Here is a 49,313-nt window from a genome sequence, read left to right as displayed (position 1 = left end):
TTAATAAATCCTCAACATTTAAAAAACTGGTTTACTAAATGCTGTTACTGTCATCTATAAACCTGCAATCTGCTGTAAGCTGGAAGAGCTCAAGTACCTTCTCGATGCAATTGAGGTGCTAATTGACGCTGAAGAGAAAAGGTTGTCGGAGTTGGAAGCCGACTCAGACTGGGAAGAAAAACGAGAAGAAAAAATGGCTGCTACCGGTGCGCGCGGTAGTAGGGGATACATCGAATCCAAGACCATTAAAGGATGTGGCCCCTATGCCTACTTGAGATTTCGTAAAGACGGCACGCATCATTCATTCTATCTGGGCAAGCTCAAGTCTTAAATTTTTAGGGTGCATAGCAATTGATAGATTAGTCGTTCTGGTATCGATGCACCCTAAATTATCGGCGTTTAGGGTGCATAGCAATTGATAGATTAGTAGTTTTGACGTTTATGCACCCTAAATTATCGGCGTTTAGGGTGCATAGACATTGATAGATTAGTGGTTTTGACGTTTATGCACCTTAAATTATCGGCGTTTAGGGTGCATAGCGATTGATAGATTGATAGTTCTGGCGTTCATGCACCCTAAAGCGAGTTGTGTAGTCGCGATCGCAGCTGAGTGTCTGACGGCGCTTTCTTCGGCTTGTTGCTTTCCGAATTCCGAACTCCTGCGTGATAGCTTGCCAGCGATATCGGTAGCTTGGTTGCTAAGAGTGAGAAAAACCTTAAATGCGATTTACTCAACTCTTCACCTGCACCACAACAATCGTTCGATAGGTAGGTATTGGTCTAGAACTCATCCAAATTAAACAGCGTAAATTGATGAGGCGATGTTGTCGTCTTTCTGGGTCGGCGTTTGCCCTTAACAACTTCTTGAACTACTGGATTTGAGTGAATTGATGTCTGATCATTCAAGTCAATAACTTCTGAGCTTTCTCCTGAACTTATTTCATGTTCGACTGGACAATCAGTATGATTTTTAGCCTGAGACTCGACAGGCTCAAACCACTCATTGTACCAATAAGTGGCGTTCATTGATTGAGGTCGATCGCTACTTAAAGTATTGCCAAGGAGCAAATCAGTTTTACCCAACCACCAAATCGGAACAGCCAGCCAAGGTGAAAACAAATAAAACTGAAACAAAGCGCATTTTAACAGAGTAGGGTCTATATCTTGACCGATACCGCTCAGATAGTAATTTGACTGTGCTAACATTAAAGCTCCCGTACCGCAAGCGGGTTCATTGAAGCTGGAAATTCGCTCTGTCTTATCACCACTGACTAACTTAGATATCAACTGACACAAAGCTAAAGGTGTCGGATAAAACCCTGAACTTTTTTGAGCAGTCTTTCCGCAGATTTGGGGTAGCAGTCTGCCCATATAATCTTCAGGATATAGCATCAGAATTGACAGGTCAAACATCTGATAAAGACGCATTGATGCACCTTCACAGCCGGCCGGTTCTTTGGGTAACATTTTATAAGCTGGATGTCCGAATGCGAACAAAACCCAGTCCAAGAAAAACTCCAAATAGTCCCAAGCTGACCAAGTTTTCCATTCTCCATGTTGAGGAATGCAATTGAGGCTATTATCTAACATGGCTTCTGCGGCAGGAGAATACTGCCATTCAATTTGGGGAATCGGTTCTGCTGGCAAAGTTTCCTCAATTACAAATTTGGGTAATTTTTCGGGTTTTCTGTTCTCCAGAATGGCTAGCATTGGTTCCATCTGCCACCGCATCCAGGCATGACTGGGGACAGCTTGACACAAAGCCCAATAATCCCACCTTCCCCATAAACATCGGTCTATTTGTGCGAGAATTGTTAAAAGCCAGCCCGGCTTTAAATCTCGTTTTAGGTTAGGGATTAGAGCTGGCTTTTTCTTTGGTTTATAGGGTTGCGTTCTGAAATGGAACAGCATTGACTCTCTAGTTTTGGAGTCAATAACTGGCAAAACGAGCTTAGTTTTCATGAGTACAAATCTGAAAAGTGCACCTCTAAAAACCGCAGTAGCGGTTCGCACAATTCTATGTTGATGCAAGCAGCGTCTTGTTTAATAAAAACAGTAAAAACAAATTGGGAATAGGGCGTAGCTTTTTTGTTTGAAAAAAGCTACACTCTATTCCCCACTCCCATTTTCCCTATTTCTCTCCCCATTCCCATTTCTCAGCCATCAATTCCACCAATTTTTTGATATTTAAGGAGTAGAAAATGCTTCGCACAGCAGCAGCCCCACCTGCTTAAGTAAAGCTTTATTGCCATCAGGGCATCCCGACTGAATCAAACATTTAGGACAGCCAGAACTGCAAGAACAACTGCGGGCTAACTCAGCAGCCGCATGAGCTAATTGACGGAGAGAACGAAAAATAGCTTCCGAGGTTCCCGAACCCCCTTCTGCTAAATCGTAAAAGAGTCCTGCATAGTCATTTGCACCTCTCTTCTCTACCAGAAAATTCACATCATTAGGTGAAGCCAAAATAGTCAGAGGTAAAGCTGCTAAAATTTGATGGCCGAAACTGTGAATAGCCAACAAATTCGCGGGGTACTCCCACAACTGCTGATATCCGGGAGGAATCTCCTGTTGAGACTGAAGCAATTCCTGGCGAGTAGCTGTTACTACCCGTTGCAGATAACATGCAACCGGGGAATTAAAACTAATTTGCAGTACAGGAGTCGCAAATTTGATTTCGTAAGGTTGCTCAAAGTTTACCTCATTAAGAACCGATGTTAGCTCAGCAGAGCGAGTTCTCTTGCCACAAACAGGACAGGCAGTACATTTTGGTAAATGCTCTTTGTAATTGACACACTTTCTATTGAGACAAGTTAACTCGTAATTGCGAGTTAATAATTGATAACCAGTGACGAGTTGGCTAATTTCTCCCCAAACCAGTTCCAGAATAGCTTGAGCTGGAATTGCATTACTATCCGTTGAATTGGTTTGAACATTTCCTTCAACTTCTGGAATAATCAACGGGATTTGTTGAGGCAAACTCAAATTCTGCTTGAGGCTGGTATCAGTGTGGCTAATCGCTACAGTAAAGAGTTGAGTTTCAGGGGTGTTTTGCAAAATAGCTTTGCCATTCAAGAGCGAGCGCGAAGTATAAGTCACCAAACAGCCGTCTGAGTTTTGCGTGCGGTAAATAGCACCAGGAAATACCTCTCGATAAGCAATCTCCGCACTGAGGACTTCAATCTCTTCTTGAGTATCCGCATCCACCAGTTGTATCGTGCTAGCACCCGTTCCCCCTCGAAAGTTTACATCTTTATGCGGAAAGCCTTTAGCCCATAATTTATCCCGGCTTCTGTGAAGAACACCTTGCTCAATTAAAGCCGTTGCAATTATATGAGCGCTTTTGCCAAAGTAGTGCTTGAGCTTATTGGCCCGAATGCCTGTTTCAACAGCCGCGCACATCAAATGTTTGGCAATATCTATGGGATAATTGGCATTAAAGCTCACTAATTCAGATTCGGCCGACAGCAACAATTCAGGGCGCTCGGCAAAATAGTTATCCAAAGGTGATTGTGCAATGGGAATGAAGATAATTAAACCGGAGTTTGTCCGACCGGCCCTGCCAGCCCTCTGCCTGAAAGCTTGCAAGCTTCCCGGCCATCCCCTAATAATAGCAAAATCAAGTTGAGGCAAATCAATTCCCGCTTCGAGAGCGCTAGTGCTGAGGATACACTTAACTGTTCCTGACTTCAAAGAGTTAATAATTTCCATGCGGCGCTCGCTTGTTAAACTGCCGTAGAAAATTGCTACTTGCGACTCAATTCCACAGTTAGTTTGAGTTACAGCTTCTTGCTTAAAAGTTGCCCACAAGTTCTTAATTGCTTGTCGGCCGTTACCGAAGCAAATTCCGCTTTGCCCTTGCTGCAACAAAAACATAATGATGCGAGCAACATCGGAATTAGCATCATGAGTCGGTTTAGTAACAATTAATTGCCGTTCTGGGACAGCAGCTCCGCTAGAGTTAATCCAAACTAACCGCTCGGGTTTATTGATATTTCGCTTTCGACTTCTACCAGATAGTAACTTCGCTAATTTTACGGGATTGCCAACGGTAGCACTCAATATCAGGAATTGCAGTTTTTGAGAAGAACCTCCGCGTTCGTCTACTGCCAATTTTAAGCGGCGAATTAAGCTAGCCATGTTAGCTCCGTAAACTCCGTTAAAAGTGTGAGCTTCATCTAGGACAATATAGCGGAGGCGACTTAAAAAATGCTGCCAAGGCTGACTCCAGTGAACGCCTTTCAGCGCATAGTGAATTAACTCTGGTGTGGCGCTGATTATGCTAGGGTTTGCAGCTAATAATTGTTCTCGGGTTTTGGGAGGAGTATCCCCAGTTAGAAGGGCAAGGCGCGGGCGCGCAGGCTCAGGAATCAGTTGGAGCAAATCGGCAAGTTTTTGACTTTGGTCGGCTGTTAAAGCTTTCAAGCCATAAATAGAGAGTGCAGTAAATTGATGTTGGAGAATGCCCTCTAAAATAGGCAAGTACGCACTTAAAGATTTGCCAGAAGCTGTTGCTGTGCTGAGGATGACATCTTTGCCCTGGCGCACGGCTTTGAGTGTTTTAATTTGGTGCGAATAAAGCTGTTGAATGCCTTGGCGGTGCAAAGCAGAAATTATTGAAGGCGGCAAGTCTTGAGGAATTTTGTAGAGCTTAGGAGTTATAGCAGTCGCGATTGTCTGATAAATAACCTCTTCGCCTAAAAACTCACACAAATCGGCTGTTGCAGTTGGCTGCAAGTGGCTTGCTTCTGGGAAGTTATTTTGGTGAAAATCATGTCTGGCTATTAGTTGGGAAAGAAGGTTGATATAATTGGGAGGCATTGGTCACTCTAAGAATGAATCTTTTCTCTCTTACTACCGATAGGTAGGAAAAAGAACGAGAGAAGAAATTAATAAAAAAACTGGGAGTCGGACTGATTCTGGTAGCAATTATGGGTTTTGGTTCAGGAACCAACAAAGCGGTAGACTTCCACCTCACTGCGCGATCGCCCTGCCCCGTGAGACGCTAGCATTAACACAGTACACTTGCTATGTATATAGCGGTTCTCAAGCAAGTGAGGCGTCAACGGCCCATTAAGCTGCTACGCATTTAAAGTGTCTATTGGGAATGAGGGGAAGAGAGGGAGAAAGGGAGAAGGGGAGAGAGGGAGAAAATTTTACGCTTTTTCTACAAGGATTTAAGTATATAATTTAAAGACGCGACAGCTTACCAATTACCAGACTTACCTCATTTAACCCCGAAGTGTTATAATATCCGATTAAAAATAATAAACCTATGCCTTACAGTAAGTTTACTCTCAGCAAAGCTGTAGATGATTTCCATCTCACAATCATTGAAGGCTCGCGTTTCTTACCAGAAATTTCCCCTGTCACTCCTAGCCCTTTACTACAGGATACTCTTAAAGAAACGATTCCCTGGGCGATCGCGGTGAGTAGCGAAAAAGCTCGTTCTGAGGGGATTATCAATCCTGTGTTACTAGAAGTAAAACGCCAGCTTCAAGGACAGATTAGCGTTTTTTCAGGCGAGGAATTCAATGTAGAACCGGAGGCTGAACTCACAGGGTATGTTGACTTTCTTCTTAGTCGTTCCCCGGAGCAACTATTTATCAAAGCCCCTGCGGTTATATTGGTGTCAGCCAAAAAAGAAGACCTTAAACCGGCTCTTGGGCAATGCCTTGCAGAAATGGTTGCAGCTCAACGCTTTAACCAACAAAAGCAACAGCCGATATCGACGATTTACGGAACGGTAACTAGCGGTACAGTTTGGCGGTTTCTTAAACTAGAAGAGCAATGCGCGTCCATTGACCTTACAGATTATCCACTACCTCCTGTTGAGCAAATCTTGGGCTTTCTCGTTTGGATGATGCAGGAAAGATGAGCTGTTATTAAACAAAAATAGCGACCTAGTGCGATAAATAAACTCAAAAACTTCTTTGATAAATTAATGAGAAAAACAACTTCTTTATCACTACAGTTAATTAAGACTTACGCATAAACTCTATCTGTAGGGTACGCCGCGCACCTTACTGCTACCAATAGTGTTGCAAAGCAGTTTTTGCCTCCAGGATTGTTAATGAAAGACTGCCGAATTAACTCGGCAGCGCTTTCCTGTTATTTAAGGTGAGTGAGTTGAGTGATGCTGAGCAAAGCAGGCAACATCGAGTCAGGCTTATCTCCTGTTTTGAGGGCAATTTCTAAATCAAACAAAATGGAGAGCGATCGACTTAAGAAGTTCGCAGATACTTCCTTAACCTCCTGCTTAAGGAAATACAGCCGTTTGGGGTTACTAATTCCGCACATACTAGCAATTTCGCTATCAGAACGTTGTTGGTCGGAATTGATAGTAGCTTTTACCCACAGCCAAGTTTTAAACTGAGTTTGGAGAGTGGCAATAATTGCTAAAGGAAACTCTGCCCGAGATAGCAATTCATCAAGCACCTTAATTGCCGCCACTGCTTGACCTTTTAAAAGAGCTTCGGCAAGTTGAAAACAGTTGGCTGTGGTAGCTGGAACGAGGATTTTAGCAGCTTCTTTCGTAATGCGAGCGCCTGCTGCATAAATGGCTAATTTCTCCAGTTCACTAACTCTTCTAGCAGAATCGTTGCCAATCGCTACCGCTAGATAACTGACAGCATCTCTGGCAATTGAGAGATTCTTTTGTTTAGCAGTAGCAGCGATCGCACTTTCAATTAAATCAGTACGCCAAGGGGGAATGAGAGTAAACTCCTTAAGTTTACCAAACAGCAATAAATGCTTGACTACCTTGAGCCGTTTGTCGATAACAGCAGCAGTGAAGACTAAGTGCGTTGTAGCAGGTAATTGGGGCAAAATTTGCAGCAATTCTAGCCCCATTTCTCCAAATTGCTTGAAATCGCAATTTTCAACGGCAATAAGTTTGTTTCCACCGCCGAAAGGAACTGAAGCAGCAGCAGAGAGGGCTGCATCCAGGGAAGAAGCATCGAAGCGGTGGATGTTGAAATCTCGCCAGAGAGGATGAGTTTGAGTCTTAAACTTTTCAACTTCTCGTTCAATTGCGTAGGTGTCATTCCCAATTAGGATGCTAATCATGCTGCTAATTCCTCCTGTTGTTTGACAGTTACAGTAACAGAGCGGCCTAAAGCTTTAGTAACGATCCGCTGCACGCATTCAAGGTGACTCTGAAACTTGTTCGCGTATTTTCTTTCTACTGCTAACACACATGAATCAGCCGAAAGTTCGGCAATTTGAGCACGGTTTAAGAGGCTACGATTTCCTGGTTTCGCTGCTGCTACTACTTGCGCCCAAGTTGTTTCAAAGTCAGGAGAATCTGCCTCTATTTTTTGATGGGTTTTATCAAATTTGTCAGGCTGATTAGATTGGGAAGTTGCCGGCAACCGCGTTTCGGGGGCAGCGGGTTTGCAAGACAGCATCAAGTTCAGCAGACAGACTTCTAACCAGGTAGCCGCATTGGTGCTAGTTCTCAATTGAAATTCTGATTTTTGCAATTGTGTACAAGCCGCATCAATTGTTTCAAAATCGAGATGAAGAGCGAGCGAGCGCAGTTGTGAGTAGCCTACTGGCCCTGCAATTAAATTCTGGCAGTGGCGCGTTGATTTGACAATGAGCAAATCTCTCATTGCTGCTAGCAAGCTGCTGAGAATTAGTTTGGGGGTTTTGCCGCTGTCAATGAGCGTTCTCGAAGATTGCAGTACGCTTAAGGTATCGCCAGAATGAATGGCTTTGAGAAGGGCGATCGAGTCTTGCTCGCTGATACTGCCAGATACTTCTGCAACTTGAGTTAGGGTAATCTCTGAGTTTAGCAGTGAAAGCTGAGAAAGTAATTGTAGGGCATCTCTTAACCCCCCGTCACAGGTACGAGCGATCGCCCGCATCGCCTCACTTGCGATCTCAATAGATTCAGTGGAGCTAATTTTGTGCAATTGTCCGACAATAGCATCAACTGACAAGGCTCGGAAGTTAAAAGTTTGGCAGCGGGAGATAATTGTCGGCAGGACTTTATGTGCTTCAGTCGTACAGAGAATAAACACCACATGAGCCGGAGGTTCTTCAAGGCATTTGAGGAGAGCATTTTGAGCGCTGGTACTGAGTTGGTGGCACTCGTCTAAAATCCAGATGCGGTAAGGGCTCATCGCTGGCGCAAAGTTGCTGTGTTGTATTAATTCTCTGGCATCATCCACGCCATTATGTGAAGCAGCATCGATTTCAGTTACGTCTAAGCTTGAACAGGAGTCAATGGTTTTGCAGCTTGAACATTCTCCGCAAGGAGTGGCGGTTTGCTTTTTGCTATTCAAACAATTGAGGGATTTAGCAAGGATGCGAGCGGTTGAGGTTTTGCCTGTTCCTCTGGGGCCAGTAAACAGGTAAGCTTGAGCAATTTTGTCGGAGGTGATGGCATTGGTCAAGGTTGTTTTGATGGTGTCTTGACCCACTAATTCTTGGAGGTTTTTTGGTCGGTATTTGAGGTGCAGTGGTTGGTACATGGGAGTAGTTAGAATAGTTCTGGTAACTATTCCCCGATAGGGGAGGGGAACGAGTGGGGAGTGGGGAAGAATGAGGGGGATATATAGCAAGTCTAAATCCGTTGTACGATTCATCATTTAGACGTGCTGGATATATGGTTTTTTTAGAGAATTTGGTATTGAAATAAAGCATACGTAACTTGATGCCACGATTGACTGAAGAAATTACCGAACGCTATCTGGAGATTCGGGAGGTCAAGACTGGAAAGGTGGTAACGGTGATAGAAGTTCTCTCTCCTAAGAATAAAGGAGTGGGTGAAGGTCGAGAAAAGTACCTCACCAAACGACAAAAAGTGTTGAACAGGGCTACTCACTTAGTTGAAATCGATCTGCTAAGAATGGGAAACTTTATACCAATGGATGTTTCGATTCGCTCAGACTACCGCATTCTGGTCAGTCGGGCTAATCTCCGTCCCGAAGCTGAACTCTACCCGTTTAATGTGCGTGAATCGATTCCCCAATTCTTGTTTCCTTTGCAGCCATTAGAGCAAGAACCTGTTGTGAATTTATCTGAGGTTTTGGGACAACTTTATCAAGAAGCAGCCTTAGACTTGGCAATTGATTACTCACAGCAGCCTGTTCCACCGCGCTCGTGAGAGTGATTATCAATGGGTGATCGTTGACGGAATCGTATGACAGCGATCGCAATCGGGAATGCCTGACTTCTGCCCCGGTGTACATATCAACTTGATAGATGCGATCGCCGTTCATAGAGTAATTTGTAGAGAGGGCATCCAATTTAGATGCCACTCCCCATATGCACGATTATTCTTGCGGAGCCACAACGTATTCGCACTCTAACGCCTCTGTACCTGAAGCTGGCGTGCCAAAAGGTACAATCAGTAGAGGAGCCGTAGGAGTTGCCATCAGCAGCCGCAAATCCGAACTAGAAACAGCTTTAATTGTATCAATCAAATAGCGGATATCGCACTTGAGCCGAAAGTCACAACCCCAGAGTTTGGCGTCAACTGTCTCAGTACCAGAACTGAGAGTATTGTTGAGTGATGCTCGCACTTGTTGCGCCTCTAAATCAAAGTCAAAAATTGCTGTGATATGAGACTTGTCGCTATGAGTAGCCAACCTCTCTAAAGCTTTTAAAAAGCTGAGTCTTTCAACTACGATTTGATGACTAAGTTCAGACCGATAAGGAGCAATAATTTGGTCGCATTTCGGGTAATTTCCTTCCAGTAACTGCGCTGTTAGTCGCAAATTATTCCACTCAAACGCCACAAATTTGCTAGGTTGTTCTGCCGAACCATCATAATAAATCGTAACTTTGTCACTGGCATTTACAGAACGCTCCAATACCCGGAGTACCTTAGCGGGAACAGTAAAATTTACTGTTTGAAAGTTCAAAAACTGAGAATTGCTGCTTTCACTCAATCCGACAATCATAGCTACCCGATGCCCGTCAGTCGTCCACACTCTTAGTTGGTTAAGTCCTCTGTCTGCGTCATGACTCAGTTGAAAGTTAGCTCCCATCAAAATGCGTTTGGTTTCCTCAGAAGTAACAGCAAATAAGCTAGCTTTGAGGACAGCGATTAATACACTAGCAGGAAGTGTTACGAGTTTTTGTTTAACACTAGGGATAGTCGGAAATTCATCCGCAGCTAACCCGCGAATAACGTGCTTGCTATTTGATGAACTTAAAGTCGCACTGACAGAGGGAATGTCACTTCCTTTGATAATTTCAAAGGAACTCTTTAAGGTAAGGCGGCCGTTCGGAAATTTCCCCAGAATATCAGCGAGTATAGGTACGGGAAGGGTGAGTTTTCCGGGTTGATTGACATTGGCGTCAAAATTCACTTGCATTCCAAATTCCAAATTGTAACCAGTGAGGTGCAGTTGTTGATTTTCGGCATCAGCCTCAATCAAGATATTGCACAAAATAGGATGACTGGTATTGCTAGGAATGATGCTTTTGAGTGTCTGTATATAATCGTTGAATTCTCTTGAATTGCAGGCAAGTTCAACAGCCGATAGGGAAGATGTCGGAGTTGGAGAATCTGTGATTTCATTATTGAGATGGTTTTCTGGAGTGGGATTTGTTGGGGTGTCAGAAGGTGTAGAAGTTCCAATGTCTGTGATGTAGTTCGCTGCTACTTCTTCTATTTGTGTTGTTTTGGGTAGGGGAGAAGAAAGCTTAGTTGTTTTTTTGACTGATGGCTTCGTAGTAGGAGTCAAATTACTGACTGTTACAGTTGAGCGTTTTTTCTTAGCTGTTCTCTCCACTACTTCCTCTTTAGAATGTGTTCCAGAAAGTCGAGTTTTTGCCATAATAATTAGTCGGGTGTCAAGAATTTGATTGGTCGCTGCGATAGCAGTGAGGAAGGGGAAGGGGAAGGGGAAGGGGAAGGTTAAGAGAAGGGGAGGGGTAAGGGTGGAACAAGTTCAGTAAACTCGCGTTATGTTCAAGTTGAAGCAAACTGATTATTTAGATTTTGATAAGTGAGATAACAGAACTTACGCTCATCAACCGGATTTCTCTGAAAAATTGTTGCTTTCTCAACTAGATATCTACGAAGAAACCCGATTTCTGGCATCGTGTGCGTAAGTCCTGAGAGAAGAAAGTTCAACTCAAAAAAGCGAAAATTTATCTTTCCTTCCCCTTCCCCTTCCCCTAAAATTGAGCTAATACTCGTTGCACTCTGAATGAATTAGGAGGGACAAATAGTATTCGTTGGCGACATCTGCTTGTTCCAACATATAAAAGACGGTGGTACTCTTTAAGTTTCTCTTGGCTGCTCATTTCCTTGCCTACCAAAAGTCGAGTCAAAATGTCATTGCTGTCCAAACCAACTTCATCAAAAGTGCTACCTTGAGAATTGTGAATAGTCAGGGCAAAGCAATTGTCAACTTCGGCAAATACGTCATCTTTAAACCAGTAATATTTCCGCCAGAGAAATCCATTACGTTTGGCACTTTTGAGTTTCTCTTTCAATTCAGCTTGGTAGCGCTTACTTTCCGATTCATGCAGCACAAAGATTTGCCGAAATAGACCATCATCAGTCACAATCTTCAACAGCCATACTCGGTAGCCGTAGTGCTGACTTATTTCAACTTGCTGTATGGTAAATTCAGTTGATGTGGCTAAAATCACAGTCTTACCATCAGGAGCCAGAACTGGTTTCTTAGTAATTAACCTTTCTCCAGATATAAATCTGGCAGTTGTTCGACCATAAAGTTGTTCTCGAACAGCCTGATTGTAATAGTTGACTCGCTTGTTTGTCCAGCACAAAATCCGGAAACAATCAGGATTTGAGGCAAATTCTTGCTTGATGGTTTTGATAGCATATTGGATGAGTGCTTCTGGTTTAACTTTGAATGCACCGTTAGATTTGTCCAATGAGTTGTAATTCGGATGTGGCAAAAAGACATCTGTTTTACTCTTGACAAATGAGCGACATTCCGTAATAAAATCAAGGACTGGGCTTTCTCCAGCTTGTCTAACTACTTGAGTTAATACAGCTTTATTGGCAATATTGAAAGCAGGCGAGCGCTTTTCTCCAACAGGATTAAGTTGCGCTGGGTCGCCCATGAGAATTAATTTCCGCTGATTGAAGAGAGTATGTTCAAATCTGCGCTCAATCCAAGACCACAATTGAGTTCCAACCATCGAACATTCATCGAGGAAAATGATATCATAGAGGTGGAGGTAACAACAGCTTGTCTGTTCTAAGACTTTCTCTTGTTCTTTGCGAACCATGCCTAAGCCTAAAAGCTGGTGTATTGTCATAAAATCTACTCCGAAAATGCCTTGAGATGCTGCCATTTTTCTGAGGATACCGACGGCTTTGTTAGTAGGTGCAGTAAGGGCAATACGCTTGCTTTGAGCCAAGAGTTCTTTGATTATAAGGAAAATAAGTGTGCTTTTTCCAGTGCCTGCATAACCGCAAAGTAAGAAAAATGGCTCGGTGCTGCTTGCAAATATTCTCAAATTGTCGAGTGCTTGCTGCTGCTGCGGCTTGAGAGTAAAGGGAATTTGTTTAAATTCCTGCGGTCGTTCTAGTAAAGTTTGAATCATTAGTGTACAGTAATGCTAATTCGATCGCATCCTAATAAGCGCTAGCTTGAGGGGGAGTATGAGGAACATTCAAATCAAAACTGACTTATAACAATAGTTCCGAATTTCAGAAAAGAATGGCTGTAATGGTTGATTTTTCGTTAGGTGAACTTACCTGAAACTCTGATTATGTCATTTACAAAAAAAGTTGTCATAAGTATTGTTTAATCAAAAATCAGCTCTGAATTTTATGATAATTCAGAGCTAGTTTTGCTGCTGTTGTTAGTTGTTAAACAATAATAACTTTGGTTTTCTTAACTCGTTTGATATTCACTGCTGTGCCAATACTATGTCCATCTCAAATGGCTAATCCGTAGTCACAATGCGAACACATTTCGATATCGCGATCGCTATAGTGTCCAGGAATACCAACAACTGGATAACCAGAAGTATTTCTGGGTTTGCCATTGCCACTAATTAAGGAATAGTAAACCAAAACTTTCTCGTAGTTCTTAGACTGCAAGTATTGCTGAACTAAGCTATCAACTCCAGGCGCATCACCGATAATGATTTTAAGTTCTAGTTCAATGATGCGATTGAGAGATGTATGAGCCTCTGATGGCAATTCCTGGATGGAACGACTGCCAGAAATCATTATTATTTTGTTCATGGTAAAATTCCTAAAATTTTTGGATAGCCAGTAAAAGACTCAAAGATTACTCCTTGAGTTTTTGTGAAGAATGCAATTGCTTCTTACTAACACACCAAGATATAAGCTGAAATCAAGCATTGAATGAAATTGCTTTTTCTGCCTTGACCTTCCCAACGAGAGCCGCGCACACCAACAATGTGATTGCATTGTTCAAGCCAAGCAACTCCACCATATTTTGCGATTGTTTTTAATAATCGTGGATGTTGTTGAAGTTTCGCAACAATAATTTCTGTCATTATTGTCATATCTTGTTGCAAATGTCCAAATTTGTGATTTTGATAAGCAGCTTCAGCATCACGGAAAACCTTGCCATTGAACTCAACTGGGTAGTGATTCTTGAGGTTTCCTTTTCTAAAAGCTAACTCTGTGGGATTAGTTAATGCTGCCCCAATTCCGATGCTGCATCCAGACCAAATATTGATTTCTTTCATCTTTTTCATCTTCTAACTTTTAGCTCGTCAGCACTTTTAATTGAAGTGGTGTAGTAAACCCTGACTTTCTCGGATTGCTCCTTGTTGTTGGTATTTATAAGTAGAGAAAGTCAACATTTTTCGCCGCTAGGCGATTTATCTTCCGGATTGGTCACAGAGTTTTTAATCGCATTTACATTGGTTACAGAATAGCCAATTTTCTTCCCAATTCCCATCATTTTGGCATCTTTTCTAAATCAAGTTCAGCCACTTTCCGCAGAGCTTCTAAGCGCTTCTTTAAAGTTTTATGTCGGGGAGTTTCTACAACATACTCGTATTTAGAACCTGTATGTTGAAGTTCTGGAATTTGGCAATCAATTAGGTAGCTAAGGCGACCAACTAGCTTTTTAATAACTATTAGCCAAGCCTTAGCTAACGCTTTAGTACGGAAACCAAGCCAAGCTTTAAAGTAAGAGCCGTCTTCGCTAACTTGGTAAGCAACATTGGGCGATAATTTAATAAGAGTTGGGATATGAGTAATGCCTAAACTTTTGAGTTCAGTCAAGCTGTAGCTTTGAATTTCTCCACTGTCCCATTGAATTTGAAATGGGCGTAGTGCCTGAATATTTAAACTAATAACTATTCCCCTTTGTTCCACTTGATTTCGGCGTTGTTCGAGGCAATCGCCCTCTCGAAAACCACTCCATCCATGTTTCTTAGCTAAATGTTTAAGGCAATATTGCCAGGCTTCTTCCCAAGCAATATCAAAGTCGAGAATGTGATAACTTTCTGTACTCAATTGTTTAGTCAATTTCTCTTTGATTTGCTGCTTTTGAATTGGTAGGACAATTTCTAAGAAATTGTCGGGGACTTCAAAAAATAAATGGGTCTTAGCCCTAATTTTTAGGTCATTGAAAGACAAAAAGCGACTGGCTTCTAATTGTTCGGGTGTAAAAACATCTATGGCACAACTTGTCGGGTAGCCAGGGAACAAGTTGATGGGAAAGAGATAATAGTGGTCAAGAGTAAATATGAGAATGTGATGTTCAGTGAGCGATTCTACTTGGAAAGTAGTGGTGTTACTGAATTGTAGTCGTTGCGAATTAGCTAGTACAATTGTTGTGCAAGCAGGAAGTTCTCCAGTAGTTTTTTGAGGAATAAACAGAGGCACAAGGGATATTTTAAGCACCCGAATTTCATCTAAGGTATAATTCCAGGAAAAACTATCTTCGTTGTTACTAGCATCCCAAGTAATTATTACAGGTCTATCGGTTTGATGGAGGGCTGTTATCGTGCCGTAATGGTTGCCAGATTTGACGATATCGCCTACTTTAAAGGGAAGTTGAGCGAAAGGAGGCGGAGTGAGAAAAGGAAAAATTACCGCTACCACTTCTTTGACTTCACTGGGGGGAGCGTTGTCAGGTTTAGAGCAAGTATTTGAGAAGCCAATTAAAGTCGTGTTAGAGTCCATAACCTTTGAGAAGCTAATTGTTTTCAACTTCTCCCGTTAGGGGATATCTTCTCGCGCTTAATCCCTTAACTTTTTGTGGTTTAATATCAAATCCGAACGAGTTTGTGCTTTATTTCGGCTTAAATTTTTTGAAGTCTTGCTAAGTACCTCCCCCAGGGCGAACGCATCTAAATTTCATGTTAACAGAATCTGGTGTATTGGAGAAGAATTATTGAGTAACTACAAAACATTTAATTAGGGTTTACCTGTATGAAACTTCAACCTAAATTTACCATCGCCGACCATTTTTCCGACTTAGAAGATCCAAGAATTGAGCGGACGAAACATCATCAATTAATTGATATTATCACCCTCTCAATTTGTGCCGTGATTTGTGGTGCTGATACATGGGTGGATATTGAAAGTTACGGGCGAGCTAAATACGAATGGTTAAAGAAAATTTTAGAATTGCCGAATGGCATACCTTCACATGATACAATTGCGCGAGTATTTTCGCGGCTCAAACCGGAGCAATTTCAGAAATGTTTTTTGAGTTGGATTCAATCTATTAGTTGCTTCAAACCCGGAGAAATAATCGCAATTGATGGCAAAACTCTTCGCCATTCTTACGATCGGGGAGGAGATAAGAAAGCAATTCATATGGTCAGTGCTTGGGCGACGAGTCAAAGATTAGTTTTAGGACAAGTTAAGGTTGATAAAAAGTCTAATGAAATCACATCTATTCCGGCTTTACTCAAAGTATTAGAATTAAATGGAAGCATTGTCACGATTGATGCTATGGGCTGTCAGAGGTCAATTGTGAAGTCAATTGTCGAACAAGAAGGAGATTATGTAATCACCTTAAAAAAGAACCAACCCTCCCTGTATGCCAGAGTAGAAGAGTTGTTTAAACAAGCAATTAGACAAGGATTTTCGGGATTTACACATACAGCTTATTCGACGAATAAAGAGAGTAAGCACGGTCGCTCAGAAATTCGACATCACTTAATGTTAAGTGACATCAAAGAGCTGATTGACCCCGACAATCAATGGGAGAAATTTCAGAGTATAGGTATGATAGAATCCGTGAGAATAGTGAAGGAAAAAACAACTATTGAAACTCGTTATTACATTAGTAGTTTACCAAATGATGCTCAAAAACTTGGTGAATCAGTCCGCAGCCATTGGGGAATTGAAAATTCTTTACATTGGGTATTAGATGTGGGTTTTCGTGAAGATGAGTGTCGGATTAGAAAAGATAATGCTCCGCAAAATTTTGCTATTCTTAGACACATCTCGCTCAATCTTTTGAATCAAGAGAAAAATTCAAAAACTGGAGCCAAAAATAAGCGACTTCGAGCCGGGTGGGATGATGACTATTTGACCAAGATCCTCGCTATTGCAGTTAACTAAATTCTCACGAATAACTCATTATTAACTCTTATACAACTTGGAAACAGTGGTTGTAATAGTTTTATTGTCTCAAAATTAGCAGAAGCGTAAAAACCACCATTAATTAGTTACTGTTTTCTTACTAAAGTCATTACAAAGCCTGTCTGTAGCTTCTAAGAATGGTGAATTTATCTCAAAATATACTCACCACTGATCAACAGTGTTCAATAAGATGCGTTCCCCCTGACGGTTGATGTTGTTCCCAACTGGGATAACTCGATTGGAATTGATATGGGGCTAGAGTACTTTGTTGCAGACTCGGAAGGAGATTTAATCGACTATCCTCGTCACCTGAGAGCGGCTGAATCGAAGCTTGCCTTGCTGCAACAGAAGAGAGAGTTGCGCCCAAAGGGTAGCGTTGCAGGAGCGCGATTGCATCAGCGGATTGCAAGGCTTCATCAGAAGATAGCAAGACAGCGCTATCAGTTTCATTGTGAAACGGCTAACCTTCTACTTTCAAAGGCTGATGTGATCTTCACCGAGGATCTAAACGTCGCCAATATGATGAAGCGCTGCAAGCCAAAACAGGATACAGATGGAACGTTTTTACCCAATGGTCAAGCCGCAAAGTCAGGACTGAACAAGTCTTTTGCTGATGCTGGAATCGGTCAGTTTGTCAACCAAATCCTACCTTTCAAAGCTGAAAAAGCTGGGAAGCAAACGATTAAGGTAAACCCAACTGGCACCAGTCAGCATTGCTGTATCTGCCTGAACCGAGTACCGAAAGAGCTGTCAGATCGGTGGCATTCCTGTTCTTATTGTGGGAACCAAATGCCACGCGATACAAACTCGCTTAGTGCTGATCAAAAAAGTGGGGTTGGGACTCGCCTCACTCAAAAAAGCTCGAAAGCCGAAAGGTCTAGAGAAGCCTGCGCGGGAGCATCCCGGTTTTGTAAATATCCGAATAAGTGTAAAATAGTTAAAATCAATAAAAGTGTCAAAAAAAGTCGAGAAAAAGAGCCATGACCCATGAAGAACTAGAGCAGTTGCAATTCTTTTCGGCAGAAATTGCTAAAATTTTGTATAACAATACACCGCCAAGTGAACTGACCAGTCTGGAAAATATTGAAAAACATCTCAGGCAACAATGGCTTGAAAAAGTGGGTCCACAAATCGGTTTTTTTTTATCAAAGAAGCAACAGGAACAGAACAAGGACGACCCCAGCGAGCGTAAAAAGCTGTATTGGTGAACTAATAATTACTGAAAAACAGGCCGAAAAATTAGAGTTCAAGAAATCTACTCGATTATCTCCATTATTTGAAAAATGCTGTCTCCGTCAAATAGCTAATCTTTCCTACTTCAAGGCTGCCCAAGAAATGGAAGTTCAGACAGGAGTAAAGATTGGTCACACTTGTTTACACCGATTGGTAGAAAAACAAGAATGGTCAGAACCTCATGCCAAAATAGAGGTGAAAGAAACAAGCATAGATGGAGGGAAAGTCCGTCTGAGAGGGAATTTAGGAGAAGGGTCTCATTGGCAAGATTATAAGGCAGTGCGGTTACATGAAAGTTATTATGGGGCTTTTTATCAAGAGAATGAAGAGTTAATTAACTATATAAACCATCAGCCATTAGCCGATATATTAACTTGTTTGGGTGATGGACATGATGGAATATGGAATATTATGAGCCAGTTAAATCCTGGTAAAACCAGACGCGAAATTTTAGATTGGTATCATTTAATGGAAAATTTATATAAAGTGGGAGGGTCGTTGAAATCTCTAGCCAAAGCCAAAGAATTTTTGTGGCAAGGTCGGGTCGAACCTACCATAAATTTATTTAAATATTGTCGCAAAAAACCCGCTAAAAACTTTTGCAAGTATCTAGAAAAGCATCGCTCTCGAATTGTTAACTATGAGCAATTATCATCAGACAAGATTTGTTCCATAGGCTCGGGAGCGGTGGAATCGACTGTTAAACAAATAGATAGAAGGTTGAAAATTTCGGGAGCTCAATGGTTGAAAAAAAATGTCAATCAAATGCTAAAACTTCGTTGTGCTTACCTCAACGATCTCTTGGCTATTTGAGGCTTTTGCAAAACCGGGATGCTCCCAGCCTGCGCTGTATGCGTAGCATCAGCGTCGGGAGTAGTTCACAAGCTGTCCCAGGAATGACACCAGCACATCACAGGGATTTTAACAGTTCCAATCCGATTATGAGACTTAGGGATGGAACAGCGGTCAGGGCTTGGAAAAACCCCCTCGGTGTTGACCACATTTTTTTAGCCGATCCCGATGGCAAAATGATTTACGGTGGCTTCGTAGGCTGGATTCACAGCGAGGGGTTGAATCAAGCTATTTCGCAGATGAGAAGCAACTTGACTTGACATATTACCCGGACAAGGACGGCGATCGCCTTTGGCTGTCAGGAAACTGAAGAAAAATTAACCTAAACCAAGAAAATCAAAATAAGTCAAGGAAAGTCAACCTAAAGCACGGTTTATCCACTGGCAAACCGGAAATAAGTGATGGGCGATCGAGCTACCGCATCAAGTCGATCGCCCGTTTTGCGATTTTTAGATTTTAGATTAGATATCTCGCAGGGTGAGCCGGGGGAGTTGCGGGCGATCGCTCTGGAAATCCTGAAACTCCTGAAACTGCCTGCGGTGATGGCGCTGGGTGAGTTTTGGTGTTGAGAGGCGATCGCTCAAGAATACAATCAGTTTGATTGAGGAGCGTTAAGGTAGCTTGCAACTATCCATGCGGGGGCGTTGCTGATTTACGGTATGAAAGGCTAAATATGCAAATCATAGAAACCAGTATCACAAAGCTTCTGAATTTTTAAATTATTTTTTTCATACCCTGATTAAGTAACGCCGACAAATCCAGTAATAGCACCACTACTAAGTAACCCGACTAAGCTGTACACCAAAAACTTCTTATTCATAACTCCACCTGATTTGAAGAATAACTAGGTTTCAATACTGGCTGCTGCAAAGCAAGACGCGCTCACTGATGCAACAAGGCAATGCGGTAAATTAAATGGGTTTATGCCGTTGCTTTAGCCATCTGACGGCAAGATTCAGCACAACGACGGCAGGCTTGAGCGCACTTCTTACACGGCTCGTGGTCGTGCTTCTCACACTCAGTCGCACAGCGATCGCACGCTTCTGCACAAACCGCACACATTTGAGCGTGCAGGTCAGAATTACGAGCCATGAACCGAGCGCAGAGAGCACAGGTATCAGCGCAATCGCGGCATAGCTTAATACATTGAGCCATCATCTGCACCATGTCACTGGTTAAGCAAGCGGTTCCGCATTGCTCACACTCACGAAGACAGTCGAGGCAATTCTGAATGCAGGTTTCTAGCAGAGATTGATGAGATTTAGTAGTAGTAGTAGTCATAGTTTTAAGCTCCTAAAGAATCAACACAACGAAGAACAGATTGTTATGCCCTTCACCTTGGTTAGGGGATGACTAAGTTCTTATATCTCTCAAGCTAGGCTCAGACTATGAGAAACCTATGAGCGATTCAAGGTTTACGTCTTTAGGAAGATTTTTCCAGATTTTTGGCGATGAGCAATTCATTTCATCCTGATTTCATTATTTCCCATTATTATTGGAGGATTCCGACCACCTGACACCACAACCAGCCTGTAAAGGAGTTAGACTGATGAAAATTTTGGTGGTAGAAGATGATGAGGCAATTGCCGACCTACTTACTTATATGCTCTCCAACCAAAATTACGTGGTTGAAGTTGCTAACGATGGTGAGGCAGCTTGGGAACTGATTGTTGTTTATAACTATGATTTACTACTGATAGATATTACGCTCCCTCGTTTAGACGGAATAAGTCTCTGTCGTAGAGTCAGAGCCCACGACTATAAAATGCCAATTCTGGTGGTAACAGGGCGAGGCAGTGGTCACGATCAAGCGATCGGGCTAGATGCAGGTGCTGATGGGTACATGGTGAAACCGCTCGATCAGGAGGTATTGATTGCTCGAATTCGAGCCTTGCTGCGTCGCGGAGGCACGGCTTTTCAATCTGTGCTGGAGAAGGGTAGTTTGCGGCTCGATCCGACAAGTCGTGAAGTTACTTACGCAGGGCAACTTCTATCCTTAAGTCCCAAGGAGTTTTCGATCCTAGAGTTGTTTTTGCGGAATAGTCGTCAAGTCTTTACCTACAGCGTAATTTTGGATCAAATCTGGGCGTATGGAGAGACTCCTAGCGAAGATGCTGTGAGAACTCATATTAAGGGGCTACGGCAGAAATCTAGAGGGGTCGGCGCTCCCAGAGATTTGATTGAAACGGTTTATGGACTGGGTTATCGGCTTAAACCAATCGCTGATTCAACCAAGACGGCTCAACTCACGTCTAATGAAGCGACTCAACCGATTCAACAACAAACCCTCAGCGCCTTATCCAAGCGTCAAGAAATTGATCGCGCCTCAAACGACTTAACTACAGAACGAATCGAGCCGGAAGAGTCTCTGTTTGCGGATGAGCGTCCTTTGTTATTGATCGTCGATCCCGATCGCCAACTGGCCCAACAGTTGATGAATGAAGCGGTGGACTGGGGATTTCGGAGCGCGATCGCAACGACACTTTCCGAAGCCGAAACGAAAATTGAGCAGGATACGCCTACCGTTGTGCTACTCGATCCCGATATTACTCATCCCACAACAGAGAGTTTAAGGCTGCTGGCAAAGCTCAGTCATCAAACTCCTTCTGTGCCAGTTCTAGTTTTAACCAGTCACGATCAATTAACCGATCGCCTAGAAGTTGCCCAACTCGGCGGACATAGTTTTTTACACAAACCCTTGCCCCCGGCTCAAGTGCTGAAAGCGATCGCACAAGCGGCACAACAAGCAAAGACAGCAAAGCAACGAGTGATGGTCGTCGATGCTGATCCCCAGATTCTTGCAACTCTAAAGGAGTTTCTAGAACCCTGGGGATTGAGCGTAACAACGCTGAACAATCCTCAACAATTTTGGGAAACGTTGAAATCCTGCTCGCCGCATCTGCTAATTTTAGATGTGAAAATGCCTGCTGTGAGCGGCGTTGAGCTTTGCAAAATTATCCGCAACAATTCGCGCTGGGGGCGCTTGCCGATCATTTTTTTGACGGCGCATACCGATGCTGCGATCGTCAATCAAATGTTTTCAGTGGGTGCAGATGACTTTGTGAGCAAGCCGATCGTAGGGCCAGAATTGGTCAGTCGCATCATCAATCGCCTAGAACGGATCAAACTCCTTCAGAATGCTGCTGAGACAGATTATTTGACCAAACTCTCTAACCGCAATAAGTCAACCCAAGACTTAAACAAATACCTTCAACTTGCAGCAAATCAACAGGAGCAGCCGCTCTGTCTAGCAGTTCTGGACATAGACAATCTCAAACAGATCAACGATTGTCACGGGTACAATACTGGCGACATGGTGATGCGTCAGTGGGGACAATTGCTCCGGCAAACTTTTAGGCAAAATGCAGTCGTTGCTCGCTGGGAGAGCGATGAATTTGTGGTTGCCTTATCTAGCATGATTAAGGCAGATGGTATTCAAAGACTCACTCAATTATTAGCAACGCTCCACCACAGAAAATTTGTTGCTCCCGATCAAACTCAATTTCGGATCACATTTAGCGCTGGCATTGCTCAATATCCAGATGATGGCACGGATTTGCATTCTCTTTATCAAGCCGCATCCGAAGCCTTGCATCAGTCTAAAGTTGCTGGGTGTGCTTGTATTTTTTCTACGGAAGACTGTAGGGCTATTCTCAAACAAACGAAGGCTTAATTCATTATTAAAATTCTCAACTCAAACTTTTCTTAACTCCTTATAAGTTCCTCAGATTGTTTTATTACAGTCAAATAGGACTAACCACTCGGTAAATCAGGCTCTATTGGTGAACTTTTTGCGCTACCAATAGCATAGTCAAGATTTTCACAACAGAACGCGATCGTCAACCTCGACGAAAACTCCATGGTCGGTCACTACCCATCCAAAGCATCCTACGTGGGAAATATCTATGTTTGAAACGCTATTTACGCCCAATCCCAGTGTTGAAGCTAAAGTCAGTATCCGTCGTCGCAAAGGTGTCATTATTGGTGCCGGGCAGGTGGGAATGGCGTGTGCCTACTCAATGATTATCCAGAACTGCTTTGATGAGTTGGTTCTTCAGGATATTCAGACAGAGCGGCTTCAGGGAGAAGTCATGGATCTGATACATGGCACTCCCTTTATCGGTTCTGTCAATATCAAAGCTGGAACCGTTACCGATGCAGGGCAGGATGCAGACCTGGTTATTATCACGGCTGGAGCTAGCCAGAAGCCGGGAGAGAGCAGACTGGATCTGGTTGAGCGTAACGTTGTCATCTTTAAAAGCTTGATTGCAGATGTGATCAAATATTGTCCCAATGCCACCCTACTGGTTGTGAGTAATCCAGTAGACATAATGACATACGTGACCCTTAAACTCTCTGGATTTCCTGCGGCCAGGGTAATAGGCTCTGGAACAGTTCTTGACTCTGCCCGTTTCCGTACCCTGCTGGCAGAGAAGATGGGAATTGATCCACGAAGCGTTCATGCTTACATCATTGGCGAACATGGCGACAGTGAAGTACCGGTCTGGAGCAAGGTGAATGTTGCCGGAATGCCTCTCTATAATGAGCAGGGTAGCCCATCGCCAGACAACGCCAATCTAAATGAGATTTTTGAGCAAGTCAAGAACGCTGCCTACGAAATCATCAAACTCAAGGGGTGCACTTCCTATGCGATCGGGCTGGCAACGACCGAAATAGTCAAGACCATTCTTCACGGTCAGGAACGCATCCTTCCGGTTAGCAACCTTGTAAATGGGTTCTACGGCATTCACGATGTATGTCTCAGTCTACCCTCTGTTGTCAATGAAAAAGGTGTCATTAAAACTGTCAACCTCACCCTTAACGACACGGAGCAACAGCAACTCATTCATTCTGCACAAGTCCTACGTGACATTTTTGACAAGCTGACGCTTTAGTGCAGCGCCAGCTTTGTATGAACGAAACACTTGATGAATAACCTCTTTTAACTCCTCATAAGTTCCTCAGATTGTTTTATTACAGTCAAAGTTGGTATGCAAGGACTGTTGCATACAATCACCTCCGAATTAACAAACTTGTCCATCGTGCGGACAAATTACAACCAAGGAAACAAACTCATGGCATATACACATACGATTGTTGCTTCTTTCCCCTCCCATGCAGAAGCAGAAAGGGTTGTATTGGAGTTGCAAAAAGAAGGCTTCGATATGGAAAAGCTCTCGATCATTGGCAAAGACTACCAGACTACTGAAAATGTGCGCGGATTTCTAACCTGGAAAGATACAGCGAAAGCTGGAGCCGCAGGAGGTGGTTATTGGGGTAGCTTCGTGGGAGGTTTATTTGGCATTTTAGCAGGGGCTGGAGTGCTGTTTATTCCCGGAATGGCTCCGCTCATCATTGCTGGCCCTGTTGCTGGAGTGTTGGCAGGTTGGTTGGAAGGAACGCTTGTTGGTGGCGCTGGTGCTGCTGCTGTAGGAGGACTAGCGGGTGCCTTGGGAGGGTTAGGAATCCCGAAGAACGAGGTACTGAAGTACGAGACTAAAATCCAAGCAGGGGAGTTCACGATCCTTGTTACAGGCAGCGAGGATGATGTCAGTCAGGCGAAGCAGAGACTAGAGAGAATTAGCCATGAAATCAATATGTCTGTGGCTGTTTAAGGCTTTGAACTAACAGCAATAAGGTAGTGAAACTTAGTAACTATTTTATAGTTCTTTTTCTTTTTAAGATTTTTTCACAAGGAGTCATAATGACAAATAAAATTGACATCAACAAATCTGTGCCGCGCGAGCGATGGGGTGAATTTTTCGATCAGTTTTCAGATGGTAATCGCGGACGGCATATTTCCATCGAAATCATCAATTCAGAACTCGGTGATGCAGAACTGATTCAGGACGCACCTCTTCATGCGATGGTTTACGATCGCCCTGGCAAGGGGGATGATTTGGTGATTGAAGTGGGTAAAGATGAGGTGACTTATGCTCACACGATCGATTCACCAACTGAAGTCTTGACGGGACAGGACTCAAACGGCGTGATCATGGCGGTTCGGATTAGTGACGCTGCTGGTGCACAAACATTGATTAAGCTACAAGCTAGTTGAGCTGATTGAATAATGCTGAGTTTAACTGATTTCAGCATCCAATGTTTTATGACCCACACTCAATAACCCGCAGCAGTCAATATGTCTGAAATTCAAAACAAAGTGGTAATTATCACCGGAGCCAGCAGTGGATTAGGTGAGGCGACAGCACAGCGACTTGCTGCTAGTGGAGCCAAACTGATGTTAGCTGCCCGCCGCGAAGATCGGCTCAAAGAATTGGTTGACGCGATCGCCCGATCGGGGTGGACTGCAACCTACCAAGTGACGGATGTGACCGATCGCGCACAGGTGGAAGCATTGGCGCAAAAAACTTTGAGTACATACAGCCGGATCGACGTACTCATCAATAATGCCGGCTTGATGCCACTCTCTGCCCTCGACCAAGTAAAGGTGGAAGAATGGGATCGGATGATCGATGTCAACATCAAGGGCGTTCTCTATGCGATTGCTGCCGTATTGCCGATTATGTGTCAGCAAAAGTCGGGTCACGTCATTAATTTATCGTCTGGCCGGACATAAAGTGTTTCCGGGGTCAGCGGTCTACTGTGCTACTAAGTACGCAGTGCGAGCGATCTCTGAAGGGTTGCGGCTAGAGTCAAACGGCGAAATCCGTTCGACTAATATCTCACCAGGAGCCGTTGCTACTGAATTGACCACCATGATTACCGATGAAGATACAGCAGCCAGAATGAACGCATTTTATAAAATAGCGATTGATGCAGATTCTATTGCTCGTGCGATCGCCTTTGCGATCGAGCAGCCCAGTGATGTTGATGTGAATGAAATGATCGTCCGTCCGACACTTCAGTAATTTGAGAATCAAAGAACATGATGAAACAGCGAAAACGAAGACACGATCGAAATTGCGTAGATCGCAGTAATTAAAGGAGTCACCATGAAAGGTTTTGTGCAACACATCGAGAGTATCGCGATCAAAAATGAGGATTTTCGCCGAGTCCTTTACACAGCAAAGTATTCCCAGCTTGTCGTTATGGCCTTAAAACCTGGGGAAGAGATCGGCGCGGAAGTCCATAAGCTCGACCAGTTCTTTCGTGTAGAGGAGGGAAGAGGTGAGGCAGTTCTTGATGACGTGCGATCGCCTATTAGCTCGGGCTTTGCGGTAATCGTACCCGCTGGAACGAAGCACAACATCATCAATACCGGCGATATGTTGATGAGGCTCTACACGATCTATTCGCCACCGAATCATCGGGACGGCGTAGTCCACCGCAACCGCAGCGACGCGGATGCCGATCGGGAACACTTCGACGGCAAAACTACGGAATAGAAAGCGTTTAAATGAGTTTTGCACCATTTGAAATAAGCCTTTTATGAGCTGGCTAGAAGCAACGGCTCACAATCAAATTAACTTTTTGGGAATAGGCATTTTGCCTGTTCTTGAGAAGTTATTCCATCTCATTTTAAATCAGTTTTGACGGTAATTTAGGATAAAATTATGACAGATATCATGAGCCGCGAAATTCACCTAGTCTCCCGCCCCAACGGAATCCCAACCGCAGATAACTTTGCGATCGCCCAAACCGCAATCAAGCCGCTGCAAGACGGACAAGTGCTCGTTCGCAATCTCTACCTTTCGGTAGATCCGTATATGCGCGGTCGCATGAACGAGGGGAAATCCTATGTTCCGCCCTTCGAGTTGGGCAAAACGCTCGAAGGCGGTGCAGTCGGCGAGGTCATCGAGTCCCGCGCCCAGGAATTCAAGTCGGGTGATGTTGTCACTTCTAACTATGGCTGGCGTGAATACTTCATAGCTGCACCAAAAGATTTACATCAGGTCAGCCGCGATATTCAACCCCCCTCGGTTTACCTCGGTGCCCTCGGTATGACGGGTATGACTGCTTGGGTTGGATTGAATTTGGTAGAGGTCAAAGCCGGCGATGTTATTTTTGTTTCGGGAGCCGCAGGTGCGGTGGGAAATGTCGCCGGACAACTGGCTTCATTGCGCGGATGCCATGTCATCGGCTCAGCCGGTTCAATGGAAAAAATCAAATTTCTGCGGGAAGAATGCGGATTTGATGTCGCCTTCGATTACAAGGCCGGCCCTATTCTCGAACAACTAAACCAAGCAGCACCGGACGGAATTGATGTCTATTTCGATAACGTCGGAGGCGAAACCCTGGAAGCGGCGCTTTCGGCATTGCGCGTGCACGGCCGAATTATCGCTTGTGGCAGCATCTCCGGTTATAACGATGAAAAACCGCAGCCGGGCCCTTCCAATCTATTTAATATGATTGGCAAACGGTTGACGATGAAAGGGCTAATCGTTAGAGATTGGGTCGATCGCCAGAGTGAATTTGAACAGGAAGTGGGCGGCTATTTCCAAGCTGGCAAACTGAAGAACCAGGAAACAGTGGTGACAGGAATCGATCGAGCGGTGGACGCTTTCATCGGTCTTTTTGAAGGCAAAAATGTGGGTAAAATGGTGGTAAAATTGGATTAGGTAGCCGCTAATTGAGTGGGTACTTGCTTCATTAATTTGAGCAGGTTGAAACCCTAGATCGCTTATACATTAATTGGGTTTAAGAAAGTATGGATCTCCAACTATCAGATCGGATTGCATTGGTCAGCGGTTCCACCGCCGGAATTGGACTCGCGATCGCCACGACACTTGCCCAGGAAGGAGCAACAGTCATAGTCAATGGCAGAACGCAAGAGCGCGTAAACGATGCCCTCAAAAGCATTCAGCAAAGTGTCCCCAATGCCAAACTTCAGGGAATTGCTGCCGATTTGGGAACGCAAGCAGGAGTTAAATTGTTGTTTCAACAAGTACCAGAAGTCAACATTTTAGTCAACAACTTAGGAATTTATGGCGCTAAAGCATTTGAAGATATCTCCGATGAGGAGTGGATGAACTTTCTGGAAGTAAATGTGATGAGCGGTGTACGGCTCTCCCGTCATTACTTACCTTTGATGCTAAAAAAAGATTGGGGACGAATTATTTTCATCTCTAGTGAATCTGGCTTGAATATTCCCGTTGAAATGATTCACTATGGCGTTACCAAGACTGCACAAATAGCCGTGAGTCGTGGTTTAGCTGAAACAACGGCAGGCAGTCGTGTCACGGTAAATACAGTATTGCCAGGGCCAACCCGTTCCGAAGGAGTGGAAACTTTCATTGAGGGACTCGCCAAAGAGCAAAATATTTCAGCCGAACAAGTTGAGAAAGAATTTTTTACCAATACTCGTCCATCTTCACTGATTCAGCGGTTTGCTTCAACGTCTGAAGTTGCTGCGTTAGTTGCGTTTGTTGCTAGTCCTCTAGCTTCTGCAATTAATGGTGCCGCCTTGCGAGTCGAAGGTGGAGTGGTGCGATCGATTATTTAATGAATTCGCCTATTCAACCCAGGAATAAAATGATTACTCATCCATCTCAAGCGACGCAGCCCGTCGCGCCACTTAACGACAATAGCGAAACGCTGCTACAAGAAAATCGCGTTGCAGTATTGCTTGCAGGGTATGGTGAAGTAGAATCTTACCGGGATCTGAGTCGTTATAACCAAGCTGCAACTAAGTACATTGCAGCTCAGTTTGTGTCGATTCCAGACTGGCTATATCCTCTTGCTGGTTGGTTTCTCACACTTCAAGATTTATACAATTTTGGAGTGAAACACGATCGTTTCATGTCACCTGAAAATAAGATTTTTGAAAAACAACGTCTAGGTATTGAGGAACAGTTACAAGACAAATGGGGAAATCGCGTGCAAGTGTTCAAAGGCTTTTATTTCTGTCAGCCATTTGTGCAAGAAGTTGTAGCAGATATCATTGACCAAGGCTTTCAGAATTTGCTGATTTATCCTTTGCTTGTAGTCGATTCTGCATTCACGAGCAAAATAGCTGTAGAACAAGTCAATGAAGTGATTGCAGCAAAATCAGCTCAGAATGAGTCTCAAGATTCTCCATTTAAGAAAATTCGATATATTCCAGCCTTTGCGACTGAACCTAGCTACATTGATTTGATGGTAAGTCAGATTAAGGAAAGTCTGAATCAGCCCCTCGCAAGTGGCTTTTTTGAGTCTCAGATTGGAATTATATTAACAGTTCACGGTGGCCCGGAAAAAGCGAAAGGACTGTTAACTGGAGTGATTGATGGACAAGTTCTTTACAATCGCGTACAAGCACAGTTGCAGCATCAATATCCCCTCATCTCGATCGGTTGGATAAATCATGACACGCCTTTCATGAATTGGTCACAGCCCAATCTGAAACAAGCTGCGAAAAGTCTGATCGAAGCAGGTGCTAAAACCATTCTGTTTAAACCCCTCGGCTGGGCAACTGAGAATTTTGAAACCATTCTCGATGTGGATGATGTAATTCAATCTTTGCAGCGTAAGTATCCAACTGTGACTTACACGCGGCTCGATTGTGTCAATGACGATCCTGATTTTCTGAAAATAGCAGCAGAATGGGCAAATCCTGATATTGAAGCAATGCTGTCAGCGCCGAAATACCAGTATCACATTCAAACTAGAAGACTTGATTTTGACTGAAATTTATAATGATTTATCTAAAAAAGGGGTTACAACGAGTCAGCGAAATTGTCCATCAGACTAAACAGATTTCTCTCAATATGCTATGGGAGTCAGCGATATCTAACGATCGCGTATTCCTCTCAGATGAACTCTCTCACCTGCCAGAAGCAGCAAGACGATATCTCGAACACGCGATCGCACCCAAAACCAAAATCGCCTCTGCGGTGAGATTGCAGATGCACGGCGAAATCAAATTAAAGAATTGGATTCCATTCAAAGCAGAGCAAGTTATTTGCTGGGAGCATGGACTGATTTGGAGCGCTACGGCATGGATGAATGGTTTGCCAATTGTGGGTTCGGATCGGATTATAGACGGTGTAGGTGCAATGCAATGGAAACTTTTAGGAATTTTTCCGAGCCACAATCGATGATGCAATCTATCGGTAGACTGCTCAAAAATCAAAGAGTCTGTTACGACTAGCGGAGCCTGATTTATGCAGGAATTTCTATTTGCTCTCACACTATCAGCTTTGCCCGTTGTCAGTAACTTCATTGGCGCAATGATTGCTGAAGCCTTACCGACATCAAAAAAAACATTAGGACTTGCACTGCACGCTGCTGCTGGCGTACTGCTTGCGATCGCATCTACCGAACTGATACCAAAAGTTGTTATCGCTAAACCTGTTTGGGCAACTATTCTAGCATTGTTTTTAGGTGGAGCTTTTTTTGTATGGGTTAATCAACTTCTCAACTTAAGCAAAAATCGACTGCGTGGCATCGATGTCAATACTGTGAGTTTGGCGATTTTTCTGAGCATTGCGATCGACTTATTTGGCGATGGATTAATGATTGGCACCAGTCTGACGATCTCGCCTCATTTAGGAGTAGTGCTGGCATCGGGGAGAGTTGTGGCTCACATTCCAGAAGGATTTGTCACTAATGCAGCGTTTAAAAGTCAAAAGATGCCGCGAACAAAGCGATTTTTGTTACTTGCTGCATTTATTATTCCTGTTTGGCTGGGCGCGACGCTGGGCTATTGGGGATTGCGCGGACAAGCCGAGCTTCCCAAGCTAGTTGTGCTTGCATTTACAACAGGCACTTTGATGGTGGCGATCGCTGAAGAAATTATTCCTGAAGCCCATCAAACTCAAGATACAAATTGGTCTATCTTGACATTTATCGGGAGTTTTGCGCTTTCAATATTGTTCTCGTCTTATCTTGAATAGCTTGTGATTTACAAGTAGAGGAGCCATATCATGACTGTACCTACCGATCGAGAAACGCTTTCGCATCTATCGTTAGAAGACCTACAAAAGCAACTGACTACTTCCTATCAGGGATTGAGCAAAAAAGAGGCACTGCAACGACAATCAAAAGTGGCTACAACGAGTTACCCGAAACAACCGTCAGCCCAATAATGCAATTCCTGTCGCACTTTTGGGGGCCGATCGCCTGGATGATTGAGGCAGCGGTGATTCTTTCGGCAATAGTTGGAGACTGGGTAAATTTTGGGATCATTTTGGTACTCCTAATCGGCAACGGAGTAGTGGGTTTTTGGGAAGAATTTCAAGCAGGGAATGCGATCGCCGCTCTCAAGGCAAAATTAGCACTCCAGGCACGGGTGAAACGAGACAACACCTGGACGCAGATCCCTGCCCGCGAACTGGTTCCAGGCGACCTGATCCGGTTGCGTCTGGGCGATATTGTCCCAGCAGATGTGCGGTTTTTGTCAGGCGATCCGGCACAAGTTGACCAATCGGCATTGACGGGGGAATCACTACCCGTAGAATGCCAAGTCGGAAGTGTGCTTTACTCCAGTTCGATCCTCAAGCAAGGAGAATTGGATGGCATTGTCTATGCCACGGGAATTAATACTTACATGGGTAAAACCGCCCACCTGGTAGAGTCTGCCGAGACAGTCAGCCACTTTCAACGAGCAGTATTAAAAATCGGCGATTACCTGATTGTAATTGCCTTAGTGCTGGTGGTAGTGGTGCTGGTAGTAACGCTGTTTCGGGGCGATCCTTGGTTAACTACCCTGCGGTTTTTACTGGTGCTGACGGTTGCCTCCATTCCCGTAGCAATGCCAACGGTGCTGTCAGTGACGATGGCTGTAGGAGCGCAAAAACTGGCGAAAAAGGAAGCGATCGTCAGTCGGCTGGCGGCTATTGAAGAGATGGCTGGCATTGACATTCTCTGTTCCGACAAAACGGGTACTTTAACTCTCAACCAGTTAACCTTGGGAGAGCCTTTCTGCATGGAGAATACGGCTCCAGAATCGCTGATTCTCAACGCCGCCTTGGCTTCTCGCGATGAAAACAAAGACCCGATCGATCTCGCAATTATCGCTGGTTTGAAGCCAGATCAATCTTTAGATGCTTACAAAATTGTCCACTTCCAGCCCTTTGATCCCGTGGGAAAACGTACCGAAGCCACCGTTGAAAGTGCTGATGGTGGCTTTAAGGTGACAAAAGGTGCGCCCCAAGTGATTTTGGCGCTCTCAAAAAATGTCGCTCAGGTGCAGCCGCAAGTGGATCAAGCGATCGCAGGTTTTGCCAAACGCGGATTTCGTTCCCTGGGGGTTGCCCGGACTGACGATGGCGAAAACTGGCAATTTTTGGGCGTACTACCGCTATTCGATCCACCCCGCAGCGACTCCCAACTGATGATTCAGGCAGTGAAAAAGCTGGGAATTGACCTAAAAATGTTAACGGGAGATCAACAGGCGATCGCCCGTGAAACTGCTCATCAACTAGGACTAAAGGGAGACATCCTCGATGCCAGTTTGCTAGAAGCAGCCGCACCCCACGAAACTGGACAAGTTAGCGATGCGATCGAAGCCGCCGCCGGATTTGCTCAAGTCTTCCCGGAACACAAATACCATATCGTCGATGTCTTGCAGCAACGCGGGCATCTCGTGGGCATGGCTGGCGATGGCGTTAATGATGCCCCCGCCCTCAAAAAAGCTGATGCCGGAATTGCGGTTTCTGGAGCCACCGATGCTGCCCGTGCGGCTGCCGATATTGTTTTGCTTACACCTGGACTTTCTGTAATCGTAGAGGCGATTCAAGAAAGCCGCCGCATCTTTCAGCGGATGAACAACTACGCGATTTACCGGATTACTGAAACCATCCGGGTTTTGTTGTTCATGACCCTTTCCATTGTGGTCTACAACTTCTATCCCGTCACTGCCATCATGATTGTGCTGCTGGCATTGTTGAATGATGGTGCGATTATTTCCATTGCCTACGATAACACCCGTCCCGCCAATCGCCCCGAAACCTGGAATATGCCCATCGTCTTAGGACTGGCAACTGTTTTGGGGGTAACTGGATTAGCCAGTTCTTTTGGGATGTTGTATTTGGGAGAACGGTACTTTCACCTCGATCGCAGCATTCTGCAAACTTTGATTTATCTAAAACTTTCGATCGCCGGACATTTAACTATTTTCGTCACCCGCACTAAGGGGCCCTTTTGGTCGATTAAACCAGCGAAAATTTTGCTAGCAGCCGTCCTGGGAACTCAAATACTCGCAACCCTAATTGCAGTGTATGGCATCTTTATGACCCCTCTCGGATGGGGTTTGGCAGGTTTTGTCTGGATTTATGCGTTGATCTGGTTTTTGATTGCAGACTGGGTGAAACAGCATGCTTATGGCGTGTTTAATCATGCTAAACCTGTCTATGTAACACGGGGTTTAAGACGGTTGAATCAATGGTTTTTTCATAAGCCTTTTTCCCACGCAACCCCGGATGATATCTCTAAGCCATCGCCGTCAAAGAAGAATAAACCATGAGCTTACCCAAGATATTCACTTAATATTTGAGAGTTAAAAGTATGACTGATAAATCTAGCCACACTGATTCATCCTTGAACCTGTTTCCCATCGAAAAGCTTGACGATTTGATTCGTCCTTTTATTGTGCCACCAGAACGAAAAATTTCTCTTGCCAAAGACTATGACCCAGGCTACAAAGCCGATCGCCTCAAAAAGTCGAAAGCTAAAGGTCAATTAAAGGAAGGTGTTGAGGCATTAGCAGAATATCAGGATGTTCTCTATGCCCAAAATACCCATGCTGTGCTAATCATCTTTCAGGCTATGGATGCTGCGGGAAAAGATAGTACCATCAAGCACGTTATGTCGGGGATTAATCCTCAAGGATGTCAAGTGCATAGCTTTAAAGCTCCTTCTACGGAAGAGTTAAATCATGACTATTTGTGGCGATGTTCTAAGGCTTTACCCGAAAGAGGGCGAATTGGGATTTTTAATCGCTCTTATTACGAAGAAATTTTAGTAACAAGAGTGCATCCAGAAATCCTAGAGCAGCGACCGCTCCCTGTTAGCATAATTGATAATGATATTTGGAAGCGCCGCTTTGAGGAAATCAACAACTTTGAGAAGCATCTGGTCAATAACGGGACGATCATCCTCAAGTTTTTCCTCAATGTATCTAAAGAGGAGCAGAAAGAACGTTTTCTAGAAAGGATTAATCGCCCTGAAAAGAATTGGAAATTTTCTGTGAATGATGCGAAAGAGCGTAGCTTTTGGGATGACTATATGGCTGTCTATGAGGATATGTTCAATCACACCAGTACAAAATATGCTCCTTGGTACATTATCCCCGCCGATCGCAAATGGTTTACTCGTCTGGTTGTGGCGGGCATCATTTACACGCAGTTAAAGGAACTGAATCTCAAGTATCCTACGCTCAGTAAAGAGCAACATCAAGAACTTTTAACTGCGAAGAAAATTCTGGAAAGCCAGAAATAAGGATGAGAATTGGTTGATATTAGCGATCGCCATTCCTGTGAGTCGTGATTTTTGGGCGATCGCATTTAACCTACAAGATCAGCGATCGCACTAACCACTAACTTTTTTAGCTTCTTGATTTGTTTTATACATTTCAAGAAAAAGGTGCTTCCAAAAAGAATTTTCTAAATTTTGTATTTCACAGTATTTTAATGGAGTATTTTTAAGATATTCTAAAGTTTCCTGATGTCTAGCAGCAACACGGAAACCATTATAACCTCCACCATTAATGAATTGTAGTTCATTAAGAAACCTAGAATCCAGTGGAGATAAACTACTGTCAATAGAATGAAATCTTAAGCAATTAGTTGGACTTATAGGAAAATAGAATTCAGGTTCCAAAACATTATATAAAACTGGGGAACCACTAATAACGTATTCATGTTTTATATTTAATGATTTTGGACTAACACTACTTAATGTTAAATTATTAAATTTTTTGATTAAATATTTAATATCTGTAAACAGATCAGCATGAATATTTTTAATACAATTAATACAATCCTCTCCTAAGATTTTAGAATACGAAATTGATTCATTTCTGATTGCGACACATCTAAGCCATTGAAATGCCATGAATTTATTGATTTTTTCTCGTTCCTGAAGGTTCAAGTTTTCTACACCATTTTTAATAATTGAGGCTATTATAGATGGAGATTGAGCATCGATCTCTTTAAACCATGAATCATAATTTTCTTCATTAGTTGTGAAATATTGATTTTGTTCAAATGTTCTAACTATGGGATTTGATTGTATTGTAAGTTGATTATTGATGTGAAGAATGACAAATATTTTATGGTTCTCTTTTTTTTTCCTGTTTGATGAAGAAAAATTTCTGAGTACGGCCTGGCTTACGAAATGTTGATGATCTGTCATACATTAAAACACGATGTTTAGTTCAATTAATATTATAACTTAAAAAAAATCGATTGTGAGTGCGATCGGCGATATTGTAGGGTGCATTAATGAAATGTAATGCACCTTTTGATTATTTGCAAGAGAATCCAATTTTGTGCGTTACGCTACGCTAACACACGCTACTCCTAGGACAATTTGAACACCTTCATCTGCGAGCTTTTTGTGAGGTTAAAAGGCGATCATTTTTGGGAGGTGAAGGGGAAAGTGGCGATCGCCATTCCTGTGAGTCGTGATTTTTATGCGATCGCTCAAACCCAGTAAATTTATCCCAGTTTGGTTATCGATCGGCACTCTAATTACTATCTTGCTATATTCATCTATATCATACCATAGCAAAGTTTTAATGTCAAAGATGCGAGGATATCCTTTAACTCCAATGGCGATCGCATCTATTTAACAGCTAGTAGCGATCGCGGCACGAATATTACTGCCACTGGTGTGTCCTCACCGAGAGGAATGATGGGTAATGGAGGGATGATACTATTACTGCTTGCCTTGCACGGCTATCTTTAATGGACACTGTTTGAGACACCTGCTATTTTTCAAAGCAAAGATTTAGAAAGCAACGCCTTATATCTAGCTACCTATAATCAAAATATCATCCTTTAGAGAGACACCAAGCTGCTAGTTTACTGCCAACATTGGGCTAGAGTAAATTTTGATACAGTTTACTTTAACCATCATTTCTGGACTGATTTTAGGGTTCGCGATTCTTTAACAAAATCTCAACCTCAATCTCAAGTCAGGGATAGATTTACTATCCGTGATTGAGGGAATTGCGGATTTAGGCTTAAGCATTTACTGGATATTGCGCTACGTTCATCTTGGGCAAAAAAATCAGGCCCGGAACCAGCTTTACATCCTACCCGCAAGGAAATAATTCAACTTTTAGAAATAGCAGATTTAGTCAACACTGAAATTAACCTGAAGGCTCAAAATAATGAACTTCAAACGCATTCTAGTTGCCATTAATCATTCTCCTTTGACATCCATCGTGTTCGATCGCGCACTCAATTTAGCGCAGCAAGAGCAAGCTAAATTGATGATCCTTCATTGCCTCGCAGACTTGACTGCGATCAATCCAGGATTCCAGTCAGTTGGGACATTTGGACTCTATCCGATCAACACTGGGCTTTCTCAATCACTCCGCGAGGAAACACTTCAGCTAGAGATTGATCAGGCAAAAACTTGGTTACAAGAATACTGCGATCGCGCAACTGCCCGAAATATTCCTGCTGAATACCAACACAATTTTGGTGAGCCAGGGGCAACGATTTCTAGTGTTGCTCAAGAGTGGAATGCCGATCTGATCGTACTAGGTCGGCATGACCACTCTGCGATCGCAGAATTTTTCGTAGGTAGTGTCAGCAATCATGTGGTCGATCGCGCGAATTGTTCTGTTTTAGTCATAAAAGATACAAATCCCGACAAAGATAAATAAAGAGAGAAAAACCGTGAACACAATTGATCGGACTGGTTTATCGGGCTTAGAAATTGGGCAATCAACCATAAAAACAAACACTCTTTCCCCAGAACTACTCCACAAGATAGATGCCTACTGGCGTGCCGCCAACTATCTGTCAGTTGGGCAAATTTATCTCTACGACAATCCATTGCTGAAGCAGCCGCTGCAACTCTCCCACGTCAAACCACTGGTGGTCGGACATTGGGGTACGACACCGGGACAGAACTTCATCTATGTACACTTGAATCGAGCGATTAAGAAATATGACCTAGATATGCTCTACATCGCTGGCCCCGGTCACGGTGGCCCAGCAATTGTGGGCAACGTTTACCTAGAAGGAACCTGGAGCGAAGTTTATCCCAACGTCACTCAGGACGAAGCTGGGTTGAAAAAGCTGTTCACACAATTCTCCTTTCCTGGTGGGATTTCCAGCCACGTTGCGCCGACAACGCCGGGGTCAATTCACGAAGGAGGTGAGTTGGGATACTCGCTCAGTCATGCCTTCGGCGCTGCCTTTGACAATCCCGATCTAATTGTCGCTTGCGTCATCGGCGACGGGGAAGCGGAGACAGGCCCCTTAGCGACAGCATGGCAGTCTAACAAGTTACTCAACCCAATTACCGACGGTGCTGTGCTGCCAATCCTGCACCTGAATGGCTACAAAATCAACAACCCAACCGTCTTGGCTCGCATCGAGCATGAAGAGTTAGAGCAATTTCTGCGAGGCTGCGGCTGGACACCTTACTTTGTCGAAGGCGACGAGCCGGAAAAGATGCACGAACTTTTGGCCAGCACTCTGGACAGGGCGATCGAGCATATCCGGCAAATCCAAAGCAATGCGCGGAATCAGAACGATACTACTCGCCCCCGCTGGCCCGCGATCGTCCTGAAGTCGCCCAAGGGCTGGACGGGGCCAAAAGTCGTGGATGGTCTGCAAATCGAAGGCACATCGCGATCGCACCAAGTGCCGTTACTGGTGAACTCCGAGCATCCCGATCATGTCCAGCAGTTGGAAAGCTGGATGAAAAGCTACAAAGCAGAAGAACTGTTCGATGAGGATGGCCGACTCTTGCCGGAATTGGCTGAACTGGCCCCGAAGGGCGATCGGCGCATGGGTGCAAACCCCCACGCCAACGGCGGTCTACTGCTGCACGACCTACAAATGCCAGACTTCCGCGACCACGCGGTGTCAGTGCCTTCACCTGGTGCCGTTGACGGTCAAGATACGCTTGTGCTGGGCAAATTCCTGCGTGATGTAGTCAAGTTAAATCAGCGCAATTTCCGCATCTTCGGCCCCGATGAGACACTCTCGAATCTTTTGGGCGCGGTGTTTGAAGTTACAAATCGTCAGTGGGAAGCGCGGGAAGAAAAAAATGATGAATTCCTCGCGCCCGCCGGACAAGTGCTGGACTCTATGCTCAGCGAACACCAGTGCCAAGGTTGGTTGGAAGGCTATCTGCTGACCGGGCGGCACGGGCTGTTCAACAGCTATGAGGCGTTTATTCGCATCGTTGATTCGATGTTCAGCCAGCACGCCAAATGGTTGAAGGTAACATCGGAACTGCCCTGGCGACGACCGATCGCATCGCTAAACTATCTGCTCGCCTCCCACGTCTGGCAGCAGGATCATAACGGTTTCACGCACCAAGACCCCGGTTTCCTCGACCACGTAATCAACAAGAAAGCCGATATTGTGCGTGTGTACCTGCCACCCGACGCGAACTGTCTGCTGTCGGTCTTCGATCACTGTCTACGCAGCCGACACTACGTGAATGTGGTAGTTGCTGGCAAACACGCGCTCCCTCAATGGCTGAGTATGGAGGCGGCGATCGTGCATTGCACTGAAGGCATTGGCATCTGGCAATGGGCTAGCAACGACCAAGATACTGAGCCGGATGTCGTGATGGCTTGCTGTGGAGATACGCCGACGCTGGAGATTTTGGCTGCCGTTTCCATCCTGCGAGAACATCTGCCCGATCTGAAAATACGGGTAATTAATGTCGTCGATCTGATGAAATTGCAATCCGAGAGCGAACACCCGCACGGACTGAGCGAAACGGATTACGATTCACTCTTCACTAAAGACAAGCACATCATTTTTGGCTTTCATGGATACCCCTGGTTGGTGCATCGGCTAACCTACCGCCGTACCAATCGCAATCTCCACGTCCGGGGCTACAAGGAAGAGGGCACAATCACAACGGCTTTTGACATGAGGGTGCAAAATGACCTGGATCGTTTTCATCTGGTGCAAGACGTGGTGGATCGTCTGCTGCATTTGGGTAGTAAGGGAGACTATCTCAAGCAGATGATGCAGGACAAGTTGATCGAGCATAAGCATTATATCGACAAGCACGGCGAAGACTTGCCGGAAATCCGCAATTGGAAGTGGGGCGCAGGACGGAATGTCGAGGGTTGGAAAGACAGGCAGCCAGATCCTAGTCATTCCATCTGAATATTAAGCCAATCACAATTACAACAGGAGAACATCGTGCAAATCCAAATCCATACCGGCCATAACATCAAAGGTCACGAAGCACTAGCCATTCAGTTTAGTAGTTTAGTGGCAGAGAGCCTGAGCCGATTCAGCGATCGCATCACTCACGTTGATGTTCACCTGAGCGATGAGAACAGCGACAAGAAGGGCGGCGATGACGATATGCGCTGCATGATCGAAGCCCGCCTCAAAGGACACCAACCCCTCGCGGTAACGCATCAGGCAGCGACCTTAGACCAAGCTGTGGACGGGGCTGCCGATAAATTGACCAGATTGATCGATAGCACTCTCGGACGGCTGCACGACCAAGAAAATCAGAGAACTGACCCACCTCTATCTAGCTCAGTTAATAGTCAATAAATTTTCCCAGGAGTCAAAAATGAATGCACAAGACCTTATAGACACTGCAAGGATGCTGGTTGCCGACTACAAAGGTCTGCTGGCGATGGATGAAAGTAATCCAACCTGTAACCCACATTCCGCACCCTGGGGTGTCACACAGCATAATTACGCAGAAGACTCTATCTTTAAAGTAATAAATTATGCCTTTAAACAGTTTTTTAACCGTTAATGTACGGTATTGTAGTATAATTTATAGCTTTAGTGCTGGATAAAAATAAGTAAAAACCGATTGTGACCGTTGAGGCTGCGGAAAGTGGGCTGTAACAAACGATTCGCAAAGTTAGGCATTCCCCAGACCGAGGAAGCCCGACGCGCCTATCGAGAATTGATTATCACCACGCCCGGTCTTGGTGAGTACATTAGTGGCGCGATCCTTTACGATGAAACTATTCACCAACAGCAGAGAAATGGCATTCCCTTTATTAAAGCCATCACCGATGCGGGAATTATTGCCGGCATCAAAGTTGACATTGGTGCTAAGGATATGGCAGGTCATCCTGGAGAGAAGATCACCGAAGGTCTGGATGGATTGCGCGATCGCCTCCAGGAATATTTTCAAATGGGCGCTCGTTTTGCCAAGTGGCGCGCGGTGATTGCGATCGGCGATGGTATTCCCAGCCGGGGTTGCATCGAGGCTAACGCGCAAGCTTTAGCTCGCTATGCTGCGTTGTGCCAGGAAGCGGGACTGGTTCCCATTGTCGAGCCAGAAGTGCTGATGGACGGAGCACATACCCTGTCGAGGTGCAGCGAGGTGACGGCGGACGTTCTGCGAAGCGTCTTCAACCAACTCTACACGCAACGGGTGATCCTGGAAGGCATGATCCTGAAGCCCAATATGGTGCTTCCGGGATTGACTTGTTCTCAACAAGAATCGGTGGACGAGGTGGCTGATGCTACGGTGAACTGTCTGTTGCGGGCAGTCCCAGCGGCCGTTCCGGGAATTGCGTTCTTGTCGGGCGGACAATCCGGTGAACTTGCTTCGGCTCGTTTGAATGCCATGAATATTCGGTTCAAAGCGCGATCGCCCTGGGCATTAGCGTTTTCCTTTGCCCGCGCCATCCAGCAACCAGCGTTAGAGCTTTGGCAAGGCAAAGAGGCGAATGTGTCAAAGGCACAGCAGGCTTTGTTGCATCGAGCTAAGTGCAATTGGGCGGCGCGTCGGGGCGAATACAAGGTCGCGATGGAGGAGACGGGAGCCTGAAAACAAGTAAGGGACTATGGAAAAACTAGGACAAAATAATGAACAATTCACGCTCCCGAAATTCTGGATAAGTGACAACTCCCACCTAGTTTATCAGTCATATTTTTGAATTCAAATTAAGTTTAGATGAATCATCATTTTTAGCATTTCAGATAGTATTTCAGATAACAGCATTACATATTGAGAGGTCAGTGATGCCAACGGCAACGGATTTTAAAGACTATTACGCCATCCTGGGAGTGAGCAAAACTGCAACTCCTGAAGAAATCAAACGGGCTTACCGCAAACTGGCCCGCAAGTACCATCCTGACCTCAATCCTGGGGATAAAGATGCAGAGGCAAAGTTCAAAGACTTGAACGAAGCAAATGAGGTACTTTCCGATCCAGAGAACCGGCAAAAGTACGATCGCTTTGGTCAACATTGGAATCAGCCGGGATACACTGAAGCGCCAACTCCTAGAGGAACTAATGTTTCGGCGGAAGACTTCGATCGCTACGATGACTTTGATTCCTTTATCAACGATTTGCTGGGAGGAATGAAAGGTGGATCGAAACGTAGAACCCAGAACTATCAAACTGCGACCAATGGCTTTAATGATTTTGGTGACGGATTTCGTTCTCAAGCGCCCGCGCCCGATACCGAAGCTGCGATCGCACTCACATTTTCGGAAGCATTTCACGGTGTCCAGAAACGGATACAACTCGACGATGAAACAATCAACGTCCGCATTCCCGCAGGCGCAAAACCAGGTAGTCGCATTCGGCTCAAAGGTAAAGGCCGTGCTAGTCCGTTCTCTCAACAGCGCGGCGATTTGTATCTGACGATCGAGGTATTAACCCATTCCTTCTTCCGATTCGAGGGTGATGACCTCGTTTGTGACATTCCAATTCGCCCCGATGAAGCCGTTTTAGGAGCGGAAATCAGCGTGCCCACACCCGATGGTAGCGTGACGATGAAAGTTCCTAAAGGAGTGCGATCGGGACAATCGCTCAGACTGCGCGGCAAAGGCTGGACATTGCAAAAAGGGGGACGCGGTGACTTACTCGCCAAACTTCTGATTGTCACGCCAAAAGACTTAAGTGCGATCGAGCAAGAATGCTACGAAAAAATCCAGGCAAATACGAGTTTTAACCCCCGTACCCAGTTAGAGGAAATTAAGTTATGAGCTTTAGCCTTTCAAAAATTGTGGTTTCACCCGAAGGTGAGCAACTCTATACCTTTGAATATGCTGCATTGCTAACAGAGACTTCGATTACGCTGGTGAAGGTTTATGTTGAGTTAGGGGTAATTGAGCCGATCGGCGACCTGCTGCATTCCCGCGAGATTGCTCGAATTGCTCAGATTCAGCGGTTGCGTCAAGACTTGGGGCTGAACTTAGTCGGAGCCGCAATGGTGCTCGATATGGCTCAAGAAATTGCTCAATTACGGGCACAGCTCAAGGCGCATCAGTCTCATCCATCAAATGCGTTATGAGCTATCTAAACCTACCAGAAAAGCCGATATTAGATCGGGAGCGCAGGGAGGTACTGCAACAGTGGGAAGATTGGCTAGAAATGCCGATGCTGGTGCTGAGCTTTGCTTGGTTAGGACTGTTTATCGTTGAGCTAGTTTGGGGACTAAATCCTCTATTAGAAGCGATCGGCATTACCATTTGGATTGTCTTTATCGTGGATTTTAGCATCAAATTTCTCCTCGCTCCTCGCAAACTTTCTTACCTCAAGCACAACTGGTTAATTGCCTTCTCACTGTTCATCCCAGCGCTACGAACCCTTCGGATTGTGCGATTCATACAGTCTTTGCGATCGGTTCATGCGGTTCGAGGGTTACAGTTGTTGGGAATGATGACACGAACTAACAGAGGAATGCGATTACTCGCTGTAAGTGTTCAGCGTCGAGGGTTTGGCTATGTGATGGGATTAACTGCGATCGTTATCTTAGTTGGAGCGGCTGGAATTTATGCGTTTGAGCGCGAACTTCCTAATAGCAATATCACCGACTATGGTACTGCGCTGTGGTGGACGGCAATGCTGATGACCACGATTGGATCTGATTACTTTCCGAAAACACCGGAAGGGCGGGTGCTATGTTTTTTACTGGGGTTGTATGCGATCGCGGTATGTGGTTATGCGACAGCAATGCTAGCCACATTCTTTGTAGGTCAGGATGCTGAGGATGATCAAGCAGAACTAGCAGGTGCAAAATCAATTCAAGCTCTGCAAGCAGAAATTTCTGCACTGCGAACTGAGGTTCAAGCCTTAGCACGACGAGGCTTAAACCAATAACTTGCTAAGACTCACAAATTAAATAAAACCCTGCTTTCATAAAAACTCTTCCTTAAGAATGATACCCTCGCAAATTATAAAGGGTAGGCTAATTATAAACTACATTCCAGCGCCATATTAGTCACTTCAACTTGTTCTTTAACAAGCTTTGTCCAATAATAATAGAAGTTAAAGGGTGAAGTGTATTTACTTAAACCCATCTATAAGCAAGCAAAATTATTGTCACAACTCATTTGCTTCTGTGCCTAATCCAATCAAAGATACATAATTTAAAAATGCGAAATTAATTTTGCATAGTACACATTAAGTGGAACTCGTTAACAAAGGAGATATAAATGAAAACAAAAGTCGGGCTGTGGATTGACCATAGGAAAGCTACTGTCGTGGCGATTACAGAGAAAGGAGAAGAGATAAAAGAGATAATTTCAGAGGTAGAAAAACAGCCTCGGCGTTCGGGTGATTCACCTCTTAAGGGCACTTATGAATCACGTCAGATTCCCGCTGATAATACACGCCAGAGAACTTTTACAGGAGAACTCAATATTTACTACGATCGGGTAATTGCGTATATTCGTGATGCAGAGTCTATTCTAATATTTGGGCCGGGTGAGGCAAAAGATGAACTAAAAGAACGTCTTGAAAGAAATAACCTCAGTGGCCGCGTTGTAGGTATTGAAACAGTTGACAAAATGACTGATTCTCAGATTGCGGCGAAGATTCGACAGCACTTTGCCGAGTAGCGATCGGCAGCATCAATACGAATTGACCTGTTTTTTATGTTTATTATCCAAAAGCAAGAGTATGGTTTCACCAGTTGATATCAATACCATAAGTGGCTTATCAGAACAAGACGCGATCGCCCGACTCAAAGATGAAGGCTACAATGAACTTCCCTCAGCACAATCGCGCAATCTTTTCTCGATCGCTTGGGACATCATTCAAGATCCAATCTTTCTCTTGCTAGTCGGCGGTGGTGTCATTTATTGGGTTTTAGGCGACCTACAAGAAGCCCTAATTTTGTTAGGATTCGTCTTTTTTATCACCGGAATTAGCCTCTACCAAGAAGGCAAAACCGAACACGCCTTAGAAGCTTTGCGCGATCTTTCCAGTCCTCGCGCCTTGGTGATTCGGGATGGGGAGCAAAAACGGATTGCAGGGCGAGAAGTCGTCCGGGAAGATATCTTAATTCTAGCAGAAGGCGATCGCGTTCCTGCGGATGCGATCGTGCTTTCTTGCTCTAATTTCTCCACCGATGAATCATTATTAACTGGCGAATCTTTACCCGTTCGCAAAGTTGCGGCGGTGGGTAGCGTAGAAATGGCTCGTCCGGGGGGAGATGAGTTACCATTTGTGTTTTCTGGAACCTTAGTTGTTCAGGGACAAGGAATAGCTAAAGTCCAAGCGATTGGCCCTAAAACAGAGATGGGCAAGATTGGCAAAGCCTTACAAAAAGTGAAGTCTGAACCAACACCTTTGCAACAGGAAATGAATCGGTTAGTGAGTCGTTTGTTTGGTATTGCTTTATTATTATGTGTCGCGATTGTAGTAATTTATGGGCTCACGCGAGGAGATTGGCTCAAAGGATTTCTGGCGGGAATTACATTAGCAATGGCAATTTTGCCAAATGAAGTTCCAGTTGTTGTGACAATCTTCTTAGCATTAGGAGCTTGGCGAATTTCTCAAAATCATGTCTTAGCTCGTCGCACTTCAGCGGTTGAAACTTTAGGTTCTGCAACAGTTTTGTGTGTGGATAAAACCGGGACGCTGACTCAGAATATTATGGCTGTGCAACAACTATTTGCATATAACCAGTCAGAAAATTCTCAGCCATATAATTTGGAATTACATTCAAAAGAACCGCTCCCGGAATCGGTGCATGAATTAGTAGAATTTTCCATTCTGGCAAGCCAAAGAGATCCGTTCGATCCGATGGAAAAAGCATTTAAGCAATTGGGCGATCGCGCTCTCGCAAATACCGAACATTTGCATAACGATTGGAAACTATTACGAGAATATCCGCTCTCACCGGATCTATTAGCAATGTCTCACGTTTGGCAGTCAGCCGATAGCAAAGAGTATGAAATTGCTGCCAAAGGAGCGCCGGAAGCGATCGCGGATCTCTGTCATTTCACACCCGAACAGCAGCAAATTCTGACAGCACAAATCAGTGAAATGGCACAGCAAGGATTGCGGGTATTAGGTGTTGCCAAAGCATCTCTTATTGATGCGCCGCCCCCATTTTTACCTCCTCATCCTTCGCTCAGTCCCGATCGTTTACCCGATAAACAACATGACTTTCCTTTTCAATTTATAGGATTAGTTGGACTGTCCGATCCAGTGCGTCCAACCGTTGCGGCGGCAATTAAAGAATGTTATACTGCTGGTATTCGAGTCGTGATGATTACAGGTGATTATCCAGAAACTGCTCAAACCATTGCTCGTCAAGTTGGATTAATGCAAATGGGAGCCATCGTAACTGGAGCAGAATTAGATCGCATGAGTGACGATGAACTCCAGCAGCGTATTCAAAGTATAAATATCTTTGCAAGAGCCGTTCCCGAACAAAAATTGCGGATAGTTAATGCTTTGAAATCCAAGGGCGAAATCGTTGCCATGACGGGGGATGGTGTGAATGATGCGCCTGCCTTAAAATCTGCCCCAATTGGGATTGCAATGGGTCAGCGAGGCACAGATGTTGCCCGTGAATCGGCAGCCTTAGTGTTATTAGATGATGATTTTTCATCCATTGTGCAAGCAGTCAAACTTGGGCGGCGAATTTTTGATAATCTCCGCACAGCAATGGCATATCTTCTAGCAATTCACATTCCAATCGCAGGGATGTCTTTAATTCCAGTTTTGTTTAAGTTGCCGTTAGTATTACTTCCCGTTCACGTTGCATTTCTCCATTTGATTATCGATCCAGCTTGCTCAATTGTGTTAGAAGCCGAACCCGCAGAACCAACAGTGATGAAGCGTCCTCCCCGCAACTCCAAAGAGCCCTTGTTTGGCAAGAAAACTGTGGGATTGGCGGTGTTACAAGGCGGCGGAATCTTAGTAATTGTTCTCACAATCTATGGGACATCGCTATATCTAGGAGAAGGCGAACTTAATGCCCGTGCATTAACCTTTACAGCATTAATTTTGGCAAATTTAGGGCTAATTTTGAGCGCAAGTTCAACCTCGCCCCTCAGTTTAAAAATACTTAGAACCTCCAATGCTGCCCTTTGGTGGGTGATGGGTGGAGGAATATTTTTTATGGCAATCGTGCTTTACTTTCCCTTCTTGCGTAATTTGTTTAGCTTCTCTTTTCTGCATCCGATCGACCTTGCTATTTGTCTCCTCGGTGGAGGAATTAGCTTGGTCTGGTTTGAACAGTTAAAGTTAATCAATCAATCCCAAGGAGTTATTAACTCTAAATCAAGAAAACCTGGCGTTGCTGAATACAGGTAGGAATTCAAATTTCGGAATTGCTATAAGACAAGTATGGTGCGTTTTGTAACATCAAGCGAAAAGTTGATTCATACCGTGAATCAGCAACGCCGATTATTGCTAGTTACTTTGCTTATACAAAACACAAGAATCCCCTCGTGTTAAACCAGAAGCTTCCCAGAAATCTTTTCGATGAAAAGTGAACGACTAAGGATTTATATAGTAGGCAAAACAATGAGATCGAAGTTATACGGTTTGGTTGCGTGTTTAACAGCTTTGAGCCTGTTCACAGGCTGCTCTCTCAGTTTGGGTGGGCTTAGAGGCTCTGGAATAGTTAAGACCGAATCTAGAGAAGTAGGTCGATTCTCATCCATTTCTAGTAAATCCGTAGGTAAAATCACGATACAGCAGACGGGAAAAGAATCCCTCACGATTACCGCCGACGACAACATTCTGCCGTTGCTAGAAAGTCGTGTAGCTGACAATGTTCTGTATCTCACCATCATGAAAGATACCCATATGAATCCCACCAAGCCCATTGAGTTCGTTGTGGAGGTGAACAGCTTAGAGAGCGTGAATATACATGGTGTCGGTAGTGTTGATGTAAAGGATATCCAAGGTAAACAGTTGTCGATTTCCCTTGATGGGGTAGGTAGTATGACAATCGCCGGAAGTGTCGATGTGCTGGAACTAGATCTTTCCGGGGTTGGAAGTTTCCAAGGTGAGAATTTCAAGACTAAGCAGGCTACGGTTCGCAATAGCGGCGTGGGCAGTGCTGTGGTTAATGTCAGTCAGCAGTTAGATGCAACTGTATCCGGCGTGGGTTCAATAGAGTATATTGGCTCTCCTCAAGTTCGAGAATCTCGGGGGGGCGTGGGGTCAGTTAAGCAACGTTAGCGATCGCTTGGATTCAGTTGAGAGAGAATTGAATTAGAGAATACAAAAAAGGAGTTATGTCATGAATGCCATCAAGATTGAAATTTTGGGTACAGGTTGCAAAAAATGCCAACAGCTAGAGGCAAATGCGAAAGAAGCTGTAGCAAATCTCAATTTAACTGCTGAAGTTTCACATATTACCGACCCAATCGAAATTGCTAAACGAGGTGTGATGTCTACTCCCGCTATGACAATCAATGGCAAAGTTGTCAGCAAAGGTCAAGTAATCAGTCCCGAACAAATTCAGCCCCTATTGCAGCGTTAAAGAGGCAAAGTTATGTTCGATCCATTTTATCCGTTTGATTGGTTGGCAACCCAGATTGTCACCCAACTGTTGGGCTTGTCGATTTCATCGCATTTAGGATCGAGTCTGCACTTCTTTCTTTACGATGTGCCAAAAGTCTTAACATTACTGATTGTAATTAGCTTTATTGTTGGGACATTTCAAAGCTTTTTAGAACCAGAGCGCGTGCGCTATTTGCTAGAAGGAAAGCGCACTTTTGCAGGAAATATTTTGGCAGCAATGGTAGGAATCGTTACACCATTCTGTTCTTGCTCTGCGGTTCCTTTGTTCATCGGATTCTTAGAAGCAGGTGTGCCTTTAGGTGTGACCTTTTCTTATCTGATGGCAGCGCCAATGGTGAATGAAGTTGCTGTTATTCTTTTGTGGGGATTGTTTGGACTAAAGGTGACGCTGATCTATATCGGCTTTGGGGTGGGTTTGGCGATCGCCTCTGGATATATCATCGGATTACTAAAATTAGAAAAATGGGTGGAACCCTTTGTTTGGGAACTGCAAAAATCTCGTCAAGAAATACCTCTAGGTGATGAGGACAATCCAGAACCAGTGATGCTAACTTGGGGGCAAAGATTTGAGCATGGATGGTTCCAGTCGAGCTCCATTGTGCGATCGGTGTGGCTCTATGTCGTGGGTGGTATTGCGATCGGGGCGGGGATTCATGGTTATGTGCCGACAGATTTTATCACCCAATATGCAGGCGCAAATAATCCTTTAGCAGTGCCGATCGCGGTAATTTTGGGTGTTCCACTCTATGCAAACATTGCGGGTGTAATGCCGATTACCGAAGCTTTAGTCAATAAAGGAATGCCGATGGGTACAGTTTTAGCCTTCACAATGGCTGTGACAGCATTATCACTTCCTGAAATGGTGATTCTCAAAAAAGTTTTGAAACCTCAACTCTTAGCCGTGTTTATTGGGTTAATGACTGTTGGAATTATTAGTATCGGCTATATATTTAATGCCCTAATTAATTGATTGACATGGTGCTGAAATATCTGGCTGACAGAGTGAACCCTTAACAATCCATTTCAGGAGAAATCTATGAGCTTTAAGAAACCAATTCAGACTATATTACTGGGATTTTCACTATGTTTTTGCCTCTTGGTTGGTATTGGGAAAAACCCGATCCTCGCAGCAAATCTCATAGAAACTGAACCAATCTTTCAAGAAAAAATGCAAACAATGTCTGAAAAAACCGTGAATCTGGAATCGGGAGTCGATCGCTTTCTCACGTCGATTCCAGCAGGCTATTACACGATCGCCAATGTCGAAGGGTTGAAAAGCCTCTTAGAGAACCCTCAAACCCTGTTGGTGGATGTGCGCGAACCCTCGGAGTATCGATCGGGACATATCGCTAATGCGATCGATATTCCGCTCCGAACACTAACACACAATCTGGATCGAATTCCGCGCGATCACCCCGTAGTTTTGTACTGTTCAACGGGCTATCGATCGGCAATGGGAGTAATGACATTGCACCTATTGGGCTATGAAAATGTCCAGGGATTTCCGCCAAGTTTTGCAGGCTGGAAAAACGCAGGAGAGGCGATCGCCTCTAGCTAATGCACAAAAAAATGAGGATTAAAATCCCAAAAAATTACTCTGGAATCCCCAGAGATTTTAACTTTATGAGGACTTTTGTGATGAACTATAACGGATCTAAAATTCGTCCGATGCGCTGGCTACTGGCTGCTTGGATCTGCGTTTTACTGATTGTCTGTATTCCCTTACCTGCTTTTTCTGCTGTGACCCAAATCGAAGAATATCCAGGGCAGATGCTGTATCAATCCCGCCAAAAACTGCAAGATCAGAACGGAAATTCTTGGCAGGCGATCGGCTTCAAACGCATCCATCCTGAAGGTAGTTCTACTGTCTCTCTGCGCGTCGTGGGCTTTCCTGGTGCGGTGGAAT

At 44.3% G+C, this 49,313-nt stretch carries 46 protein-coding genes and 2 pseudogenes (1 of these 48 cut by a window edge); 37 read left to right on the top strand and 11 right to left on the bottom strand.

From position 1 onward, the window contains the following. The first annotated feature begins 115 nt into the window (after positions 1-115). The gene (locus QUA13_RS01445) at positions 116-331 is read left to right on the top strand and encodes a hypothetical protein (RefSeq protein WP_333196066.1); all 216 of its coding nucleotides are present in this window, start codon (positions 116-118) and stop codon (positions 329-331) included. Positions 332-780: 449 nt separating this feature from the next. Here QUA13_RS01445 and QUA13_RS01440 read toward each other — a convergent pair whose 3' ends face one another. Together QUA13_RS01440 and QUA13_RS01435 are read right to left on the bottom strand one after the other, a co-directional pair. Beyond that, positions 781-1,962 carry a hypothetical protein gene (locus tag QUA13_RS01440; RefSeq protein WP_333196064.1) on the bottom strand — a complete coding sequence of 394 codons (1,182 nt, stop codon included), beginning with the start codon at positions 1,960-1,962 and terminating at the stop codon, positions 781-783. 225 nt (positions 1,963-2,187) lie between these two features. Beyond that, positions 2,188-4,821: a DEAD/DEAH box helicase gene (locus tag QUA13_RS01435; RefSeq protein ID WP_333196063.1), complete on the bottom strand. Its 2,634-nt coding sequence runs from the start codon at positions 4,819-4,821 to the stop codon at positions 2,188-2,190. Positions 4,822-5,275: 454 nt separating this feature from the next. Between QUA13_RS01435 and QUA13_RS01430 the strand changes: the two genes are divergently transcribed. Next, positions 5,276-5,878, top strand: a complete 603-nt coding sequence (locus QUA13_RS01430) for a hypothetical protein (protein ID WP_333196061.1) — start codon at positions 5,276-5,278, stop codon at positions 5,876-5,878. Between the two features lie 233 nt (positions 5,879-6,111). On the opposite strand, the gene holA is transcribed toward QUA13_RS01430, so the two are convergent. Further along, the gene (gene holA, locus QUA13_RS01425) at positions 6,112-7,068 is read right to left on the bottom strand and encodes a DNA polymerase III subunit delta (RefSeq protein WP_333196059.1); all 957 of its coding nucleotides are present in this window, start codon (positions 7,066-7,068) and stop codon (positions 6,112-6,114) included. After that, positions 7,065-8,597 carry a DNA polymerase III subunit gamma/tau gene (dnaX, locus tag QUA13_RS01420; RefSeq protein ID WP_333196056.1) on the bottom strand — a complete coding sequence of 511 codons (1,533 nt, stop codon included), beginning with the start codon at positions 8,595-8,597 and terminating at the stop codon, positions 7,065-7,067. The genes holA and dnaX overlap by 4 nt, the downstream gene beginning before the upstream one ends. A gap of 65 nt (positions 8,598-8,662) precedes the next feature. On the opposite strand from dnaX, the gene QUA13_RS01415 reads away from it, so the two are divergent. After that, a complete protein-coding gene (locus QUA13_RS01415) occupies positions 8,663-9,115 on the top strand; it encodes a DUF4058 family protein (RefSeq protein WP_333196053.1) in 453 nt (150 codons plus the stop codon). A gap of 169 nt (positions 9,116-9,284) precedes the next feature. On the opposite strand, the gene dnaN is transcribed toward QUA13_RS01415, so the two are convergent. The 5 genes from dnaN to QUA13_RS01390 form a co-directional block, all read right to left on the bottom strand. Next, positions 9,285-10,796 (bottom strand): DNA polymerase III subunit beta, encoded by a 1,512-nt coding sequence (gene dnaN, locus QUA13_RS01410; protein WP_333196051.1) that lies wholly within the window; start codon positions 10,794-10,796, stop codon positions 9,285-9,287. Between the two features lie 343 nt (positions 10,797-11,139). Next, positions 11,140-12,543, bottom strand: coding sequence for a DEAD/DEAH box helicase (locus QUA13_RS01405; protein ID WP_333196049.1), 1,404 nt, complete (start codon positions 12,541-12,543; stop codon positions 11,140-11,142). Positions 12,544-12,880: 337 nt separating this feature from the next. Further along, positions 12,881-13,192: a hypothetical protein gene (locus tag QUA13_RS01400; RefSeq protein ID WP_333196047.1), complete on the bottom strand. Its 312-nt coding sequence runs from the start codon at positions 13,190-13,192 to the stop codon at positions 12,881-12,883. Positions 13,193-13,278: 86 nt separating this feature from the next. Then, a complete protein-coding gene (locus QUA13_RS01395; protein WP_194060989.1) occupies positions 13,279-13,665 on the bottom strand; it encodes a hypothetical protein in 387 nt (128 codons plus the stop codon). Between the two features lie 214 nt (positions 13,666-13,879). Then, entirely contained in the window at positions 13,880-15,115 is a 1,236-nt protein-coding gene (locus QUA13_RS01390) for a hypothetical protein (protein ID WP_333196044.1), read from the bottom strand. Positions 15,116-15,364: 249 nt separating this feature from the next. Here QUA13_RS01390 and QUA13_RS01385 point away from each other — a divergent pair, with 249 nt between their 5' ends. The 5 genes and pseudogenes from QUA13_RS01385 to QUA13_RS01365 all read left to right on the top strand — a co-directional run bounded on the left by QUA13_RS01385 (position 15,365) and on the right by QUA13_RS01365 (position 19,182). Next, a complete protein-coding gene (locus tag QUA13_RS01385) occupies positions 15,365-16,507 on the top strand; it encodes an ISAs1 family transposase (RefSeq protein WP_333196041.1) in 1,143 nt (380 codons plus the stop codon). 270 nt (positions 16,508-16,777) lie between these two features. Beyond that, entirely contained in the window at positions 16,778-17,512 is a 735-nt protein-coding gene (locus QUA13_RS01380; RefSeq protein WP_445242664.1) for an RNA-guided endonuclease InsQ/TnpB family protein, read from the top strand. Further along, positions 17,509-18,574, top strand: a pseudogene (locus QUA13_RS01375) (ISKra4 family transposase). The gene QUA13_RS01380 and the pseudogene QUA13_RS01375 overlap by 4 nt, the downstream one beginning before the upstream one ends. Before the next feature lie 128 nt (positions 18,575-18,702). Then, complete coding sequence (locus QUA13_RS01370; RefSeq protein ID WP_333196040.1) at positions 18,703-18,873, top strand: hypothetical protein; 171 nt, start codon at positions 18,703-18,705, stop codon at positions 18,871-18,873. A 141-nt stretch (positions 18,874-19,014) separates the two neighbouring features. Next, a complete protein-coding gene (locus QUA13_RS01365) occupies positions 19,015-19,182 on the top strand; it encodes a hypothetical protein (RefSeq protein WP_333196038.1) in 168 nt (55 codons plus the stop codon). Between the two features lie 352 nt (positions 19,183-19,534). On the opposite strand, the gene QUA13_RS01360 is transcribed toward QUA13_RS01365, so the two are convergent. Further along, on the bottom strand, positions 19,535-19,894 hold the full coding sequence (locus tag QUA13_RS01360; RefSeq protein WP_333031603.1) for a four-helix bundle copper-binding protein: 360 nt from the start codon (positions 19,892-19,894) through the stop codon (positions 19,535-19,537). 268 nt (positions 19,895-20,162) lie between these two features. On the opposite strand from QUA13_RS01360, the gene QUA13_RS01355 reads away from it, so the two are divergent. The 14 genes and pseudogenes from QUA13_RS01355 to QUA13_RS01290 all read left to right on the top strand — a co-directional run bounded on the left by QUA13_RS01355 (position 20,163) and on the right by QUA13_RS01290 (position 33,931). After that, entirely contained in the window at positions 20,163-22,286 is a 2,124-nt protein-coding gene (locus QUA13_RS01355) for a response regulator (RefSeq protein WP_333196036.1), read from the top strand. A gap of 232 nt (positions 22,287-22,518) precedes the next feature. Next, entirely contained in the window at positions 22,519-23,508 is a 990-nt protein-coding gene (locus QUA13_RS01350) for an L-lactate dehydrogenase (RefSeq protein WP_333196035.1), read from the top strand. 180 nt (positions 23,509-23,688) lie between these two features. Continuing rightward, a complete protein-coding gene (locus QUA13_RS01345; protein ID WP_333031608.1) occupies positions 23,689-24,228 on the top strand; it encodes a general stress protein in 540 nt (179 codons plus the stop codon). A gap of 89 nt (positions 24,229-24,317) precedes the next feature. Then, positions 24,318-24,671 (top strand): DUF5335 family protein, encoded by a 354-nt coding sequence (locus tag QUA13_RS01340; RefSeq protein ID WP_333196033.1) that lies wholly within the window; start codon positions 24,318-24,320, stop codon positions 24,669-24,671. Between the two features lie 81 nt (positions 24,672-24,752). After that, positions 24,753-25,482: pseudogene (locus QUA13_RS01335) on the top strand (SDR family oxidoreductase). 84 nt (positions 25,483-25,566) lie between these two features. Beyond that, positions 25,567-25,959: a cupin domain-containing protein gene (locus tag QUA13_RS01330; RefSeq protein ID WP_333196032.1), complete on the top strand. Its 393-nt coding sequence runs from the start codon at positions 25,567-25,569 to the stop codon at positions 25,957-25,959. A gap of 168 nt (positions 25,960-26,127) precedes the next feature. After that, a complete protein-coding gene (locus tag QUA13_RS01325) occupies positions 26,128-27,132 on the top strand; it encodes an NADP-dependent oxidoreductase (protein ID WP_333196030.1) in 1,005 nt (334 codons plus the stop codon). A gap of 89 nt (positions 27,133-27,221) precedes the next feature. After that, the gene (locus QUA13_RS01320) at positions 27,222-28,016 is read left to right on the top strand and encodes an SDR family oxidoreductase (RefSeq protein ID WP_333196027.1); all 795 of its coding nucleotides are present in this window, start codon (positions 27,222-27,224) and stop codon (positions 28,014-28,016) included. Between the two features lie 29 nt (positions 28,017-28,045). Further along, on the top strand, positions 28,046-29,179 hold the full coding sequence (locus QUA13_RS01315) for a ferrochelatase (protein ID WP_333196026.1): 1,134 nt from the start codon (positions 28,046-28,048) through the stop codon (positions 29,177-29,179). A gap of 8 nt (positions 29,180-29,187) precedes the next feature. Next, positions 29,188-29,592, top strand: coding sequence for a DUF6544 family protein (locus QUA13_RS01310; protein ID WP_333196025.1), 405 nt, complete (start codon positions 29,188-29,190; stop codon positions 29,590-29,592). A 63-nt stretch (positions 29,593-29,655) separates the two neighbouring features. Further along, positions 29,656-30,387, top strand: a complete 732-nt coding sequence (locus tag QUA13_RS01305) for a ZIP family zinc transporter (RefSeq protein ID WP_333196023.1) — start codon at positions 29,656-29,658, stop codon at positions 30,385-30,387. A gap of 30 nt (positions 30,388-30,417) precedes the next feature. After that, positions 30,418-30,579, top strand: coding sequence for a cation-transporting P-type ATPase (locus QUA13_RS01300; RefSeq protein ID WP_333196021.1), 162 nt, complete (start codon positions 30,418-30,420; stop codon positions 30,577-30,579). After that, positions 30,531-32,957: a plasma-membrane proton-efflux P-type ATPase gene (locus tag QUA13_RS01295; protein WP_333196073.1), complete on the top strand. Its 2,427-nt coding sequence runs from the start codon at positions 30,531-30,533 to the stop codon at positions 32,955-32,957. The genes QUA13_RS01300 and QUA13_RS01295 overlap by 49 nt, the downstream gene beginning before the upstream one ends. Before the next feature lie 41 nt (positions 32,958-32,998). Further along, complete coding sequence (locus QUA13_RS01290; RefSeq protein ID WP_333196019.1) at positions 32,999-33,931, top strand: polyphosphate kinase 2 family protein; 933 nt, start codon at positions 32,999-33,001, stop codon at positions 33,929-33,931. 90 nt (positions 33,932-34,021) lie between these two features. On the opposite strand, the gene QUA13_RS01285 is transcribed toward QUA13_RS01290, so the two are convergent. Next, positions 34,022-34,846 (bottom strand): DUF4238 domain-containing protein, encoded by an 825-nt coding sequence (locus QUA13_RS01285; protein WP_333196018.1) that lies wholly within the window; start codon positions 34,844-34,846, stop codon positions 34,022-34,024. Between the two features lie 982 nt (positions 34,847-35,828). On the opposite strand from QUA13_RS01285, the gene QUA13_RS01280 reads away from it, so the two are divergent. The 15 genes from QUA13_RS01280 to QUA13_RS01210 all read left to right on the top strand — a co-directional run. Beyond that, on the top strand, positions 35,829-36,329 hold the full coding sequence (locus tag QUA13_RS01280; RefSeq protein WP_333196016.1) for a universal stress protein: 501 nt from the start codon (positions 35,829-35,831) through the stop codon (positions 36,327-36,329). A gap of 22 nt (positions 36,330-36,351) precedes the next feature. Continuing rightward, positions 36,352-38,808 (top strand): phosphoketolase family protein, encoded by a 2,457-nt coding sequence (locus tag QUA13_RS01275; protein WP_445242665.1) that lies wholly within the window; start codon positions 36,352-36,354, stop codon positions 38,806-38,808. Between the two features lie 36 nt (positions 38,809-38,844). Continuing rightward, complete coding sequence (locus QUA13_RS01270) at positions 38,845-39,210, top strand: HPF/RaiA family ribosome-associated protein (RefSeq protein WP_333196015.1); 366 nt, start codon at positions 38,845-38,847, stop codon at positions 39,208-39,210. 19 nt (positions 39,211-39,229) lie between these two features. Further along, positions 39,230-39,421: a hypothetical protein gene (locus QUA13_RS01265; protein ID WP_333196014.1), complete on the top strand. Its 192-nt coding sequence runs from the start codon at positions 39,230-39,232 to the stop codon at positions 39,419-39,421. Positions 39,422-39,505: 84 nt separating this feature from the next. Further along, positions 39,506-40,453, top strand: a complete 948-nt coding sequence (locus QUA13_RS01260) for a class I fructose-bisphosphate aldolase (protein WP_333196013.1) — start codon at positions 39,506-39,508, stop codon at positions 40,451-40,453. A 194-nt stretch (positions 40,454-40,647) separates the two neighbouring features. After that, positions 40,648-41,619: a DnaJ C-terminal domain-containing protein gene (locus QUA13_RS01255; RefSeq protein ID WP_333196011.1), complete on the top strand. Its 972-nt coding sequence runs from the start codon at positions 40,648-40,650 to the stop codon at positions 41,617-41,619. Further along, a complete protein-coding gene (locus QUA13_RS01250; RefSeq protein ID WP_333196009.1) occupies positions 41,616-41,927 on the top strand; it encodes a chaperone modulator CbpM in 312 nt (103 codons plus the stop codon). Before QUA13_RS01255 ends, QUA13_RS01250 begins: the two co-directional genes overlap by 4 nt. Then, the gene (locus QUA13_RS01245) at positions 41,924-42,736 is read left to right on the top strand and encodes an ion channel (protein ID WP_333196007.1); all 813 of its coding nucleotides are present in this window, start codon (positions 41,924-41,926) and stop codon (positions 42,734-42,736) included. The genes QUA13_RS01250 and QUA13_RS01245 overlap by 4 nt, the downstream gene beginning before the upstream one ends. Before the next feature lie 335 nt (positions 42,737-43,071). Further along, positions 43,072-43,476, top strand: coding sequence for a hypothetical protein (locus QUA13_RS01240; RefSeq protein ID WP_333196006.1), 405 nt, complete (start codon positions 43,072-43,074; stop codon positions 43,474-43,476). 61 nt (positions 43,477-43,537) lie between these two features. Continuing rightward, positions 43,538-46,186, top strand: coding sequence for a cation-translocating P-type ATPase (locus tag QUA13_RS01235; RefSeq protein ID WP_333196005.1), 2,649 nt, complete (start codon positions 43,538-43,540; stop codon positions 46,184-46,186). A 213-nt stretch (positions 46,187-46,399) separates the two neighbouring features. Further along, positions 46,400-47,062, top strand: coding sequence for a GIN domain-containing protein (locus QUA13_RS01230; RefSeq protein ID WP_333196004.1), 663 nt, complete (start codon positions 46,400-46,402; stop codon positions 47,060-47,062). A 61-nt stretch (positions 47,063-47,123) separates the two neighbouring features. Beyond that, positions 47,124-47,366: a thioredoxin family protein gene (locus tag QUA13_RS01225; protein WP_333196002.1), complete on the top strand. Its 243-nt coding sequence runs from the start codon at positions 47,124-47,126 to the stop codon at positions 47,364-47,366. A 12-nt stretch (positions 47,367-47,378) separates the two neighbouring features. After that, entirely contained in the window at positions 47,379-48,377 is a 999-nt protein-coding gene (locus QUA13_RS01220; protein ID WP_333196001.1) for a permease, read from the top strand. 207 nt (positions 48,378-48,584) lie between these two features. Further along, on the top strand, positions 48,585-48,965 hold the full coding sequence (locus QUA13_RS01215) for a rhodanese-like domain-containing protein (RefSeq protein ID WP_333196000.1): 381 nt from the start codon (positions 48,585-48,587) through the stop codon (positions 48,963-48,965). Positions 48,966-49,045: 80 nt separating this feature from the next. After that, on the top strand, positions 49,046-49,313 hold the 5' portion of the coding sequence (locus QUA13_RS01210) for a DUF3122 domain-containing protein (RefSeq protein ID WP_333135994.1). 254 nt of this gene lie beyond the right edge of the window; only the first 268 of its 522 coding nucleotides appear in the window; the start codon lies at positions 49,046-49,048; its stop codon lies off the right edge, out of view.

The sequence above is a fragment of the Microcoleus sp. S28C3 genome (assembly GCF_036700785.1).
Classification (GTDB): domain Bacteria; phylum Cyanobacteriota; class Cyanobacteriia; order Cyanobacteriales; family Microcoleaceae; genus Microcoleus; species Microcoleus asticus.
The sequence above is the reverse complement of the archived record's forward strand: the minus strand, read 5'-3'. Positions and strand labels throughout refer to the sequence as shown.

Bases quoted from the DNA above. Each gene is read 5' to 3' on its own strand.
- QUA13_RS01320 (WP_333196027.1), top strand. From the start codon at position 27,222: ATGGATCTCCAACTATCAGATCGGATTGCATTGGTCAGCGGTTCCACC.
- QUA13_RS01365 (WP_333196038.1), top strand. From the start codon at position 19,015: ATGGGCGATCGAGCTACCGCATCAAGTCGATCGCCCGTTTTGCGATTT.
- QUA13_RS01345 (WP_333031608.1), top strand. From the start codon at position 23,689: ATGGCATATACACATACGATTGTTGCTTCTTTCCCCTCCCATGCAGAA.
- QUA13_RS01225 (WP_333196002.1), top strand. From the start codon at position 47,124: ATGAATGCCATCAAGATTGAAATTTTGGGTACAGGTTGCAAAAAATGC.
- QUA13_RS01280 (WP_333196016.1), top strand. From the start codon at position 35,829: ATGAACTTCAAACGCATTCTAGTTGCCATTAATCATTCTCCTTTGACA.
- dnaN (WP_333196051.1), bottom strand. From the start codon at position 10,796: ATGGCAAAAACTCGACTTTCTGGAACACATTCTAAAGAGGAAGTAGTG.
- QUA13_RS01380 (WP_445242664.1), top strand. From the start codon at position 16,778: ATGGGGCTAGAGTACTTTGTTGCAGACTCGGAAGGAGATTTAATCGAC.
- QUA13_RS01215 (WP_333196000.1), top strand. From the start codon at position 48,585: ATGTCTGAAAAAACCGTGAATCTGGAATCGGGAGTCGATCGCTTTCTC.
- QUA13_RS01405 (WP_333196049.1), bottom strand. From the start codon at position 12,543: ATGATTCAAACTTTACTAGAACGACCGCAGGAATTTAAACAAATTCCC.
- QUA13_RS01305 (WP_333196023.1), top strand. From the start codon at position 29,656: ATGCAGGAATTTCTATTTGCTCTCACACTATCAGCTTTGCCCGTTGTC.
- QUA13_RS01395 (WP_194060989.1), bottom strand. From the start codon at position 13,665: ATGAAAGAAATCAATATTTGGTCTGGATGCAGCATCGGAATTGGGGCA.
- QUA13_RS01250 (WP_333196009.1), top strand. From the start codon at position 41,616: ATGAGCTTTAGCCTTTCAAAAATTGTGGTTTCACCCGAAGGTGAGCAA.
- QUA13_RS01390 (WP_333196044.1), bottom strand. From the start codon at position 15,115: ATGGACTCTAACACGACTTTAATTGGCTTCTCAAATACTTGCTCTAAA.
- QUA13_RS01325 (WP_333196030.1), top strand. From the start codon at position 26,128: ATGACAGATATCATGAGCCGCGAAATTCACCTAGTCTCCCGCCCCAAC.
- holA (WP_333196059.1), bottom strand. From the start codon at position 7,068: ATGATTAGCATCCTAATTGGGAATGACACCTACGCAATTGAACGAGAA.
- QUA13_RS01245 (WP_333196007.1), top strand. From the start codon at position 41,924: ATGAGCTATCTAAACCTACCAGAAAAGCCGATATTAGATCGGGAGCGC.
- QUA13_RS01330 (WP_333196032.1), top strand. From the start codon at position 25,567: ATGAAAGGTTTTGTGCAACACATCGAGAGTATCGCGATCAAAAATGAG.
- QUA13_RS01355 (WP_333196036.1), top strand. From the start codon at position 20,163: ATGAAAATTTTGGTGGTAGAAGATGATGAGGCAATTGCCGACCTACTT.
- QUA13_RS01360 (WP_333031603.1), bottom strand. From the start codon at position 19,894: ATGACTACTACTACTACTAAATCTCATCAATCTCTGCTAGAAACCTGC.
- QUA13_RS01300 (WP_333196021.1), top strand. From the start codon at position 30,418: ATGACTGTACCTACCGATCGAGAAACGCTTTCGCATCTATCGTTAGAA.
- QUA13_RS01235 (WP_333196005.1), top strand. From the start codon at position 43,538: ATGGTTTCACCAGTTGATATCAATACCATAAGTGGCTTATCAGAACAA.
- dnaX (WP_333196056.1), bottom strand. From the start codon at position 8,597: ATGATGAATCGTACAACGGATTTAGACTTGCTATATATCCCCCTCATT.
- QUA13_RS01240 (WP_333196006.1), top strand. From the start codon at position 43,072: ATGAAAACAAAAGTCGGGCTGTGGATTGACCATAGGAAAGCTACTGTC.
- QUA13_RS01385 (WP_333196041.1), top strand. From the start codon at position 15,365: ATGAAACTTCAACCTAAATTTACCATCGCCGACCATTTTTCCGACTTA.
- QUA13_RS01220 (WP_333196001.1), top strand. From the start codon at position 47,379: ATGTTCGATCCATTTTATCCGTTTGATTGGTTGGCAACCCAGATTGTC.
- QUA13_RS01370 (WP_333196040.1), top strand. From the start codon at position 18,703: ATGAGACTTAGGGATGGAACAGCGGTCAGGGCTTGGAAAAACCCCCTC.
- QUA13_RS01290 (WP_333196019.1), top strand. From the start codon at position 32,999: ATGACTGATAAATCTAGCCACACTGATTCATCCTTGAACCTGTTTCCC.
- QUA13_RS01315 (WP_333196026.1), top strand. From the start codon at position 28,046: ATGATTACTCATCCATCTCAAGCGACGCAGCCCGTCGCGCCACTTAAC.
- QUA13_RS01400 (WP_333196047.1), bottom strand. From the start codon at position 13,192: ATGAACAAAATAATAATGATTTCTGGCAGTCGTTCCATCCAGGAATTG.
- QUA13_RS01415 (WP_333196053.1), top strand. From the start codon at position 8,663: ATGCCACGATTGACTGAAGAAATTACCGAACGCTATCTGGAGATTCGG.
- QUA13_RS01350 (WP_333196035.1), top strand. From the start codon at position 22,519: ATGTTTGAAACGCTATTTACGCCCAATCCCAGTGTTGAAGCTAAAGTC.
- QUA13_RS01430 (WP_333196061.1), top strand. From the start codon at position 5,276: ATGCCTTACAGTAAGTTTACTCTCAGCAAAGCTGTAGATGATTTCCAT.
- QUA13_RS01230 (WP_333196004.1), top strand. From the start codon at position 46,400: ATGAGATCGAAGTTATACGGTTTGGTTGCGTGTTTAACAGCTTTGAGC.
- QUA13_RS01440 (WP_333196064.1), bottom strand. From the start codon at position 1,962: ATGAAAACTAAGCTCGTTTTGCCAGTTATTGACTCCAAAACTAGAGAG.
- QUA13_RS01255 (WP_333196011.1), top strand. From the start codon at position 40,648: ATGCCAACGGCAACGGATTTTAAAGACTATTACGCCATCCTGGGAGTG.
- QUA13_RS01310 (WP_333196025.1), top strand. From the start codon at position 29,188: ATGATTTATCTAAAAAAGGGGTTACAACGAGTCAGCGAAATTGTCCAT.
- QUA13_RS01340 (WP_333196033.1), top strand. From the start codon at position 24,318: ATGACAAATAAAATTGACATCAACAAATCTGTGCCGCGCGAGCGATGG.
- QUA13_RS01265 (WP_333196014.1), top strand. From the start codon at position 39,230: ATGAATGCACAAGACCTTATAGACACTGCAAGGATGCTGGTTGCCGAC.
- QUA13_RS01435 (WP_333196063.1), bottom strand. From the start codon at position 4,821: ATGCCTCCCAATTATATCAACCTTCTTTCCCAACTAATAGCCAGACAT.
- QUA13_RS01285 (WP_333196018.1), bottom strand. From the start codon at position 34,846: ATGACAGATCATCAACATTTCGTAAGCCAGGCCGTACTCAGAAATTTT.